Consider the following 56,058-nt stretch of genomic DNA (forward strand, 5'->3'; position numbering starts at 1 on the left):
CTCCGCCCCCACCGCGCCAGGCTGCACCAGCGGCACCGCGCGTCGCCGATCCTTCGATCCCCGCATCCTCCGGCCCGACCGCCGCGGCGATGCAGAGCGCCACCGGCATCCTCAAGGTCATCGCCAATGCCTATTCCGCGAAGATGGTCGGCCAGGAGCGCCTTCGCACGAGCCTGCTCGTCTCGCTCATCGCGGGCGGGCACATCCTGCTCGAGTCCGTCCCAGGGCTCGCCAAGACCACAGCGGCATCCACCCTCGCCGACACGGTCAAGGCGAGCTTCAAGCGCATCCAATGCACACCGGACCTGCTGCCGAGCGACATCACCGGCAACCAGATCTACGACGCGGCCACCGGGTCGTTCCGCACCGTCCTCGGCCCGGTGCACGCGAACTTCGTGCTGCTCGACGAGATCAACCGCTCGAGCGCCAAGACCCAGTCGGCGATGCTCGAGGCGATGCAGGAGCACCAGACCACCATCGGCGGCGAGGTGCACCACCTCCCCAAGCCGTTCCTGGTCATCGCGACCCAGAACCCCATCGAGCAGGAGGGAACCTACGAGCTCCCAGAGGCGCAGATGGACCGGTTCCTGCTCAAGGAGATCGTCGAGTACCCGAGCCCGGCCGACGAATTCGAGATCCTCAACCGCATCGACTCCGGCGTGCTCGACCCCGACCGGCACGTCGCCGGCGCGGTGTCGCTCGAGGACGTCAAGGCCCTGCAGGAGACGGCGTCCCAGATCTATGTGGATGCCGCGATCCGCAACTACATCGTCTCGATCGCATACGTGACCCGTAACCCCGCCCCCTACATCGGCGAAGACCGCGCGCGCTTGATCAAGTACGGGGCGAGCCCGCGCGCGAGCATCGCGTTCCTGCAGGCGTCGCGCGCGCTCGCGTTGCTGAACGGCCGGGCCCATGTCATCCCCGAGGACATCCGCGCCCTCCGCCATCTCGTCCTGCGCCACCGCGTGCTGCTGACGTTCGAGGCCGACGCCGAGGGCATCCGCAGCGAGGAGATCATCGACCAGATCTTCTCGGTCGTGCCCACACCGTAGCCATGCCCAGTCTGATCACCCAGGTGAAGAGCAAGCTCTTCATCCACTCGTCGCAGAAGTCGATGCATGCGCTCGACGGCGCCTACGCGTCCCTTCTGCACGGGCGCAGCCTCGACTTCGAGGACCTGCGCCAGTACGAGTACGGCGATCAGATCCGCGACATCGACTGGCGGGCGACCGCCCGGATGGGCGAGCCGCTCGTCAAGCGCCATCGCGCGAACCGGATGCACACGATCCTGTTCGTCGTCGACACCGGCCTGTCGATGACCGCCCTAGCGCACGACGAGAAGCCGAAGAAGGACCTGGCGATCCTCACCACCGGAGCCCTCGGCGTCCTGGCGCTGCGGCACGGCGACGACTTCAGCATCGTCCACGGCGACGCCGAACGCATCCGCCGCCGCGCACCTGGGCGCAGCGAGGGAGCACTCGAGCACGGACTGCGCACGATCGAGCACGCCATCGACACGGCATCCGCCCCCAGTGATCGCGACGCTCTGCTCGCGTTCGTCGCACGGACGATCGCACGCCGCTGCATCGTCGTGATCGTGACGGACGAGGCACCCGTCACGGACGAGACGGAGCGGATGCTGCGCCGACTGCGCGTCCAGCACGACGTCCTGTGGATCACGCTCCGCGACGCCGACCCCGTGCTCGCGAGCAGGTCCCACGCGTCGCGCGCCGATGTGAACACGCACTGGTCGATCCCCGACTTCGTGCACGGTGACGCCGAGGTTCGGGACGAGATCATCGCCAGGACGCAGGCGGATGCCGCCCTCCGCGACGACCTGCTCGATCGCCTCGAGATCAGCCGGGCCTCCCTCGACACCCAGGATGCCGCGGTCACCGACCTGCTGCGCATGCTGAATCGGAGGGCACATGTCCGGCGCTGACGAGCTCTACCCTCCCGCGCAGTACGGCTGGGGCTGGATCCTGCTCGCGATCGGCATCATCGCTCTGGTGATCCTGGCCGGCTGGCTCATCGTCTTCCTCACCCGACCGAAGCGCAGCATCACGATCGCGGGTGCCGCACCGATCATGCCGCCCACCAGCGATGTGCTGTCCATGCTCCGAACGGAATACAGCACCTCGATCGATCGCATCGAGGCCGCGTACCGCGATGGCGCGATCGACGCACGAGAGGCGAATCTCGAGCTCAGCCGCTCGATCAGGTCGTTCGTCAACGAGTACAGCGGCCTCGAGGCCCCCGTCCTCGCACTCGACGACCTCGTCCGCCTCGGCGTTCAGCCCGAACTCATCGACGCGATCCATCGTCACTACTACCCGAGCATCTTCCGGCGCGGTACCGCCATCGACCCGCACGCCGGCGCCGAGGCCGCCCGCGCGGTCCTTGAGAAGTGGCACTAGGGGGTGACGACATGGCATTAGCCCAGTGGTGGGTGATCCTCATCGCGGCCGGAGTGGTCGTGCTCGCCGTAGCCACCGGTCTCACCATCGGCCTTCGCCGGGGCGTCCGACATCGCACAGAGCACAGCGCGCCGATCGCCCGCGCTGAGCGCCTGCGGACGCTGTCCTCGTTCCGGAGAGCCGTGAACCGGCGAACGGCAGCACTGGCCGGCGTCCTGGCCCTCGGCGTCGTCGCAGTCGTCGTCGCCGGTGTCGTCGCCGCCCGCCCCATGTCGTCGCAGACGATCCAGCCGGTGATCACGAGCCGAGACATCATGCTGTGCCTCGATGTCTCCGGATCCATGAGCGACGTCGACGTCGAGGTCCTCAGCGTGTTCGAGGAACTGCTGGACGGATTCGAGGGCGAACGGATCGGGCTGACCATCTTCAACAGCTCGCCGGTGCAGGTCTTCCCGCTCACCGACGACTACGAGTTCATCCGCACGCATCTGCAGAGCATCCGCGAGAGCTTCGACTACACCGATGAGATCCCCGAGCACTGGATCGGCACCCTGAACGGGCCAGGAGCCTCTCTCATCGGAGACGGGCTCGCGTCCTGCGCCATGCGCTTCGATCATCTGGACGACGAGCGCAGCCGTTCGATCATCCTCGCCACCGACAACGAGCTCGCCGGCGCCTCCATCGTCACCCTCGAAGAGGCCGCGCAGTACGCGGCATCCACCGGCGTCCGCGTCTTCGCGCTCAACCCGGTGCAGGGCGTGAACACGCGGATCAGCGACGAGCTCGTGGCCGCAGCGCAGTCCACCGGCGGCGAGGCGTACGGATTGCGCGACACGACGACGGTCGCCGACATCATCGCAGACGTGCAGGAGCAGGATGCCACCGAGCTCCGCGGCCAGGCGCAGGTCGTCTGGACCGACGCCCCGAACGTGTGGATCGCCGTCCTTCTCGTTCTCACCCTCGGTTTCATCGTGCTGATGTGGAGGGTCAGACTGTGATCTTCCAGCCCGTCCTCAACATCCTCCTGCTGATCCTGCTGTTCGCTCCGGTCGCGGCGGTCGCCGTCTGGATGCTGGTGCGAGGGCACCCTTCGACAGGCTCAGGGACCGGCCTGTGGGCGATGCGCCTCGTTATGCTGCTCGCCTGCTTCGCCATGCTGCTGCGTCCCGGCATCCCCGGCGGCGCCACCGAGACCCTCGCGACGGATACCGACATCGTCATCGTGCTCGACACGACCGCGAGCATCGTCGCTGAGGACTGGGACGGCGACGAGCCACGGCTCGACGGCGCCCGGGCCGACGTGCAGGCGATCGTCGACGAGTACCCCGGCGCACGCTTCGCCCTCATCACCTTCGCCGGCGCGGCGGAGCAGCGGCTGCCGCTCACGACCGACACGACAGCGCTGATGTCCTCGCTCGAGGTGCTGAGGCCCGAAGTGACCTCCCGGTCCCGCGGCAGCTCCATCGGCATCGCGCACACGATGCTGCAGGAGACGCTCGCCGGCGCGGCCGAATCGGCGCCCGACCGGTCGCGGATGGTGTTCTATCTGGGCGACGGCGAGCAGACCGTGTCGAGCGACCCCGAGTCGTTCTCCCGCAGCGCGCGCTACATCGATGGCGGTGCCGTGCTGGGGTACGGCACCGCCGAGGGCGGGCCGATGAAGATCACCTCCGGGTCGTTCAGTGGCGATCAGGGTTACATCGACTACCAGGGGCAGCCGGCGATGTCGGTGATCGACGAGACCAACCTGCAGACCATCGCGGACGATCTCGCGGTGCCGCTGCAGGTGCGTTCGGCGGACGCCGCGATCGACCTGCCCGCAGCTCCGACCACGACGACCAACTACGCCGCGTCCGGCTCCGTGGGCAACGTGATCGAGCTGTACTGGGTGTTCGCGCTCATCATCGTGCTTCTGCTCGGCGTCGAGCTCGCGCGCGCGGCGATGCTCACCGCGCAGCTGCGCGGACTGGCCTTCCGCGGAGGTGACGCATGACCGCCCCCACACAGGCGGATGCCGCAGCGGCCCTCCTCGCGGCGAACAGGCAGCGGCGCAGCATCCGTCGCTGGATCGCCATCGGCACCCTGCCCCTGACGCTCGCCGCCCTCCTCGTCGTCGGCAAGGTGCTCAGCATGTACGGCTTCGCCCACCAGGCGATCTCGACGTACGTCGTGGCCGACTACTCCGGTTCGACGGCGGCCGCGCAGGGGCAGGAGTTCCTGAACTGGTTCGAGCCCTTCAAGGCGCCGTACAACATCGGCACGGCCCTAGCCGGAGCCGAAGAGCTGGACGGCGCCAGGGCGAAGCTCGAAGAGGCGCTGCCCCTGGCATCCGGACTCGAGGTCTGTGCCGTGCGGGTGAACCTGGCCCTGGTGATCGAACGGCAGGGCGACGCCGCGCGTGCAGCCGGCGACGGCGAAGCGGCAGCCCAGTTGTACGGCGAAGGCCTTGTCGTCACCGCCGAGACGCCCGAAGAGTGCAACAGCGACGAGGCCCAGCAGCAGTCGCCGGACCCGCAGCGCGACATGAGCGACACGCTCGACGAGCTCGAGGACCGTCTGCAGGAGAAGCAGCAGCAGAGCCAGCAGAACGGCGAGGAGGACCCCGACCAGGGCGAGGAGCAGGAGCAGCCGTCAGGCCCAGGTCAGGACAAGCTCGACGAACTGCAGGACAAGCTCGATCAGGGTGCCGAGGAGCGCGAGCAGAACATGGGCGACGAGGACGGCCCCGGCGGCGGGACGGACAAGCCGTGGTAGATCCGAAGCGCACCCGCTACCTCGCGGGCACAGAGGGCGCCCCACCGGTGCCGCCGCCGGGCGGGTACCACGGCGCTCGGCGCACGGCCGCGCCCGTGGCCGCTCCGCTGGTGAGCACCGCCGAGGCTCCGGCGGAGAAGCAGCAGGCGAACGCGATCGGCTGGGCCGCTCTACTGGCGGCGATCCTGTTCGCGCTCACGCTGCTCGGAGCGCTGCTGGCCGGCGCCACCGGCCTCATCTACGGCGTGACGATGCTGACGCTGCAGCTGGTCGTCGTCGGCGTCGTCGTGGCGGCGCTGTTCACTGCGCGCGGGCGGGCGCTCGGGGCATCCGCACTGATCATCACGCTGATGCTCAACGTCGCGACGATGGGGGCTGCGAGTGCGCTGCAGACATCGGCATCCGGCAGCTACGGCGGCCAGAAGACCGCGGAGCAGAAGCACGAAGAGGCCTTCCCGGGCGTCAAGGACAGGTCATCGAGTGAGATCCTCGCGCAGCCGTCGCTGGAAGAGGTCCGCGAGCAGAGCGACGCGACGCTCGCCGAGATCCGACGACGGCTCAGCGACCGGTTCGGATACACCTGGACCGAGGTCGCGCCCGAGGATCTGCGGCCCGAACGCAACGGCTACGGCGGGGAGTCGATGCTCGTCCAGTACATCTCGGTGCCGTGGGCGACGAACGAGCCGGTCCAGGACTACGAGCGCAAACTCGACGTCATGGAGGTGATCGACGAGGTCGTCACCGAGCGCGGCATGTACGGGATGTACTCGTTCAACGACCCGTCGTCGAGCCTCGACAGCACGATCCTGCAGAGGTTCTACGGGTCCAGCGACCCGCGTACCCAGCACACCTGGGAGTGGTACACCGACAACTACCCCGACCCGCTGCGCTTCTACGCCGTGATCCATGACCTCTCCAACGACCCGGCGGGCGAGTTGCGAGCCGAACGTGAGGCCGACAGCGCGAAGTCCGGGGAGCCGCTGGAGGGTCTGCAGATCTACTTCCTCGCGCCGGAGCTGCTCAGCGAGGCCGACGTGGAGGAGTTCGAGGAGCGGCTGCAGGAGTACCCGGGGTCCTGACCGCGACTGGGTCAGTACAGCTAGGATGCCAGCGACAGCCCGGCGGCGAGTGCGAAGCCGAGCACCGTCGCGAGTCCGGTCGACTCCTTCGCCTTGGACTGAGCATCCGGGATCATCGAGTCGACGAGCATGACGAGCAGGGCCCCGGCGGCGAAGCCGCTCGCCCCGGCGCGGAACTCGGGGCCGACGGCATCCGCCAGCGCGAAGCCGGCGATCGTCGCGATCGCGCAGACGACCGCGACGCCGGCCCACAGCCACAGCACCCGCGAGCGCTTCATGCCGCCGTCCATGAGGTCGGCGGCCGAGCCGATCGACTCGGGCAGGTTCGAGACCACGATCGCGATGACGAGGGCGACGCTGACGCCTTCGCCGGATGCCAGGCCGATCCCGAGGACGAGCTGCTCAGGGATGCCGTCGAGCAGTGCCCCGACGGCGAGCGGGCCCCCGGCGCCCTTCGAAGCCTTGCGCTCGACGAGCCTGTCGCCGACGTAGTAGGCGAGGGCGCCTGCGGCGACGCCGACCACGAGCGGGACTGGACCGGCAAGATCCAGCGCCTCCTCCCACAGCTCGAACGCGATGGACGCGATGAGCGCCCCGGCGCCGAAGCCGAGGACGATGCCGAGCAACCGGGGCGGCCACTTCCGCAGCATCGCGAGCAAGGCGCCGACGAGCAGCGGCGCAGCCGCGACAGCTCCCCACAGGATCGCCTCTCCCATGCGCTCACCCTAGCCCCGGGCATCCGCTCCGGGCATCGGGCGCTACGGCTGCAGCCCCGCGATCGCCGGCTTGAACCCCAGCCGCGGGTTCACGCAGCATCCGCCGCGGCACACGTCGAACCACGGTCCGATCTCCGTCTCGTTGAGGCGCCGTTCGACGGGGATGCCGGCGATCCGCTCTCGGACGAGATCGACGAGCGCACTGACGAAGGCCGGGTGGATGCCGGGTGTCGGCGTCCGCGCGAACCACAGGTCGTGCTCCTCGGCCGTCTCGCGCGCCTCGGTGTCGAGGTCCCACATGACCTCCATGTGATCGCTCACGAACCCCAGCGGCACGACGATCACGGCTGTTCGGCCTTCGAGCGCTCCGATCGTGTCGTTGATGTCCGGCTCGAGCCACGGTTGCGTCGGCGGCCCTGACCGAGACTGGAACACGAGCTGCCAGGAGATCCCCGGCCCCGTCTTGGCGATCACCTCGCGCGCGACCGCCAGATGCTGCGCGACATAACCGCCCCCGTCGACGCCGGCGAACGTCTCGCCGCCGGAGTGCGCTGCATCCTCGGTCGGGATGCTGTGAGTCGAGAACAGCACCTCGATCGCATCGTCGGCGTGACCGGCCGCACGCGCCGCGGCGAGCGCATCGCGCAGGCCGTCGACGAACGGGCGGATGAAGCCGGGATGCGAGAAGTACTGCCGCACCTTGTCTATCTTCAAAGGCGCATCTATCTGCAGGCTCTGCTGCCGCCCCACCGCCTCCAGGGCGTCGGCCCAGTCCTCGCGGTACTGGCGGCACGACGAGTAGGACGAGTACGCGCTCGTCGGGATGGCGATCATGGTCCGGATGCCGTCCGCGGCCGCCTCGGCCAGCGCTTCGTCGAGGTACGGCGCCCAGTTGCGGTTGCCCCAGTACACCGGCAGGTCGATGCCCTCGGCGGCGAGCGCCGCGCGCAGCGCCCGCAGCAGCTCGCGGTTCTGCTGGTTGATCGGGCTCACGCCGTCGAAGTGCCGGTAGTGATGCGCGACCTCTTCGAGCCGTTCGTCCGGGATGCCTCGGCCACGCGTGACGTTGCGGAGGAACGGCAGCACATCGTCCTGTCCCTCCGGCCCGCCGAAGCCCGAGAGCAGGATGGCGTCGTACGCCTGCGGCATCGTGGTGTGCTCCGGGCCCTCGCGGGTCGCCGCTGTGGCGGAGGGCACGACCGCGCCGGCCTCGAGGTGCACTCCGCTCGCGGCGGGCGGCTTCGTCTCCCGCCTCGTCGAGTCACTCATCGTGGTGTCCTTTCTGCTCCGCTTCCCGCAGGATGCTGGCGGCCATGCCGTTGAAGATGATCCCGTGGAACGGCAGCAGCACCAGCCAGTAGAGCCGGCCGCTGAGGCCCTTGGGGAAGTACACGGCACGCTGCCGGTACGTGCTTCCGCCTTCGGCCGGCTCGACTCCGAGCTCCAGCCAGCCGCGACCAGGCATTCGCATCTCGGCTCGCAGCCGCAGCATCCGCCCTCGATCGATGGACTCCACGCGCCAGACATCGATGACATCGCCGCTGTTGACCCTCGATGGGTGCCGACGTCCACGGCGCATGCCCACCCCGCCGACGAGACGGTCGATCCATCCCCGCGCGGCCCATGCCAGCGGGAAGGAGTGCCACCCCCTCTCACCGCCGATCGCCTCGATCACGTCCCACACCGCGCCCGGCTGCGCCGTCGTGCGACGTTCGCGCAGGTCGGTGAAGACCGTGTGGCCCGCCCAGTCCGGGTCGCTCGGCAACGGGTCGCTCGGAGCGCCGGGAACCGTCGCGCTCTGCCAGCTCGTCTCGACCTCGCCGTCGGCTTCGCGGCGCAGCGCGAGACGCACGGCGGTGCGATACGGAAGCAGCCCCTCATCGGGCGGTGCGATGTGTTCGTCGATGTCGTGCTCGCCCACGATGCAGTCGTTCTGCAGGGAGGCGATGATCGGCACCGCGATCTGGCGGGGGATCGGGCTGACCAGGCTGACCCACTGCGAAGCGAGCCAGGGGGTGAGAACGGGAAGGGCGGCGATGTGCCGCTGCGGGAGCCCCGCCTCGACCGCGTAGCCGTTCATCATCTGCCCATACCGCAGGATGTCCGGGCCGCCGATGTCGAACGTCCGGTTGAGCTCCTCCTCGATGTCGACGGCGTGCACGAGGTACCGCAGCACGTCTCGGATGGCGATGGGCTGCACCCGGTTCCTCACCCAGCGGGGCGCCGGCATGTAGGGCAGCACCTCGGTGAGGTGTCGGATCATCTCGAAGGATGCGGACCCGGATCCGATCACGATGCCGGCCTGGAACACGATCGCCGGCACTGGGGAATCGAGGAAGACCTGGCCGACCGCCGCACGGGATGCGAGGTGCTCCGAGAGGTTGCCGGTGCTCGGATGCAGTCCGCCCAGGTAGACGATGCGCCCCACACCGGAACCGGCGGCTGCTTCGGCGAACGTCTCGGCCGTCTGCTTCTCGGCCTTCCGGAACCCGCGCCCCGCGCTCATCGCATGCACGAGGTAGAACGCGACATCGACGCCGTTCATCGCTCTTCTCGTCGCCACCGGGTCGGACAGATCGCCGGAGTAGACCTTCACCCGGCTTCGCCATGGCACGTCGCGCAGCTTCCACGCCGATCGGACGTAGACGCTGACGTCGTGTCCTGCGTCGAGCAGCTGCGGTACCAGGCGACCGCCGATGTATCCGGTCGCTCCGGTGACGAGCACGCGCGTCATGAGAGTCCTTCCGTCCGGACGGAGTTCGTCCACAAGAGGATGAGCAGCATCGTGATGGCGAATCCCACCGCGTAGTTGATGGCGAGGAAGCGGCGCCAGGCACGGTTGGCCGACGCCGATCGCGCATCGTCGATGGTGAGATACGGCGCGACGATCGCGATGTACGGAAGCACGGCGAGCGCGGCCAGGCTCGCCGGCCACGGTGTGAACAGCATGAGCACACCGGCGATGACCCACAGCCCGACCGCGAGCCTGACCGTCGCCGCTGCCCCGAACACGGTCGCGATGGACCCGATTCCGGCATCGCGATCAGGGACGATGTCCTGCACGGCACCGAACGCATGGCTGGCCATGCCCCAGCAGAAGAACGCGATCATCGTCATGACGAGCGCCGGTGTCATCGTCGTGCCGGCGAGCGCTGCGGCGTACAGCGCAGGCGAGACGAAATGCGTGCTCGACGTGATCGAGTCGAGCACCGGGATCTCCTTGAAGCGCAGCCCGGGCACCGAGTAGGCCAGGACCGCGAACATGCTCACCGCCAGGACGAGCCACGACAGCGGACGGTGGGCTCCGAGGATCACGAGCGCGACCACGGACACCCCGGCGAGAACGCCCGACACCACCAGGGTCGCGCGGTGCAGCGACGGCGGCAGCTTCGCCCCCTCCGCACCGCCCTTGCGGGGGTTCGCGAGGTCGGATTCGTAGTCGAACACGTCGTTCACGCCGTACATCGCGAGGTTGTACGGCACGAGGAAGAACAGCGTCCCCACCACGAAGGCGAGATCGATGGTGCCGGTCGTCAGCAGGTAGACGGCGGCGAAGGGGTACGCCGTATTGATCCAGCTCAGCGGACGCGAGGCGACGAGCAGGGTGCGGACGGCGTGCTCAGGCATCCATTCGCTCCGTCCTCGCGCGGGTACCGCCGAGCATCTGCCAGACGCCGGCGAGCAGGAGGGAACCGGCGATCGGGTAGAGGAGGTCCTCGATGGGCATGAGAACCAGTCGGATGCCGGAGATGCCGTCTTCGCGGTAGTCGAAGAATCCCGCCGCGATCATGATGTTGTCGAACACGGCGGTCAGCACGAGCAGCACCACCGTCGCGACGGCCCACGAGGTGACGTAGGTCCGCGCTTCGTCTCGGCGCCCGGCGACGGCGAAGCCGCTGAGGAACACCACGAGACTCACGGCGACGAACGGAAGGGAGAGCAGCAGGTATGTCATCGGGGCGTCTCCCGCTCTCGCCTGCGCTGCCATCCGCTCAGAAGGATGAGGGTGAGGTAACTGAGGAAGATGAGGAACAGCAGCTCTTCCACGGGGAACTCCGGCGCCAGCAGCAGGCCGGTCGCCCAGTCCGAGTCGACGTGGCGGAAGACGCCGAGGCCGATGCCGACGGCATCCCAGGCGATGAAGAAGAGCAGGCCGATCGCGAGCGCCGCAGCACCGGCCACCGGGCGCCGCCGGAGGACGAGCGAGAACCGCACGTCCAGCAGCACGAGGCACGCCGCGCTGATCACCAGTGACGCTGCGTAGACGACGTTCATCGCACCTCCAGCGAATCGGACTTGAACGACTCCGGCTCCAGAGGCCCCGGCGAACGATCGCCCCTGACGTGCTTGAGCACGAGTTCGGCGCTGATCAGGCACATCGGCAGCCCGACACCCGGCACCGTGGTCGCCCCTGCGTAGAAGAGCCCGTCCACGCGGCGCGAACGGGTCACCCCGCGGAAGAACGCGCTCTGCGACAGGGTGTGCGCCGGCCCCAGGGCGCTGCCGCGGAAGCTGTTGAACTGCGATTCGAAATCGGCGGGGCCGACCGTGCGCCGCACGACGATCCGTGAGGCGAGGCCGGGGATGTCAGCCCACTGGGCGATCTGAGCGATCGCGGCATCCGCCACAGCATTCACGGTCTCATCGCCTGACGCGCCGATTCCCCCGCGACCGATGGTCGTGTCCGGCGGCAACGGGATCAGCACGAAGAGGTTCTCCGCTCCGGCCGGGGCGACGTCGTCATCCGTCGCGCTCGGCTTGCAGACGTAGATCGACGGCGTGTGCGGAACGCGGCGCCTCGGCCCGAAGATCGCGTCGAAGTTGTCGTGCCAGTCGTCGGAGAAGAACAGGGTGTGGTGCAACAGCTCGGGCAGGGCCCCGTCGACACCGAGCATGACGAGCACGGCGCTCGGACCGGAGATCTGCGTGTCCCACTTCTTCGGCGGGTACGAACGGTCGGCGGGCGCCAGCAGCACGGTCTCGGTGTGATGCTCGTCGACCGCCGAGACGATGAGGTCGGCATCCAGTCTGCACGTCTCGCCGTTCCGCTCGTACTCGACGGCGCGCGCTGCACCGCTTTCGCTGATGATGGCCGTGACGTCGCTGCCGGTGAGCATCTCGACGCCGTTCTCGCGGGCGAGAGCGGTCAGAGATGTCACGAAAGCCCGGAACCCGCCGCGGGGGTACTGCACGCCATCGACGAGGTCCATGTGGCTCATCAGGTGATAGAGCGCCGGCGCATCGAAGGGCGACGTGCCGAGGAACACCGCCGGGTAGCCGAGGATCTTCCGCAGCATCGGGTCGTGGAACCGCCTCGCGATGAACGACCACAGCGAGCGGGCCAGCAGCGGGACGACGGCCGGGGCAGAGGCGAGGACGGCCGGCGACGTGAAGTCGCGCCAGGACGAGAACGGGTTGTAGAGGAACGAGCGGACCGCCGCCCGGTAGGTCTTCGTCGCGGAGGCGAGGTAGCGACGAGCGCGGATGCCGGCACCGCGCTCACGGCTCTCGAAGAGCTCGGCGGTGTCGTCCACCCCGGTGCGCACGTCGATGGGCGCCGGGGCTTCGTCCGCCCGCGCGCTGTGCAGCGCGGGCTCACCGTAGACGCGGTAGCCGGGTTGCAGCGGAACCAGGTCGAGCTGCTCGGCGGTCGTGGTGCCCAGCATCCGGTAGAAGTGCTCGAACACCTCCGGCATGAGGTACCAGGACGGCCCGGTGTCGAACGTGAAGCCGTCCTGCTCCCAGGCGCCGGCCCTGCCGCCGAGATCGGCGTTCTTCTCGAGCACGGTCACCTGGTGGCCGTCGCGCGCGAGCAGGCACGCCGCAGCAAGACCACTGACGCCTCCCCCGATGACGATGACGCGGGATGCCGGTTTCACAGTGCTCCTCGCACGATCGGACGCCGCTCATGCCGCGCCGCTCTCATTGCCAGAGCGCGGGCCAGGATGCTGGCTTTGACCGGCGTCGGAACTCGGACTCGGGTGCGCAGGAGGACATCGGTCGACGTGGTCTCGATGCGATCCGTGAGCTCGCAGAACATCGTTCGCGCCGCCCAGACCGCGGGGCGGCATCCCTCCGCCAGCAGAGGGATCGCGGCATCGGCTGCGCGCAGATCCGCCCGAATGGATCGGACGATCCCCGCCTTCGCATCGTCCGTGAACTCGGTGGCCGTGCCGGGGAAGTACGTGCGCCCGAGCTGGTCGTGGTCTTCGGCGAAGTCGCGGAGGAAGTTGACCTTCTGGAACGCGGCCCCGAGGCGGCGGGCGCCGCTGTGCAGCCGTTCGCGCTCCTCCGGTTCGCGATCGGCCCCGGCTTCGAAGACCGCCAGGCACATGAGGCCGACCACCTCGGCCGATCCGTAGATGTACTCGTCCAGGGCAACGGCATCGAGAGCAGCGTCGTCGAGATCGCGCCGCATCGACGCGAAGAACGGGCGGCACAGCTCCATGTCGATGCCGTGCTCACGTGCCGTCAGGGCGAATGCATGCACGACGAGGTTGGTGCTGAACCCGAGCGTCAGGGCGCGCGCCGTGTCGGCCTCCAGTTCGTCGAGCAGGATGCCCCTGGTGCGAGTGTCGACGCCGACGCTCTCCGCCGGGCCGTCCACGAGCTCGTCGGCGAGGCGCACCAGCGCATACAGGTGGGCGATGTGCTCGCGCTTCGCCGCGGGAAGCAGCCTGCTCGCCCACCCGAACGACGTCGAGTAACGGCGGATGACGGTCGACGCGCTGGCGTTCGCCGTCTCGTTGTAGAGCTCGATGCCGGTGGCGTTCATGAGTCCCGCGAACTGCACGCGTACGTCAACGCGGCGAGCTGATCGCGCAGCACGACCGGGATGCCCGCGTCCCGGATCAATCGGTGGACTTCGTCGCACCGCTCAGCGATCACGGACTCGACGATCCTGAGCGCGCCGGAATCCTGAATCACGCGGCGAAGGCGCTGCCCACCCGCCTCGTCGAGCAGCCCATCGCCGAAGAGCGGGGCGACGGCCGCCCAGGCGGGGTCGGTGCGCGCGTACGCGACGAGCAGGGTCTCCTTGCCCTCTCGCAGGTCGCTCAGCGTCGATTTGCCCGTGCGCTCCTCGTCTCCGAACAGGCCGAGCACGTCGTCCTGCAGCTGATAGATCACGCCGATCCGGCGGGCGATCCCGGTGAGCTCGACGATGACGGATGCGGATGCGCCGGCGAGGATCGCCGCGAGGACGAGAGGCGCCTGGAACGAGTAGGCAGCGGTCTTCCGCTCCACCATCCGCAGCACGTCCTCGGGTCCGGACGGCTCGAGGTGCAGGCTCAGCCACACATCGCTGTGCTCTCCGGCCGCACTCTCGTGAACGGCATCCTCGAGGGCGTCGAGCATCGCGTGCCGACGCTCCGCATCGACGTCGAGGCGGGCGATGATCGAGTGCGCCGTGGTCAGCATGAGATCACCGGCGAGGATCGAGGATGCTTCGCCCCACGCCCGTGCGTCCTCGCGCTCGGCGCCGAGCAGCACGGCATCCATCGCGAATCTGCCGGTGATATTCAGCTCGCCCCTGCGCGTCAGGTCGCGATCGATCACGTCATCGTGGATGACGAAAGCCAGGTGGAGGAGCTCGACGGCGCACGCCGTGTCCATCGCCGATCGCTCATCCGATCCGCCGAGTGCGGCGTAGGCGTCCATCAGCAGCCGTGGGCGAAGCTTCTTGCCGCCGCTCGCCATGGCCGCGAGCGCCTCCCAGAGCTGTTCGAAGGAGGGAGGGTAGGAGCGCGCTCGCCGCCGCGCGGTCGCCAGGATCTCGTGCAGCCGCTCGTCGAACGTCGTGGCGACCTGAGCCGTGCCCTCAGACATGAGCGCCGACCTCTGCTCCAGCGCGTGTCAGGTGCGGCGCCAGTTCTGCGAGGTGCTCCACGAGCCACGGGCTGAAGGCCCACGGCGCAGCGCCGACCGCTGCCACCAGCGCCGATGGGTTCGTCCACCGGAACTCGGCGACCTCGTCGGGGTTCGGGTCGAGTGACGAGACGGCGCGCGCTGTGAAGACCGGGCAGTACTCGTTCTCCTGGATGCCGGATGCATCGCGTGCCACGTAGCCGAACTCGGGCAGCACGCACACGATCTCATCGACATCGATGCCCAGCTCGAACGCCGCTCGGCGCCGCACGGCATCCTCCAGCGACTCGCCAGGATGCGGATGACCGCACACCGCGTTCGTCCAGACGCCGGGCCAGGTGAGCTTGCCCAGCGCCCTCCGCGTCACGAGAAGCCTGCCGTCCGCATCGACGATATGGCACGAGAATGCGAGGTGCCGAGGAGTGGACTCCCCGTGCACCGTCGACTTGTCATGCACGCCGGTCGGTGCACCGTCGTCGTCGACGAGAACGACCATCTCCACGTCGCACCACCTTTCGTCCGCCACTCTCGTTTTGTTAGCTTGGCGAGAGGTATGCTTAGCGTAACAGGTAGGATTGCATAGCGCACCAGCCCGCACAGAGCCGCGCAGAAGGGGCCAGCGATGCAGTACTTCTCGCGCGAATCGGATCTTGTGGATCGGTCAGGGCTCTCTCCCCAGGAGATCGAGCAGTGCTACCGCGTCCTCGAGGCGTTGCGCGGCTGGCAGGTCGCATCGCGTGCAGTCGCCGAGGCGTCGAAGCGGTACATGAAGCTCAATGAGAGCGACATGCACGCCATCCGCATGATCATCCGCGCCACGGAACAGGGTGCGATCGTCACGCCCAAAGACGTCGCGCACGAGGTCGGGATCTCCAGCGCCTCGACGACCAAGCTCGTCGACCGGCTCGTCGCCGCTGGACATCTCGTGCGTGTTCCGCACCCCCATGACCGCCGGACGGCCTGCCTCCAGGTCACCGAGAGCACCCGGCTCTCCGCTCACGACACCATCGGCCGGCAGCACGCCAGGAGGTTCGCGGCCGCCGCCGCCATCGACGCGGATGACCGCGAGGCCGTGATCCGCTTCCTCGAAGCGCTCACGGAGGCCGACACCCCTCAGGGCGAGCTCGCCTCCTCCTGAGCCGCCGCGCAGCATCGCGCGAGAGGACTCCGACGCCGCGGCCCGAGGCCTCTGCGAACGCCCACGTCACGCCGAAAATCGCCACGCCGAGCGCCGATAGAATGGACACCATGTCCAAGGTCCTGCAGTCCCTCCCCGTCGGCGAGCGCGTCGGCATCGCCTTCTCCGGGGGTCTCGACACCTCCGTCGCCGTCGCATGGATGCGCGACAAGGGCGCGGTGCCGTGCACCTACACCGGAGACCTCGGGCAGCCGGATGAGGACGACATCGAGTCGATCCCCGGTCGCGCTCTCGAGTACGGCGCGGAGATCGCCCGCATCGTCGACGCGAAGACCGCGCTGGTCGAGGAGGGCTTCGTCGCTCTGCAGTGCGGCGCGTTCCACATCCGTTCCGGCGGCAAGACCTACTTCAACACGACGCCCCTGGGCCGCGCCGTCACCGGCACCATGCTCGTGCGCGCCATGAAGGAGGACGGCGTCGACATCTGGGGCGACGGCTCCACCTACAAGGGCAACGACATCGAGCGGTTCTACCGCTACGGCCTGCTCGCCAACCCGCGCCTCCGGGTCTACAAGCCGTGGCTGGATGCCGACTTCGTCACCGAGCTCGGCGGTCGCCAGGAGATGAGCGAGTGGCTCGTCGAGCACGGCTTCCCGTACCGAGACTCGGCCGAGAAGGCCTACTCGACCGACGCCAACATCTGGGGCGCGACGCATGAGGCGAAGACCCTCGAGCACCTGAACGTGTCGCTGGAGACCGTCGACCCGATCATGGGCGTGAAGTTCTGGGATCCGTCCGTCGCGATCGAGACCGAGGACGTCACCGTCACGTTCGAGGCCGGCCGTCCCGTCGCCATCAACGGCGTCGAGTACAGCGACCCCGTGGCACTGGTCAACGAGGCGAACACGATCGGCGGACGCCACGGCCTCGGCATGAGCGACCAGATCGAGAACCGCATCATCGAGGCGAAGTCGCGCGGCATCTACGAGGCTCCGGCCATGGCGCTGCTGTTCATCGCGTACGAGCGCCTGGTCAACGGCATCTTGAACGAGGACACCCTCGCGACGTACCACGAGCAGGGCCGGCGACTGGGCCGCCTGATGTACGAGGGGCGCTGGCTCGAGCCGCAGTCGCTCATGCTGCGCGAGTCGATCCAGCGCTGGGTCGGGCTCACGATCTCGGGCTCGGTGACGATCCGCCTGCGCCGCGGCGACGACTGGACGATCCTCGACACCGTCTCGCCGAACCTGTCCTACGGACCCGAGAAGCTCTCGATGGAGCGCGTGGGCGATGCCGCCTTCGGCCCCGTCGACCGCATCGGACAGCTCACCATGCGCAACCTCGACATCGCCGACTCGCGCGCACGCCTCGAGCAGTACGCGGGCCTCGGCCTTGTCGGTGGAGCCACCGGCGAGCTCGTCGGTCGCGTCACCGCGGGCGAAGCATCCGAGATCACGGGCGCGGTGGAGGAGAGCGACGAGGCCCTCGCCGAGGCCGTGGATGCCGCATCCGAGGGTGCGGCATTCGACTCCGGCACCGACTGACGGTCTTCGCGACACGGACGGCCAGGGTACGTGTTCCGGCGCAGCTGAGCATCCGCTGAATTAACTTGCACACACTTGTGCACGTTATTACTCTGGAGTGGTGACTCAGACGACCCGCGCACCCCGGAGCGACGCACGCGCCAACCGTGAAAGCATCCTCGCCGCCGCACGCGAGACTCTCGCGAACGATCCGCGCGCGTCGATCGACGTCATCGCCCGCGCCGCCGGGCTCAGTCGCCGCGCACTCTACGGCCACTTCGACGACCGTGCCGCGCTCGTCACCGAGCTCATCGCAACCGGCGCACAGCGCTTCAACGCGATCGCGGAGGAGCCGGCGACCGCAGACGCCCGCCTCGACCTGGCCCGCCTCGCCGCTCGGCTGTGGGGCGCTGCCGAGGACGTGCAGCTCATCGCCGCCGTCGCCCTCGACGACGAGCACGTCGCCTCGACCGCCGCGGCGCTCGCGCCGGTTCGGCGGATGCTGCTCGAGATCGTGCGCCAGGGGCAGTCGGCCCAGACCCTGCGCACCGACATGGATGCCGAGACCCTCGCCCGCATCATCGAGGAGGGTGCGCGCACGTTCGTGACCAGGGCGCCCGCGTTCACGGCATCCGTCGCCGACGCCCGATCCATCGCCGTGCGCGCCATGCTCAGCATCGGCGGGCTCTCCTGGCGCGAGTCCGAAGAGCTTCTCCAGGCTCACCCAGACCTGCTCTCGAAGGAGACCGCCCGATGAGGATCGAACTCCACGGCGTCTCGAAAGGACGCCAGGGGCAGGCTCTGCCGGAGACCTCGCTCTCCTATGAGACCGGCACCGCGACGGTCGCATTCGCAGAGACCGAGCAGCGTCCGACCGTGCTCGGCCTCATCGCGAGCGGTCGGATGCGCTCCGACACCGGTCGCGTCACGATCGATGACGACGAGGATGCCGCCCTGCTGCGCCGTCGCATCGCCCTGATCGACGCCCCGGACGTCAACGACCCGCACCCGGACGTCGCCGTCGCCGGAGTCGTCGGCGAAGAACTCATGTTTGCGGGCCGCGGTGCGACTCCCCTGCACGCGCGCCGCTGGTTGAAGAACACGGGCTACCCGGAGCTCGCGGGCCTGCCGTTCAGCGCCGTGCCCACCGCGGCCCGCGTGCGGATCCTCTGCGAACTCGCGGTGCTGCGGGAGGGCGTCGAGGGCCTCGTGCTCGTGCATCCTGACCGTCATGGCGGTCGCCCAGAATCGTGGTGGCCGGTCGTGCGCGAGTTCGCCGACCGCGGCCTCGCCGTGCTCGTGATCGTGGGAGGCGCGGCAGCCGCCGCGATCGAGCGGATGCCGGTGGAAGCCCCGGCATCTGCCGAGGAGGAGTGATGAAGGTTCCATCGATGATCGCCGCCGAGCTGCGGCGGCTGACCTCGACGAAGATGGGCATCATCGCCCTGCTCGCGCTCATGCTCGTACCCGTCCTGTACGGCGGCCTGTACCTCTGGGCTAACCAGGATCCCTACGCGAAGCTCAGCGATGTGCCGGTCGCACTCGTCGTCGACGATGAGGGCGCGCCATCGGCATCCGACCCCGATACGAACGTCAACTACGGCGACGACGTCGCCGAGACGCTGGTCGAGGGTGCCGCGTTCGACTGGCAGAGAATGGATGCCGACGCCGCAGCGTCCGCGCTGCAGGCGGGTGACGTCGACTTCGCCGTGACGATCCCCAGCGACTTCTCCGAGGCGCTGACCTCGGCCTCGGGCACTGATCCTCGGCAGGCCGTACTCAAGCTCGCGACCAACGACGCCAACAACTACCTCGCCTCGACCATGGGAACCCAGGCGGTGGAGAAGATCCGTGCCACGGTGGCCGAGAAGGTCGGCACCGAGGCTGCGAACCGGCTGCTCACCGGGCTCAGCGACGTGCGCGCCTCCCTGGTCGAGGCCACAGACGGTGCGTCGCAGCTCGCCGACGGGGCGGTCTCCGCACACTCCGGAGGGGCGTCTCTGGCCGATGGCACCGCACAGCTCGCCTCGGGCTCGGCGCGGCTTGCGGACGGCTCGGCCCAGCTCGCGGACGGCTCACGCCGCCTCGCCGACGGCGCCCACCAGGTGGCCGACGGGAACGCGCGCATCGCCGCCGCCGCCGACCGCGTGGGAGATGCGATCTCGCAGGCGCAGTCGGCGCTTCCGCAGGTGCGCGCCGATCTGCGCCAAGCGCTGTCGGACCGGGGTCTTGCGGACGCCGAGATCGACGAGATCACAGCTCTCCTGCAGCCGCTCGGCGATCGTGTGGACGCGGCGACCGGCCAGGCCCAGACGGCCATCTCGCAGATCGATCAGCTCGCCGCGGGCTCGGCGACTCTCGCCTCCAGCGCCGACGCACTCGCCGGCGGCGCCGGCACGCTCTCCAGCGGAGCGGCAGAGCTGCGCGACGGCGCCTCGGCGGCGAATGACGGCGCGGCGAAACTGCGCGATGGCCTGGCCACACTGTCCGACGGGACGGCCGAGCTGCGCGACGGCCTGGCGTCCGGGGTGGATCAGATCCCGGCATCCACCGCTGACCAGCGGGCAGCGCAGGCCGACACGATCGCCGATCCCGTGCGCATCACGACCGCTGACGACGCCTCCGCCGAGGACTACGGCGCGGGCCTCGCGCCGTTCTTCGGGGCGCTGGCGGGTTGGATCGGAATCTACGCGCTCTTCCTGATCGTCAAGCCCGTCTCGCGGCGCGCGGTCACCGCCCTGCACTCCCCGCTGCGCATCACCCTGGCCGGCTGGCTCACCCCTGCCCTGCTCGGGGCCCTGCAGATGGTGGCTTTGATGGGCGTGCTGACGATCGCGCTGGGGTTCCGGTTCGACAACTTCGTCGGGGCACTCGGGGTGCTCGTCGTGGCATCCGCGACGTTCACCGCGATCATCCTGGCACTGAACATCTGGCTGGGATCCGTCGGGCAGTTCCTCGGCCTCGTGCTCATGGTCCTTCAGCTGGTGACCGCCGGCGGGACGTTCCCCTGGCAGACGCTCCCGGGACCTCTCGCAGCGCTGCATCATGTGCTGCCGATGGGGTTCGTGGTGGATGCCATGAGGCAGCTCATGTACGGCGGAGACATCACGCGCGCCCTGTGGGATCTCGCGGTCCTCGCGATGTGGATGGTCGGCGCGCTCGTGCTCGCGGCGATCGGTGTGACGAGGATGACGCACCGGCGGACGCTGCGCGACCTGCAGCCCAGCCTCATCGGGTGACGCACGACTCATCCACAGTGCTTCGCGGGCGGAAACGCCTGATCGGCTAGGCTTCCAGGGCGCGCACCCGAAACGCGCTCCGGGGTTCGGTGAGACCGAATCCCATGGTCGACCCTGAAAGCTGTGCGATGACGACTGAATCTGTGGAGCCCACCCGCCGACACCTCGCGGCTCGGATCGGACGGATCGCCTTCATCGTGGTCGCCGCGATCGTTGTCATCGCTGTGGCCGCCGCGTTTTTCGTGGTCTGGACGATTCAGCGCTCCTTCCCGCAGACCTCGGGTGAGGTCACGGCGAGCGGGCTGCAGTCCGAGGTGCTGGTGCAGCGCGACGCCCTCGGTGTACCGACGATCACCGCCGACTCCTCGCACGACCTGTTCTACGCACAGGGCTACGTGCACGCTCAGGACCGCTTCTTCGAGATGGACTTCCGCCGGCATGTGACCAGCGGGCGCGTCGCGGAGATGTTCGGCGAATCACAGGCGGGCACCGACATGTTCCTGCGTACGCTCGGCTGGCGCGAGGTCGCCGAGAAGGAGGTCGAGGCGCTCGATGAGACGACCCGCTCCTACTACGAGGCCTATGCGGACGGCGTGAACGCGTACCTTGCGGAGAACGACGGTGCCGAGGCGTCCCTGGAGTATGCCGTCCTCGGCATACAGAACCCGGATTACGAGATCGAGCCGTGGGAGCCGGCTGATTCCGTCGCCTGGCTGAAGGCGATGGCCTGGGATCTCCGCACCAACATCGAGGACGAGACCGAGCGCGCGCTGCTCGTCGCCGAGACGGGCGATACCGACGCCCCGGCCGACAGCATGGCGCTGCTCGAGCAGCTCTACCCCGCCTATCCGTTCGACGAGAACCCCGTGATCGTTCCGAAGATCTCGACGCTGCCGGAGGTCGGAACCGGCACGGATGCCGACGCGGCCTCGTTCACCGAGGGCACTGGCGGCACGGACGGCGACGGCACCGGGATCCAGAACGCGGTCACGACCATCGAATGGCAGGAGGCGGACAGCGTCATCGAGGCGGCCGGCATTCTGCTCGGCGACGCCGGCGAGGGCATCGGATCGAACTCGTGGGTCGTGTCGGGCGCACTGACAGCGACCGGGATGCCGCTGCTCTCCAACGATCCGCATCTCGGAGCCGCGCTTCCCAGCGTCTGGTACCAGGTTCAGCTGCGGTGCTCGACCGTCAGCGACGAGTGCCCCTTCGACGTCGGCGGGTTCTCGTTCTCCGGTCTTCCCGGCGTCGTCATCGGGCACAACAGCCAGGTCGCGTGGGGCTTCACGAACCTCACCACCGACGTCGCCGACCTCTACGTCGAGAAGGTCGACGGCGACCAGTACTGGCGCGACGGCGAGCTCGTGCCGCTGGAGGTTCGCGAGGAGACGGTGAAGGTCGCAGGCGGAGACGACATCGACCTGACGATCCGCTCGACAGTGCACGGCCCGATTCTCTCAGGACTCACCGATGACTTCACCGCGGTCGCCGACGACCTGGTCATCGCGGATGGGTCCGCCCTCACCCACGGTGAGACGGATGCCGGGAGCGGCATGACCGGCGAGTACGCGGTCAGCCTCCGCTGGACGGCGCTGGATGCCGGCACCACGGCCAGTGCGCTGTTCGCGATGAACACCGCACACGACTTCGACGCCTTCCGTCATGCGGCATCGCTGTTCGACGTCCCGGCTCAGAACCTCATCTACGCGGACGTCGAGGGGAACATCGGCTACCAGGCGCCAGGACGCCTGCCGATCCGAGGCGCCGGTGACGGCTGGCTTCCGCAGCCGGGGTGGGACAGCTCGTACGACTGGACGGGGTTCATCCCGTTCGACGAACTGCCGGTGTCGTACAACCCGGCATCCGGGTACATCGTCACCGCGAACAACGCGATCGTCACGGACGACTACGACCACTTCCTCTCCCGGGACTGGGACTACGGGTACCGTGCGGCGCGCATCGCGCACCTCATCGAGCGCAAGGCGGCCGCTGCTCCCCTCACCGGCGCCGACATGCGCGACATCCAGAACGACAACGAGATGTGGATCGGCAAGAAGCTCGCCACCGTGATGGGCGACGTCGCGGTCGATGGCGCGGGGCCGAAGGAGGCCGTGGCTCTGCTGCGCACCTGGGATGCCCAGAACAACGCGGACTCGGCCGCGGCGGCCTACGCGAACGTGCTCTGGTCGAACCTCGTGCTGAACCTGTTCGCGAATCGCGAGGAGCCACTGCCCTACGGCAGCCAGGGCCGCTTGTTCACGGTCGTCGACGCGCTCCTGGACGACCCGTCGGATCCACTCTGGACGAACGAGCGGATCGGTGTGAGCAGCATGGACGAGATGCTCGCGCTTTCTGCAGAGGATGCGTACGACGAGCTCGTCGCGTTGCAGGGCAACGTGACCGCTCGATGGAACTGGGGCGGGCTGCACGCGATCACGCTTCGCAGCGACACCCTGGGCTCCTCGGGCATCGCGCCGATCGAGGCGCTGTTCAACCGCGGACCGTACCCGGTCGGCGGTGGTGCGTCGGTCGTGAACGCGACCGGGTGGATGATCGGCGAGTCGTACGCGACGACCACCGTGCCGTCGATGCGCATGGTCATCGACCTGTCGGACTTCGACGCCTCGTCGTGGAACCACCTCACCGGAGCATCCGGGCACGCGTTCCATCCGCACTACGTCGACCAGACCGAGAACTGGTCGCACGGCATCCAGACGGTCTGGGCGTACACACCGGACGCCGTCGACGAGGTGACCGTCGACACGTTGACATTGACCCCTGCGGGGTGAGTGACATCGACCCCTGCGGGGTGAGTGACATCGACCCCTGCGGGGTGAGTGGCATCGACCCCTGCGGGGGTGAGTCGTACTGACGTCGAAGACGTGAGCGTCAGTCCTCTTCGCTGACCTCGATCGGCGTGATCACGGCGATGGCCTCGGTGACCGGGGTCTCGACCGTGTCGACGTCGTCGTCCTCGCCGGTGAGACGGGCGACCGCCTCGGCGAACTGGCGTTCCAGCGCGAGGAACGCCGCTACCGCGTCGCCGGCGGCGAGCGCGTCCAGCAGCTGCCGGTAGGTGTCCGAGACGGAACGTCGTGCGGTGTAGCCGTCGCCGTTGCCGCTGAGTCCGGCGATTCGGGTCTCGATCGCGAGGGTCGACATGTAGCGCCCGAGCCTGGGACTGCCTGCCATATCGACGAGCAGCCGATGGAACTCGAGGTCGGCGTCGCTGATGGCGAGGGCATCCGTGCCCTGGCTCACTTCGACGAGCGCAGCGTAAGCGGCCTCGAGCCGGTCCAGGACGGTATCGGCGCCGGCCTTGATGATCAGCCGCGCGGCCTGCGCCTCGATGGCCAGACGGGCGTCGTACACGTCGGTGACGCGATCTGGTCCGATCACGCTCACCCTCATGCCGCGACCAGGGGATGCCGTCAGCAGCCCCTCCTGGACGAGGCGCTGCATCGACTCGCGCAGCGGGCTGCGGCTCACTCCGAGCTGGGACGCCATCTCGACCTCGCCGATCGGGCTGCCCACCGGGAGTGCGCCTGATCTGATCGCCGAACGCAGCTCGGCGGTGATCAGGTCGACCGTCGACGGGCGCGGCACGCGCACCATCGAGATCGGCGTCACCGGTCGCGGAGTGTGTGAGGCCATGAGCATCCCTTCAGCTCGTCGCTGCCCATGGGGATGAAACAGCGAACAACTCATTGTCGATCCTCGACGGCGAGATACGAAGTCGATCCGGAAACCCAGTGTCTCCCGAGATCACGATTTTGCATACTTGTCGACAATCTGCGCGTCCGACTGTACATCTGCCGACAGCTTCCCTAGTCTGGTTCGCGGTCTACGGCGGCCGAGTGGCGCGCCCGAGAACGGAACCCGATACGGAACGCGAGGACATGATGACGAAGAGAACGACACGGATCGGTGTCGCCACAGCGGCAGTCGGCACGCTCACGCTGGGCCTCCTGGCCGGTTGCTCGGCCGGTGGCGGTGCGGACACCGAAGGCATGAGCACCCTCGAGAAGGCCCAGGAGGAAGGCTCGATTACTCTCGCGATCGCGTCGGAGCAGCCGTACTCGTGGGTCGAGGGCGGCGAGCCGACCGGCGCGACGATCGCCATGCACGAGCAGATCTTCAAGAACCTCGGCATCGACGAGATCAAGGTCGAAGAGGTCGACTGGAACTCGCTCATCCCCGGCCTGAACGCGGGCCGCTGGGATGCCGTGAGCGCAGGAATGTCGATCCTTCCCGACCGCTGCGCCGAAGCCGCTTTCAGCGACCCAGAGATCATGTACACGACGACGCTGGTCGTCCCCAAGGGAAACCCGAAGGACCTCAGCGACCTCGACTCGGTCGCTGCCGCCGACGACGTCACGCTCGCTGTGCAGTCCGGCGCGATCGAAGAGGGATACGCCACCGACCTCGGCATCGCCGGAACCGTCCCGGTCGACAGCGCCCAGGCCGGTATCGAGATCGTGCAGTCCGGACGCGCTGACGCGTTCGCCCTGACGGCTGTGTCGATGAACTGGATGACCGAGGGTCTGGACGACGTCGAGACGACCGACGCGTTCGTCCAGGAGATCGACGGTGTCGAGCAGATCGGCGCCGGCGCGACCGTGTTCCGCCAGGACGACACCGAGCTGCTCGAGGCGTACAACAAGGAGCTCGCGAAGATCACGGCCGACGAGGGAACGTACCTCGACCTGGTCGAGCCGTTCGGATTCACCGCCGAGAACCTGCCCCCGGCTGACCTCACCACCGAGCAGCTCTGCTCGGGCGAGCTGGGCTGATCCCCCTTCAGTGAACGAGAATTTCGACGCGCTCTGGAGGGCGCTGCCGCAGCTGGTCGACGGGGTGATCATCACTCTGCAGTTGACCGCCGGAGGCGCCCTCCTGGCCATCGTCGTCGCGATCGCATTCGGCCTGCTCGCACGATTCGAGAACATCATCCTGCGCGGGTTCGCGCGCATCATCATCGAGTTGTTCCGCGGAACCTCCCTTCTGGTCCAGCTGTTCTTCTTCTTCTTCGTGCTGCCGCTGCCGCCGTTCAATCTGGAGCTGCCCGCCGTCTTCACCGGCATCCTGGCGCTCGGGCTGAACTACGGCGCATACGGCGCGGAGGTCGTGCGCGGATCGATAGGTGCCGTCCCGGTCGGGCAGTGGGAGGCGACGACTGCGCTCAGCATGTCGCGCGCGCAGCGGATGTGGCGCGTCATCTTCCCACAGGCGTGGGCCCTGATGCTGCCATCGCTGAACAATCTGCTGATCCAGCTGCTGAAGGGAACCGCGGTCGTCTATCTGATCACGATCGTCGACCTGACGGCCGAGTTGAACCGGCTCCGGGTGCAGACCGACGTGTATTTCGCCTATGGGCTGGGCCTGCTCATCTACTTCGCGATCGCGTACCTGCTGACGCTCGGAATGAACGCACTCGAGACGCGTGCCAAGCACCGCCTCGGACAGGGCGGCAAGTGGCGTGACACGATCACGACCGCCCCGATCCCGGATGCCAAGGGGGCGGGCCAGTTCGGATGAACGACGACAACAGTTTCTGGAGCTGGGAGCATGCGGCTGCGGCGTTCCCCGAGATCCTGGAGAAGTTTCTCACCGTCACGCTGGTCGTGACGATCATCGGCAGCATCATCGCCGCCGTCCTCGGACTCGCGATCGCCCTCGGCCGCCGCACGGCGCCGCGTCCGGTGAGCGCCCTGATCACTCTGGTGATGAACTTCATCCGGATGACCCCACTCGTGGTGCAGTTGCTCTTCGCGTACTACGTCTTTACCACGGTGCCGCCGATCGTGCTGGGAACGATCATCATCGGCATCCACTACGCGACTTACATGGCCGAGGTGTACCGCGCCGGAATCGATGCGGTGCCTCCTGGGCAATGGGAGGCGACGACCGCCCTGTCGATGTCGCCCGGTCGCACCTGGACGGCCGTGATCATCCCGCAGGCCCTGCGATCGACGCTGCCGGCGCTGGCCAACTACGTGATCTCGATGTTCAAGGACACCCCGTTCCTCATGGTCATCACGGTCGTCGAGATGGTGCGCCAGGCACAGCTCTACGGCAGCAAGAACTTCCGCTTCGTCGAGGCGGTCATCATCGCCGGCCTCATCTACCTGGTCGCCAGCTACCTCAGTTCGCTGCTGGCCAGGCGATTGGAGAAACGTCTTGAATACACCACCGCTTGACGCGCATACCGGCGCCATCGCTCTGAGCGACGGCGATGTGCCGGCGATCCGCTTCGACAGGGTCGAGAAGCGCTTCGGTGACCACGTCGTGCTGCACGACCTCGACTTCACCGTGCGTCGCGGCGACCGGGTGACCCTGATCGGGCCGAGCGGGTCGGGCAAGACCACGATCCTGCGGCTCGTCATGACGCTGGAGGAGGCGAACGACGGGTACATCCTCATCGACGGCAAGCCGCTCACGCACTACTCGCGGGACGGCAAGCGCGTGGAGCTGAAGGAGAAGCACAAGAACGAGATGCGCAAGCGCATCGGCATGGTCTTCCAGCAGTTCAACCTGTTCCCGAACATGACGGTGATCGAGAACATCATCGAGGCACCGGTGCATGTGCTCGGGCTGTCGAAGAAGGATGCTCTCGAACGGGGCAGGGCGCTGCTCGAGAAGGTCGGGCTGCCGGACAAGGAGAACGCGCACCCCACGCAACTCTCCGGAGGGCAGCAGCAGCGCGTCGCAATCGCCAGAGCGCTGGCGATGGAACCCGAGATCCTGCTGCTCGACGAAGTGACCAGTGCGCTCGATCCCGAAGTGGTCGGCGAGGTGCTGAACATCCTGCGCGACGTCGCCCGCGAGACCGATGTGACGATGTTGATCGTGACGCACGAGATGCAGTTCGCGCGGGACGTGTCGAACCGGGTGCTGATGTTCGACAGCGGCCGCATCGTCGAAGAAGGTGCGCCGGAGGAGATCTTCAGCCACCCGCAGGAGCAGCGGACGCGGGACTTCCTGTCCGCGGTGCTGTGACCGCCTGCTGCCGGTGACCGGCGGAAGTGCGGGATAGGGTCGAGTGGTGCCAGAACGTCTGCTTGCTCCTGAGGGCACTCCCGTATCCGTCGTCGAGTTCGCCCATGGCGGTGCGACCCTGATCGCCGAGGACTTCGGCACGGGCTCCCGACCCTACGTGCTGATCCACGGCATCGGCATGGGACGCAGCGTCTACCTCGACTTCGTGGAGCGTCTCCCCGGCCGCATCATCGCCCTCGATCTGCCAGGGTTCGGTGAGGCGCCCGAGCCCTCTCGTACTCTGACCATGGCGCGGCACGCCGATCTGATCGCGGCTTTCCTGCGCAGCATCGACGTCTCGGATGCCGTGATCGTCGGCCACTCGATGGGCAGTCAGATCGGCGCGGAGCTCGCTTCGCGGCATCCGTCGCTCATCGATGGATTGGTGCTCGCCGGGCCCACCGTGAACAGCGCATCGCGCAGCATCCGGGAGCAGGCGACGTACCTGCTGCGCGATCTGCTCGGCGAACGCCCGATCGTGCTGTGGCGCGGCGCGCGGGAGTATCTGCGCGGCGGCCCGCACCTGATCCGGAAGATCCGCGCGACCGTGGTGCACGAGCCCGAGAAGGCCTATGCGAAGGTGCGCTGCCCCGTGCTGGTGCTGCGCGGCGAGCGCGACCCGCTCGCTCCCGTGTCGTGGTGCCGTGAGATCGCCGCACTCGTGCCCGGGCGGGCCGAGGTGCGCGAGATCCCCGACCACGGGCATGGCACGCTGCTCAGCGATGCCGAGCTCGCCGCCGACCTGATCAGCCGCTTCGCCGCCACGCTCTGACGGCGGGCGACGCGACGCGGCGCAGCGCCGTTCCCACGCCGGCCGCGCAACTCCGGAGCTTCTTGCGAGATCCGCGTATTTCCGGTTGGTCGGGTCGCCCAACGGGCAGTCTCTCCGGAGTTATGCAGCACGACGCACGCGCATCCGAGGTCCGAACGCCTCGATGATGCCGGCGATCTGCTGCCGCACGTTGGACGGGTCGAACAGGATGTCGGCTGCAATGGGCCGAACGGTCGCGTATCCGAGCTGGGCGGCCGCGATGTCGCGCGTCCGGTCCTCGACCTGCTTGTCCCACCCTGCGTGAAACTCCTTGCTGTCGCACTCGATGATGAGCCACCCCTCGACTACGAAGTCCACCCGACCCACGCCTGGGATCGTCACCTGAGTTTCAAACCGCAGACCCAGGGTGCGCAGGATCAGCCGCATGTACGTCTCAGGACCCGATTCGGCGGAAGCATCGACGAGCTTCAAGAGCGTGTGCAGGCGGCTGGGGAGGCACATGAAGAGCTCCTCCAACTGGATCCGCGTCGCGAGACGCAGGTGGAGCACGCTGTCCAGAGTGGCGATTGCGGCTCGCGGCTCCTGACAGAGAATCGCTTGGAGCACGGCATCCCGGATCGAGACCACGTGGCGCGGACCGCCCTTTCGCATCCGACGCGACCAGTGCATCACCGTGTTGCGCGACTTCCGCTTCCGGATACGCGACATGTGCGGGTGAACGTGCATGTGCAATCCGGCCGACCGCAGCACGAATACGCCGACCATCTCCAGCAAGGTGATGCAAGCGACCCGGCCGCCGATTCGAACCGCCTCTGCCACGCGGTCGTCGATGTCCGGGTGTGCATAGTGGTCTCGGCGCAGCCGCAGCAGGGCGCCGACTTTCACCGCGCGAGTGATGTCCGCTCCGGTACTGCCGCTTTCGAGGAGTTCGGCGCGGGAGAACACCATCGGAGCGTACGTCTCAGCGATGCGTTCGGCTGTTTTCTGCTTCTCCATCCCCCGAATCGTGCTCGCTGCCCGAGGCCGACAACCGCCGGAATCCCACGACCTGTTGAGAACTCAGGTGCTCCGCCATCCGTGCACAGTAAGCGAGCCGGTGCAGATCTCCGCATAACTCCGGAGGTCTTCGCCAGACCAGCGGAAAGAGGTGCACCGCGGGCCCGATGCGGCCGCTTTCTCCGGAGTTATGCGAGCGCGGACAAGAGGCGACCGAGCCTCGCGGCGAGAACGGGCGGCGCGAGGCCGCGCGTCAACCCGCGGCCGGCGGGGTCCGCTTCGACTCGGCGAGCTCGTCGACGACGAGGTCGCGCTCCTCAGAGGTGCCGTTGCGGTACGCCTGGCGGCCGACGATGTGGGCGGACAGCGGCGCGGTGGCGAACTGCATGAGCACGATCGGCGCCACCAGCGCGAGTCCCAGCAGGATTCCGCCGACCGACCGCTGCGACAGCGCGACGGCCAGGCAGATCAGCACGAGACCGAGCACCTGCGGCTTGGTCGCCGCGTGCAGTCGCGACGGCACAGCACGGAAGTGCAGCAGCCCGACGGCGGCGGACAGGCACAGCAGCGCACCGAGCAGGATCAGCACGAGCACTGCTGTGTCGATCACGACGTCTGCGATCTCGAATCCGAACACGTTCATGAGGTCGTGTTGTCCCTCCGCGCGACGTAGCGGGCCACGGCGATCGATCCGAACACGCCGACGGCGGCGATGATCAGCAGTACAGGGATGCTCCGCGTGTGACCGTTGATCGCCATCTCAGCACCGATCACGCACATCACCTCGGTGAGCAGCACGTCCGATGCCACCGCCCGGTCGAGAATCGATGGCCCCCGGATGATGCGGATCACCGTCAGCACCGCGGCGATGCTGAAGATCACGATGATCGCCGTCATGAGCACGTTCATCGCACAGCCTCCGCCCGCTCGTCCGCCTTCAGCGCACGATACTGCGCCGGGCTGCCGAGCGCTCGCACGATCCGACGCTCCCAGCGCAGCACACCCTGACGCTGCTGCTCGACGTCGTCGAGATCGCGAACCCCGATGATGTGCAGGTACAGGATGCTGCGATCCCGGTCGGTCTCGACGACGAGCGATCCGGGGATCAGCGAGGCGGTGATCGAGACGTGCGTCATCACGAGGTCGTCGGCGTACCGCAGCGGCACACCGATGATCGCGGCGCCCGGCTGCCGCCGGAAATCGAACACCTGGATCGTGACGGCGATCGCGCCGAGCAGGATCGCCCACAGGAACTGCACCACGAACAGCGCCGCGTACCAGAGGTTGATCCGGCCGGAGAGTTCGACCGTCGGCAGCCGGAACACCCGGGTGACGAAGATCGCGACGACCAGACCCGTGACGAACGAGAGCACCGTGAACTGGTTCCAGACCAGCATCCACAGCACGATCAACCACGCGAGGAACGGCAGTTGCAGCGCGATGTCTCGCAGGATTCCGCGGCGCGACTCCGGGCTCATGGGTTCACCTCCCCCTCGAGCTGGACCAGCTCGACCGGCTGCAGCAGCGATTCGCCGATGCTGGAGCACAGCGCGTAGAGGGGCCCGGCGAAGATCGTCAGCAGCAGCGTGACACCGACCATGCCGCCGGTTGCGACCGTCATGATCCGGGGGATGCGACGCCGCTCCTGCTGCTCGTCGGCAGCCGGTGCGTTGCCGAGGTAGGAGATGCGCCCCTCGGTCTCCGTCGAGTCCTCCTCCTCGCGCCAGAACGCGAGGTTCCACGCGCGCATCAGCGCGTAGAGCGTGAGGAGGGACGTCAGGATGCCGCCGAAGATCAGCACGATCATGATCGGCGTGCCGACGGATACCGCGGCCTCGAAGAGCGCGAACTTGCCGATGAACCCGGAGAACGGCGGCAGTCCGCCGAGGTTGATGGCCGGTACGAAGTACAGCACGGCCAGCAGTGGTGCGGCCTTCAGCAGTCCCTTCACTCGCAGGATCGAGGTGCTTCCGGCTCTTCGCTCTATGAGCCCGACCGCGAGGAACAGGGTCGTCTGCACGATGATGTGGTGCACGATGTAGTACACCGTCGCGCCGATCGCCTCCGGTGTCGCGATCGCCAGGCCGAAGATCATGTAGCCGACGTGGCTCACGAGCGTGAACGACAGGATGCGCTTGAGCTCGGCCTGCGCCACGGCGCCGAGCACGCCGACGATCATGGTCGCGAGCGCGATGATCATCAGCAGCATGTTGATGTCGTTGCTGGCGAACAGCTGCGTCTCGGTGCGGATGAGCGCGTAGACGCCGACCTTCGTCAGCAATCCGGCGAAGACCGCCGTGACGGGTGCCGGCGCGGTCGGGTAGGAGTCCGGCAACCAGAACGAGACGGGGAAGATGGCCGCCTTGATCCCGAACGCCGCGACGAGCATGAGGTGCAGCACGAGCTGCGTGTCCTGCGGCAGCTCGCTCATCCGCTCGGCGATCTGCGCCATGTTGACGGTGCCGAGTGCGCCGTAGATCATCGCGATCGCGGCGAGGAAGATGATCGACGACACGAGGGAGACGACGATGTAGACCGCGCCGGTGCGGATGCGCGACTCGGTGCTGCCCAGCGTGATCAGCACGTACGAGGCGACGAGGAGGATCTCGAATCCGACGTACAGGTTGAACAGGTCGCCGGCGATGAACGCGTTGAAGATGCCGGCCGCGAGGATGAGGTACGACGGGTTGAAGATCGAGATCGGAGTCTCGTCCGAGCCGTCGGCCGCTCCCTGTCCGATCGAGAACAGGAGGACCGCGAGCAGCACGATGCTGGAGATCAGGACGAGCAGCGCCGCGAGCCGGTCGACGTACAGCACGATGCCGAACGGCACGGGCCACCCTCCGACCGACACGGCCAGCGGAGTGCCTGCGTCGACCACGGCGAGCAGCACCGCCGCGATGACGGCGACGGCCGTAAGGCTGGCCAACGTGACGAACACCTGCAGACGAGGGCTGCGTCCGAACACGAGCGTGATGGCGGCGCCGAGCAGAGGCAGGGCGACGAGCAGGGGGACGAGGGCGCTCACGTGCGGTCCTCCCCGCCGTCGTCGGAAGCGTTGTCGGATGCTTCCCCGGAGTCAGGACGCGATGCCGACGCATCCCACGCCCGATCGAACGGGGCGTCGTCATGGATCGACGGGTGATCCCGCATGTGCAGCACGGTGATCGGTGCCGTCTGCACGCCGACGAAGTCCGTCGTGGCATCCTCGTCGGCGGTGTCGTCCTCGTCATCCAGGACGTCTTCGTCTTCGTCGGTGCGCTCGCGGAGGGCGATATCGGCGTCATCGTCCTCGACGGTGTCGGCCTGGCCGAGCTGCCAGGAGCGGTAGATGAGGGCGAGCAGGAACGCCGTCACGGCGAAGGTGATGACGATCGCGGTGAGGGTGAGGGCCTGCGGCAGCGGGTCGCTGAGGTCGCTGTAGCCGAAGAACGGCGCGTTGCCAGGCACGCCCATGACGATCAGCAGCAGCAGGTTCGTGGCGTTGCCGAGCAGCATGAATCCGATCAGCACACGGGTCAGGCTGCGCTCGAGCATCGCGTAGACGCCGGCGGAGAACAGCACGGCCATCACGATGATGAGGGTGAGTGACACGTCCATCAGATGCTCACCCCCCGCGTGCGCAGCTCCTGCGTCTGGCGGTCGACCTCGGCACCGAGGCTGCGCAGCACGTCGAGCACGAGGCCGATCACGACGAGGTAGACGCCGACGTCGAAGACGGTCGAGGTGACGAACTCCATATGCCCGATGCCGGGGATCTCCCACTCCCAGAACGTGCTGGTCAGCGGTGCCAAGCCGAAGAACAGCGGCAGCACCGCCGTGCCGACGGCCAGAATGAGTCCGGCGCCCAGCAGCCTCCCGGCATCCGTCGGGGTGGCGGCACCCAGCTCCCAGCGTCCGCCCGCGATGTAGCGCATCACGAGCGCCATGCCGGCGACGAGCCCTCCGGCGAATCCGCCGCCGGGTTGGTTGTGACCGGCGAAGAGCAGGTAGATCGACACGACGATGATGGTGTGGAAGAGGATCCGCACGATGACCTCGAGCAGGATCGAGCGGTTCTCGGGTTTCATCTGCTGCCCGCCGATGAGCCACGCCCGCGGGCTGCTGCGGTTCTCAGCGGTCTGGAACCGGATGCCCTCCGTGGTCTCGACGAGCGGCGCGATGCGCGCCTTGCGGCGGATGCGCTTGGGCAGCGCCGGGCGCGCTGCGAGCATGTCGGCCCGGTGCGTGACGAACACGAGGGATGCCACTCCGGTGGCCGCCAGGACGAGGACGGACAGCTCGCCCATGGTGTCCCAGCCGCGCAGATCGACGAGGGCGACGTTGACGACGTTCTTCCCGTGCCCGAGTTCGTAGGCCAGCTCGGGGAACGTCATCGAGATCGGATCGGCGACTCGGGACTGCGTCGCCACGATCACGACGAATGCCATCGTGAGCCCGGTGCCGATCGCTAGCAGGGCACGCGGGATGCGCGAGACCGAGGCGTTGTGCTCGCCCATGCGCGACGGCAACCGCCGCAGCACCAGCGCGAAGGTCACCATGGTCACGGTCTCGACGAGGATCTGGGTGAGGGCGAGGTCGGGGGCGCCGCTGGTCGCGAACAGCGCGACCATGCCGAGGCCCGTGACCGAGACGAGCACCACGCCCGTGTAGCGCTTGCGCGCCTGCACGGCGAACACCGCGGCGATGGCCATGATCGGTGCCACGGCGATCTGGGTCGGCGTGTGCCAGGCAGACAGATTCAGGCGATCGATGTCCGACGCCAGGAGCGCGGTGACCTCGGCCGCGACGACGACGACGAAGATCGTGCCGACGTAGACCGGCAGCGAACCGCGTTGCGTGAGCGTCGTGGTGATGACGGAGAGCCGATCGACCCCGCGCATGACCAGCGCGTACACGTCTGCGGCGGTGAACCGCAGCAGACGTGCCCTGCGATCCCACCCCGTGCGGATCGTGAGGAGGAAGAGACCGGCGCCGATGAGGATCGACAGCACCGAGATGCCGAGCGCCGGCTCGAACCCGTGCCAGAGCGCCAGGTGCCCTGGTCCCTCGGTAGCAGCGCCGTCGGCATCGAGACCGGGAAGGGCGGTGACCGCGTATCCGTGCAAGGCGATGTCGATGGCCGGGGCCGCGATGCCTGCGGCGAAGGTGAGCCCGGCGAGGATGATCGGCGCCGACAGGAATCCGACCGGCGGGTCGGGCCATGCGGTGTCCGGCATCCGCTGCCCGCGCTCGTCGTGCTTCCGCCAGAACGCACCCCACAGGAACCGAACGCCATATGCCGTCGTCAGCATGGAACCGAGGATCACGCCGATCAGAGCGACCAGTCCCCAGGCTGAGCCGCCCATCGCGTCATCGAGCAGCGAGGTCAGGGCGGACTCCTTGGCGACGAATCCGATCGTCGGGGGGATGCCGGCCATGGACGCCACGGAGATGAACGCCGCGACCGCCATGACAGGGGCCTGCCTGCCGACTCCGGAGAGTTCTGTGATGTCACGCGTGGAGAGCTGACGGTCGATGACGCCGACGATGAGGAACAGCGCCGACTTGAACAGTGCGTGGCCGATGACGAGCGCGAGTCCCGCGAGGGCGGTGGCCTGGGTGCCGTACCCGACCATGACGGTGAAGAAGCCGAGTTGGCTGACGGTGCCGAAGGCGAGCACGCGCTTGAGGTCGGTCTCTCGGAGGGCCTGGATGCCGCCGAGCAGCATCGTGAACACGCCCAGCGAGATCACGATCGGACGCCACGGGGCCGACAGGGCGAAGATCGGCGCGAATCGGGCGATCAGGTAGATCCCGGCCTTCACCATCGCGGCCGCGTGCAGGTACGCGCTCACCGGGGTCGGCGCCGCCATGGCACCGGGCAACCAGAAGTGGAAGGGGAAGATGGCGGACTTGCTGATGGCTCCGACCAGGAGCATGACGATCGCGGCATCCACAAAGGGACCGGATGGCGCGTTCTCGAGGATCGCGATGATGCTCGTCGTTCCGGCATCCACGGCGAGCAGCACGACGCCGACGAACATGACCAGGCCGCCGAGCGTGGTCACCAGCAGCGCCTGCAGGGCAGCACGTCGGCTGGCGGCGCGGCGACGGTAGTGGCCGATGAGGAGGTAGGAGAGGATGCTGGTGACTTCCCAGAACATCACGAGCATGATGATGTCGTCGGTGAGGACGAGGCCGTACATGGCGCCGGCGAAGCCGAGCAGGACGCCCGCGAACTGGCCGAGTTCTGTGGTGTCGTCGAAGAAGTACCAGCGGCAGTAGAGCAGCACCAGCGCGCCGACTCCGGTGACGATCAGGGTGAGGATCCAGCCGAGCACGTCCATGTGCATCGAGAGGTTCAGCCCCAGCTGCGGCACCCACGAGATCGACTCGAAGGGCGCCGAGTCGGCCTCAAGCACCTGGGGCGTGAGGATGAGGGCATGAACGAATGCCGCTGCAGGAATGAGCGCGGCGATGGCGAACGCCTGGGCTCCCAGCCAACGGACCAGCGCGGGAAGGACGAGGGCCCCCACGAGGAACACGGCGAGGAGCACTGTCATGGGCGGCTCCTCAATGGCTCGTCGGCCTCGAGAGGCGCAGGCGGGCGGGTTTCATCCAGTTTACCCGCCAGCCGCGGCGTCCCGGCGCGGAGTTCTTCAGTTCGCGGGCGCGGCAGTGGTCGATCCCGCACGAAAACGGGAGGTGAAATGCAGCGAGGTCGCCGGTTCGCCGCGCAGCATCCGTGCGATCTGCTCGCCGGCCGCTCGGCCCTTCTCGACGGCAGGCTGCACCATCGTGGTGAGCACGTGATCGCCGATCCCGTCGACGCGGATGCCGTCGAATCCGGCGACGCTGAGGTCTTCCGGCACGCGCAGTCCGAGCTCCTCGGCCGCACGGATGACGCCGGCGGCCAACAGGTCGCTCTGAGCGATGACCGCCGTCGGCCTGGATGCCGGATCGGTGAGGATCTCGCGTCCGGCGATGACGCCCTCGTCGATCGAGCTGGCCGATGCGGCGAGCGCAGGGGCTGCGGGGTACACGTCGCGCACGCCGGCCAGCCGGTCGACGGTCACCTCGACGGTCGCGCGCTCGACCTTCTCGGCGGTGACGGGGCCGCGCGTCCGAGCGCTGTCCAGCGGGAGCGTGACGATGGAGACGTCCGTGTGGCCGAGCTCGCGGACGTGCCTGGCGATCTCGGCGGCCGCCTCGCGGTTGTCGAGCGTGATGCGCGGGATCCCCTCCCCGGCGTCCCCCTCGATCACGACGACCGGCAGCCCTCGGCTGCGCAGCACGTCCAACGATTCACGGGTGCGACCGGAGCATCCGATCAGCACGGCCGCGTCCACCGGCGCGGTGGTGAGGGCCGAGATGTCATCGTCCGCCGGGTCGTCGCGGAGGAGCAGCACCCCAGCGCCGAGCGAGGCGATGCCGTCGGTGAGCCCGTCCATCATGGGGATGGTGACCGGGTCGAGGAAGGCTGCGCGCAGCTGCCCCTCGAGCACGACGGCGACGATCCCGCTCCGCCCTCGCCGCAGTGAGGCGGCCATCGGGTCAGGTCCGGTGTAGCCGAGCGCGGCCGCTGCGGCGAGCACCCGATCGCGCGTCGCATCCGAGACCTTCGTCTTGCCGCTGAAGACGACGGACGCGGTCGAGGTCGACACTCCCGCTTCGCGGGCGACGTCGGACAGCGTCGCCCTGCGCGGTGCGGATGAAGCGCTCATGGTTCCGAGGATAGCCGCTCCGAGTTTTCCAGATCGAATCGATTCGATATGCTCAGCGCATGGACTCAACGCTCACGCGCTCGCAGTACGTCCGCTGGCGCAATGCGATCTTCGCGATCTTCCTCGCCAGCGGCGTCTCGATCGCGACCTGGGCGTCACGCGTGCCCGACATCAAGAGCGCACTCGACATCAGCAACTCGCAGATAGGGCTGCTGCTGCTCGGCATGGGCGTCGCGTCGATCATCGGGATCTCGACCGGCCCTGCCGTGATGGCGCGCACGGGTGCTCGGCGCGGGATGCTTTCCACCATGATCCTGCTGTCGATCGGGCTGGCGCTCGTCGGCGTCGGGACGACCGTGTTCGCCGCGTTCCCGATCGTGATCGTCGGCCTCGCCCTGTTCGGCTTCGGCAACGGCGCTCTGGACGTGATGATGAACGTCGAAGCCACCGCGATCGAGCAGGAGGCCGGCAAGACGATCCTGCCGCTGTTCCACGCGTTCTTCAGCTTCGGCACCGTGATCGGCGCCGGCATCGGGTGGGTGGCGACCAATGCGCACCTCTCGGTCGTACTGCACGCGGCCGTCGTGGCGACGGCGATCCTCGTCGCCGCGTTCGTGTGCATCGCGAACGTGCCGAACCGCGAGGCCGTGCTCGATCCTCAGGAGCCGGGCGAGAAGCCGCACTGGCGCGAGCGGATGCACGTCGCGCTGTCGGCCTGGCGCGAACCGCGCACCTACGCGCTCGGCGTCGTCATGCTCGGGATGTCGTTCGCCGAGGGCGGCGCCAACGACTGGCTCGCGCTCGGCACGGCGGAGGACCACGGCGGCGGCACGGCGATGGGCGCCGCGGCGCTCACCGTGTTCTCGGTGTGCATGACGACCGTGCGCATCTTCGGCGGGCCCCTGGTCGACCGGTTCGGCCGCGTGCTCGTCCTGCGAACGCTCTCCGTCGCGGCGGCAGTCGGCATCCTGCTCTTCATCCTCGCCCCGTCGCTCCCGCTCGTGTTCATCGGGGCTGCGCTGTGGGGGATCGGCGCGTCGCTCGGGTTCCCCCTCGGCATGTCGGCCGCTGCGGATGACCCGGCCAAGGCCGCTGCCCGCGTGAGCGCAGCGGCGACGATCGGCTACATCGCGTTCCTCGGCGGGCCTCCGGTGCTCGGCGTGATCAGCGAGCACATCGGCCTGTTGAACACGCTGTTCATCCTCGTCGCGCTGGTGGTCGCATCCGGTCTGTTCTCCGGCGCGGCCAAGCCGCTGGCGACGAAGAGCGCACCCGCCACGACGAAGTAGGCTCGTCTGCTCGCGCACGTGGGCGACGGCCACGAGCCGCTCAACCGGACGATCCGCAGATCGGCATCCTGGGTGAGTCAGCGCAGCGGGGTGAAAACCTGCTCGGCCACTCTCGGCAACGCCCGGATGAGACGCGCGATCAGGAAGGCGATGGCGCCGGTGACGACTTTGTCGACCAGAGAGACGGTGAGATTGGTGCCGCTGACGGCCAGCCAGGGCCCGAGGCCGCCCTCCTGAAGGTGCGCGAAGAGCACATCGAGCCCGCGAGCGACGTGTCCGTTGTAGTACAGCATCGTGATGGGCACGGCGACGGCCGACGTCGCGATGGCGACCACGGCGCTCACGGCCAGAAACCGCGGCAGCGTGTTGCCCCAACCCCGCCGGACCCCGTAGCCCCAGATCAAGCCCGCGAAGATCATGGTCACCGCGAACAGGGCACCGCCGACCTGGAACTTGAGAAGTTCCACGACGACGAAAAGCACCCCGACGAGAGCGGCCAGCCACGGCCCGCCGATCAGCGCCACGACAGCCGTCCCCACCATGTCGACGAAGAAGACGTCACCCAGCAGCGGGTTGAAGAACTTGCCGGTCGCGTTCAGGAGGAGCCCGCCCGTGACGAGCGCGACGATGAGCGCCGGCGTGGTGCGATGCACGCTGGGGATGATGAACGCCGAGGCACCGATCGCGTCAGGCGTCGGACGGCTCTCCGGGACCAGCCGGGCCGCTTGAGCGACCCGCGCACGCCACTCCTCCGCTGTGTCGGCATCGCCGTCGAGCGCGCGCACGATCTCCGCGACGAGCTGAGCGTTCAGCCGCGCACGCCCGGGGCGGAAGACATCCGCGACCGTCGTGTGCGCGATCCGGGCCGTTGCCGGAGCGAGGCCATTCTCTTCGCGTTGTCGCGTGATGCGAGCGGCAAGCTCTCGGTACGTGACGCCACGAGATTCGCGCAGGATGCGGAGCTCCTCGACGATGGAGTTGAAGCGGGCCGACGCCTTCTGAGCGCGCACGTCCTGTTCCACGACCACAGCATAGTGCGAACGCCGGCCAGTCCTCAGCGAGCCGGCCGCCCGCGCCGTGCCCGGTCGGCCGCCCACTCGGCCTCGCGCTGTCGCTGGCGCTTCTGCTTGTCCCGCTCGAGGGCGACACTCAGCTCGGCGCGCAGGCGCTGGAAGCGCGCATCGAGCTCCGCCTTCTTTTCCTTGCCGGGATACCCGAAGGCGCGGTAACGCTCGGAAGCCTCGGTCCACTTCGCCCACCGATCCGTGAGGTCCGACCCGTGCGCGATCCGTTCCAGGACGAACAGTGCGTGATCCATATCGCGTGCGATGCGATCGCGGTGCTCCTGCGCACGCTGAATCGCATCCCCGAGCTTGCGGAAGTACTCCGCGCGCAGGCTGGAGAACTCCGCCGCGAGGGCATCGTTGTGCTCCTTCCCGGCGTATCCGGCCTGGAAGAACTCCCCGCCCAGCGCCTTCACCTGCGCCGTCGCCGGTCCGCCAGGCTCTCCGCCGAGCAGGAGGCGGAGCTGTCCGATCAGAGTCTTCTTCCGCCGCTTCGCCTCGTCTTGTTCACGGACGCGTGCGGGTGACGCGGGCGATGCTGTGGTGCCGCCCGCCCCCCGTCCACGGGCGGCACCACTCCCCGACTCCCTCGCCGCGAAGAACTCCGCGCGCGCGTTGCGATACGCGGCGCGGGCGGCGGAGAAGTCCCCCCAGATGCGCTGCCGATCTCTCGGATCAGCCGGTGCACCCAGCGTCTTCAGGTCTGATTCCAACTCACGCAGTCGTTGCTCGCCATTTCGCCAGTCGGCGGCGGCACGCATCGCAACGACCCGCGCGATGATCGCCTCGTACGCCGACACGTTCGACATGCATCGACTCAGCGGTAGTAGTTCGAGAGAACCGCGGACTCGAAAGCCGCGTACTCCATCTGGGCACGCTGCGCGTCCTTTGCCGCTGCCTTCGCGACAGACCCGGCGATCATGTTCCCGACGAGCCCACTGACCATGCCGCCTCCCGCGGACAGCTCGTTGGCCAGCCCCATCTTGCCCCCGCGCGACGCCCCATCCTTGCTCCAGACGCCATTGTCGGGCGACCAGCTGATGCCATGCGGCGTCTTGATGACGTCGATCTTCACCCAGTAGTTCTTGACGGTCTTCAGACGCGCGGTGAAGTTGGCCTCAACCTCCTGGCGCCGCTTGTTCGCCTTCGACGTGACTTTGTGCTTGGTCAGCATGCCGGCCGCGATCGCATCGTTCTTCACGGACGTGAGGATGGCGACGACATCGTCGTCCCCACCGGACGCCGCGGCGATCTGGGTGACCTCGGCGGCGGTCACGGGCGGGACGGCCGGGGCCTCATCGAGCGGTGGGTGGAAGTGATCGGTCCACTGATCTCCATCCCAGTACCGCTGACGACCGGGGTGCTGTTCGGCGGGATACCAGCCGGCGGGGCTTGTTGTCATTTTGATGCCTTTCGGTGATCTGATCGGGAGAAAAGGGGAGAGGGTTGCGTCACGAGACGTATCCGAGCGGGTGGATGCGAGCCGGCGCGAGCTGTGGAAGCAGCGCGAGGATCGGCCGCTGGTAAAGATCTGCCTCGAATGTGAGGCGGGAAAGATCCTCCTGCGCCCGACGATGCTCGATCTCGGCGGCCTGGAGATCGGCGTCGAGTTCGACGATGCGATCGGTGGCGGTCGCTACTGCCTGCTGGGCTGCCTGTCGCGCCCGTGTGACGTCCGACAGTTCCCGCTCCGCGCGATCGCGCGCACGCTCGCTCTGGTCTTGCGCGATTCGCGCGTGATGATCACGGATCTGCTGTGCGGTGACCGCCTCGCGCTTTGCCACCGCGCGCCGTTCGGCCGCGTGGCCGAAGGCCTTGACGAGCCACACGACGAACAGAATGCCGAAGACGACTGCCGACGTCCCGGCAATGAACGCGATAGGCGGGTTCGCACCCGCGAAGGCCATCAGCAGCACCGTGACGATCAACGCCACGAAAGGTCGCAAAAACGGCTGGAACCCACCTACGACATTCGGCGTGTGCTCGATTGTCGCCGTCGCGGCAGGGAGCATCCGGTAGGCGGCGGCCGCTGCCTCGGCGCGTGCGACCGCCTCGACGGCGCCTTCGCGCTGGCGTTCGAGTTCGCGAACGTCCTCTCGCATACTCGCGAGAGTGAGGCGGGCGAGGTCCGCCGCCGCCCGTGTAGACGATACGGAGATTGCTGCCGCATCCAATCGCTGTGCGATACCGACGCGGGCATGCTCCACGACAGTGGGGAGTGCGGTGCGGACCCATCCGTCGTAGCCGATCATCGCCTGCGGGATGTCAGCCGGTTCGAGATTGGGGCCGAAGCCGTCGTCTCCCGATGCGGTGATGAGTCGCTGAATCTCCCGTCGCGCGTGAACCGGGCTCGAAGGATCGGAGGCGACGATCTCCGCAGCCTCTTCCGCGCCGGGAACGCCCGCCTGAATCGCCACGACCGCCAGCTCCGGAGCGAGAGTGAACGCGTGAATGAGATCGCCTCGCGTCCCACGATGGACGGCGCGGATCAGGAGAAGCTCCGCGCACGTGGGCGCGACCCGCAACGCGCTGTCGAGAGCGCGCCCCACCTCGTCGGCCTGGTCGGGTGTCGCGACTGAGCGCAGCAGAATCGCGGCACTCGCGGCCAGTGAACCCCATCTTTCGTCAGCCGTGGAGTACTTGATGGCCGAGACCAGCGACGCGAACGCCGCAGCCGGTTCGTTCAGCGCGGCCTGGGCGACACCGAGTGCGTAGCGGGGCGCCGGATTGGTCCGATCCTTCTCGATCGCGAGTTCGAGCTCGGGAACCGCGTCATCGAGCCACCCCTGCCCCAGCGACATGACCCCCCGCCGGTAGTGTTCAGCGGCGGCGGTCGTCAGAGGCTGGGCGGTCATCGTCGCGATGTCGCCGAGAACGGCTGTCTGCTCGATCACCCGCTGCCCCACCAGCTCGAACCCGCCGTGGGTGATGCCAGCGATCACGTTCAGGTTTCGCTCGAGGGTCTCCAGTCCCTCGCTCACGGTCTGCTGGACCCGGAGGAAGCCGAGATCCAGCGAATCGCCGAGCCGGTCGTTCAGAGCATCCATCGAGGCGCCCAGATCGGCGACGGCATGCGTCGTATCCCGTTGCGCCGCGACCTGGCGGTCCGCAGCGTCCGCAACAGCATGCTGCGTCGCCAACGCCGTCTCGCGGACGGCGTTGGTCTGCCGCTCTGCGGCCTCGATCTGCCGCCGCGCAGCCTCGAGTTGGACGCGGCGACTGCGCTGCGCTTCGACAGCAATGAGGGCGCCCGTCGCTGCAGCGTCGGCGTGGGCGCTCTCCACGATGTACTCAGCCCACTCCGGTCTCGGCATGCCCCCCATTCAAGCGAGCCACTCGAGCGCATCCCCGCCCGTACGCCCGTTCCCGGACAACCCCGGACAGCGCACCCGGCACGATCACCGGACGAAGTAGGCTCGTCGGGTGCGCCTCGTCATCGCCCGCTGCTCCGTGGACTACACGGGCCGCCTCAACGCCCATCTGCCCCTCGCCACGCGTCTGCTCGTGCACAAGGGCGACGGGTCGCTGCTGGTGCACTCCGACGGAGGCAGCTACAAGCCGCTGAACTGGATGAGCCCACCGTGCACCCTCACCGCCGAGGAGCCGGGCGAGGAAGAGGCGAGTGCGGGTGTCATCGACGTCTGGCGCGTGACCCACAAGAAGACCGGCGATGCGCTGCGCGTGCAGATCTACGAAGTCCTGCACGACTCGGCGCATGAGCTCGGTATCGACCCCGGCCTGCAGAAGGACGGCGTGGAGGCCGACCTGCAGCGCCTGCTGGCCGAGCAGGTCTCGCTCATCTCGGACGGGGCGACCCTGGTACGCCGCGAGTACCCGACGGCGATCGGTCCCGTCGACCTGCTGGTTCGGGATGCCGCGGGCGTGGCCATCGCGGTCGAGGTCAAGCGCCGCGGAGACATCGACGGCGTCGAGCAGCTGACCCGCTACCTCGAACTCCTGGGGCGCGACCCGCACCTGTCTCCTGTGCAGGGCGTCTTCGCCGCCCAGGAGATCAAGCCCCAGGCCCGCGTTCTCGCCGAGGACCGCGGCATCCGCTGTCTCGTCCTCGACTACGACGAGATGAAGGGCATCGAGTCCGGCATCCCGCGATTGTTCTGAGCGCGCGCCCATAGGCTGGACGCATGCTGCACTCCCCCTATACCTGCGTGCTCTGGGACGTCGACGGCACGATCGCCGATGCGACGCCCGGCATCTTCCCCCGGCTGCTCGAAGTGTACGAATCGTTCGGGCTGCCCGCGCCGGAGGCCGCCCAGCTGTCGCGCTGGGTCGGCCCGCCGATGTTCGAGTCGTTCCAGAAGCTCGCCGGCCTCAGCCCCGAGCGGGCCGGTGAGGCGCTGACCGCCTATCGCGCTCTCGCCGCGCGCGACGGTTACGCGGCGTCCGTCGACATCTACCCCGGAGTCCCCGACGTGATCCGCGACGTCGCCGCTGCCGGCATCCCGCAGGCGACAGCGAGCACGAAGCCGGAGAACCAGGTCCGCGCGATCCTCGAGCACAACGGACTGCTCGGTCTGTTCACCGCGATCTCCGGTGCGCGCGCCGGGGAGCTCGGACGCAGCGACGGCAAGAGCGACGTCATCCGCTGGGCGCTCGAGCGTCTCCAGGCTGCCGGCGCCGACACCTCGCGACCCGTGCTGATCGGCGACCGCTTCCATGACATCGAGGGCGCAGCGGAGTTCGGGATCCCCGTCATCTTCTCCGAGTGGGGTTTCGGCGAGGATGCCGAGGGCGAACCGGCCGCGTTCCGCGCGGTCGACGCTGCCGCTCTGCGCTCACTCCTGCTCGTCGAAGAAGCCGCTTAAGCCACAGCACTCCCCGGGCGAGGGCACGCAGATGACGTGCTCCCGCTCAGGGAGTGCTATGTGTATCTGCCTCAGAGAGGGCGGATGTTCTCGGCCTGCAGGCCCTTGGGGCCCTGCGCCACATCGAACTCGACGCGCTGGTTCTCGTCGAGGGAGCGGTAGCCGCTTGACTCGATGGCTGAGTAGTGCGCGAAGACGTCGGCGCCGCCGTCATCGGGGGAGATGAAGCCGAAGCCCTTCTCCGAGTTGAACCACTTGACCGTGCCTTGGGTGCTCATGTACTGCCGTTCTGCTGGAATCTCGCCGGGGTGCCCCGACGAAGCCCACATTATCTGCGGGTCGCTCCAGCGGAACCGCTGCGACCAGAAGGTAACCCAAATGTTGCAAGAACGGGAACGGCCCTCACCGCGGGGGGAGCGGTGAGGGCCAAAGACGACCGGAGGGTGCGTCAAAGACAGCCTATATCCAACTGCAAGCGTTTGTCCCCCATATGGGGGACAAAGATCAGGATTTCCGCCGCAGCCCCTTCGCGACCTTCCTGGGCCACCAGATCCGGTCGCCCAGAACCCCGAACAGCGCGGGCACGATGACGGTGCGGACCACCAGGGTGTCGACCACCACACCCACTCCGACGATGAGCCCGAGCTGTCCGAGGGTGACCAGCGGCAGCACGCCGAGCGCGGCGAACACCGCGGCCAGCACGATCCCGGCGCTGGTGATCACGGCGCCGGTGTGCGACACCGCCTGCACCATGCCCTCGCGGGTGCCGCGTGTCTCGGCCTCGGCGCGGGCGCGGTGCACGAGGAAGATCGTGTAGTCGATGCCGAGCGCGACGAGGAAGAGGAACGCCAGCAGCGGAACCTGCAGATCGAGCGCCGGCTGGTCGAACAGCACGCGACTGAACCACGACCCGACGCCGATCGCGGCAGCGGCGCTCGCGAGGTTCACCAGCAGCAGTACCACAGGAGCGACTATCGACCGCAGCAGCACCAGCAGCACGATCAAGCTGACGGCGAGCACGAGCGGCGCGATCAGCAGCAGGTCCTGCTGGTTGCCGGCACGGGCGTCGAGATCGGTGGCGACCGCGCCGCCGACGAGCGCATCGGCGTCAGGGATGTCGTGCACCACGTCGCGCAGCTCCGCGACGAGGTCGAGACTCTCCGTGGTCCCCGGTGCGTACTCGCCGGTCACCATGATCCTGGTCAGCGCACCGTCGTCGGTCTCGCCGGTCGGATGCGCCCGCACCACGCCGCCGAGATCGGTGACGGCGTCCACGACCTCGTCCGCCTGATCGGATGCGGCGACGATGAAGATCGGCTGCGACTCCCCAGGGGCGAAGTGATCGGTGAGGACCTCGAGGCCGACGGCCGACTCGGACTGCACGCGGAACTTCTCCGCCTGGTCCAGGCCGACCGACGTTCCGAGCAGTCCTGTGGCCATGACGGCGAGAAGCGCGAGTCCGCCGACGAGGCTCACGGCAGGGCGCTTCATGACGCCCGACGCGATGCCATGCCAGACGGATCCTCGGCTCGGAGCCGCATGACCCGCGGAATCGGCGGTCGGCTTCGGGACGAACGGCCAGAACACCCTGCGCCCGCACACCGCGAGCAGCGGCGGCAGCGCGAAGAGCACTGCGGCGAGCGCGATGAGCAGGCCGACGGCCGATGAGATGCCCAGCCCGCGCGTACCAGGGATGACGGCGAGAGCGAGGGTCAGCAGCGCGAGCACGACGGTGACGTTGGATGCCACGATCGCCGGAACGGTCTTGCGCCAGGCCGCGCTCAGCGCGGCTCGGTGGTCGTCGTTCACGGCGAGCTCCTCGCGGTAGCGCGAGATGAGGAGGAGCACGTAGTTCGTCCCGGCGCCGAAGACGAGAACGCTGATGATGCCGGCATCGAACTGCAGGTCGAGCCACGATCCCACAGCTCCCGTGACCTTGGATGCCAGCTGATCCGCGAATGCGACCACGACGAGCGGAAGCAGCCAGAGGATCGGCGAGCGATACGTGATGATCAGCAGCAGCGCGACGATGAGGATCGTCACGATCAGCAGCGTGAAGTCCGCGCCGTCGAACGACGAGGTGATGTCTGCGCCGAAGGCCGGGCCGCCCGTGACCTGAAGTGCGAGCCCATCGATGTCCGGCAGCGATCCGCGCAGGTCCTTCACGATGTCGGCGGTCTCGGCGTTGTCCTCGCCGACGTTGATGGGCGTGACGATCACCGCGGCGTAGCCGTCGTCGCTGACGCTCGGCGGCGACGGCTCCAGGCCGGTGTGCTCGTCGAGCGCGGGCACGAGATCGTCCAGGGCGTCGATGTCGGATGCCGTCAGCTCACCGGCATCCGCCCGCGAAGCCACGATGATGACCGACTGCTCGTCGGCATCGGGGAACTCGTCCAGCAGCGCGCTCACGCGACTCGACTCCGAATCCGCCGGCCCCGTCTCATTGTCGGACGGCGCATCGATCCGGCTGAACAGGCCGAACAGGGCGACGAAGGCGATGAGGACGATGCCGAGGGACACCCAGGCACCTCGTCGAGAGGTGAGCCGGTCTGGAAGGCGCGTGCGCGTTGCTGTCATGATCTCCAGCCCACCAGCGTGTGGCGATCCGAACATCGCTCAAAAGGTTGAGAATGGCGAATCGCCAGTGGGGCTCTAACCGCAGGCCGCGCGCCCGTCAACCCCTTCGCGCGATCCGTCGGACCGTGCCAACGTGTCTGCCACGGATCACCTGATCCCCGACGAAAGGAATGGATCAATGGGCATTGGAGACAAGGCGAAGCACACCGCAGAAGACATCGCCGGCCACATGAAGGAAGCCGCCGGCAAGGCGACCGACAACGAGAAGCTCGAAGCCGAGGGCAAGACGGATCAGGCCAAGGCCGATCTGAAGAAGGCCGGCGACGACGTCAAGGATGCTTTCGACAAGTGATCTGACAGATCATCCGTTCCGAGACGACGAACGTGACCCGTTTCGGTATCGAAGAGGAGTTCCAACTCCTTGAAGAGAACACTCTTGTTCCTCTCCCGCTGGGCAGCGCCGCACGTAGGGCGCTGCCCAGCGGCGTGGGTACTGTCGGCAAGGAGTTCCTCACCTCGCAGGTCGAGTTCTCCACCACTCCCGTGCTGACTCTGAGCGCCGCCCGCGAGCAACTGCGCGCATTCCGCCTGGCACTGGCATCGTTCGCGCGAGACCACGGCGCGGTCGCCATCGGATCCGGCACACCTTTCGGCATCGGACCGGAGGCATCGGTTTCGACATCCGAGCGCTACGGCACGGTCGCGCACTGGCTCGGCCACATCGTCGACGGCCACCACGTCAACGGGCTGCATCTGCACGTCGAGCTGCTGGACGATGAGGCACGAGTGAGGGCGCTGAACGCCGTCCGCGCCTGGATGCCGGTTCTGCTCGCCGTGACGGGCAATTCCCCGTTCGCCGACGGGCGCGACACCGGGCATCACAGCTGGCGCACCGTGATCATGAGACGGCTGCCGCTGACAGGCTGTCCTCCCCACTTCCGAGACATGGGGCACTACCGTGCGACGGTGGACCGTCTTGTCACGCAGCACGTGATCCCCGATCTGGCCTCGGTCTGCTGGGCTGCTCGTCTGTCGGAGACGTATCCGACTGTCGAACTGCGCATCTTCGACGCTCAACTCACGACAGAGGACGCCCTGCTGTGCGCCGCCCTCGGTCGTGCTCTGGTCGAGTCGGCAGCTGACATGGATGTGCCGATGCGCGACGGCGATGCCGTTCAGGCTTCGCTGTGGGCGGCAGCACGGGAGGGTCTGGATGCCACCCTCGTGGATCCGTTCAGCGGTGATCTCATTCCTGAACGGCAGGCGGTGAGCCTGCTGATGCAGGTGATCACCCCGGCGCTGACCGCGAGCGGAGATCTGGCGTTCGCGGCAGCGCATCTGGATCGGATCCTGGAGGCGGGGACCGGAGCCCAGCGCCAGCGCGACGCGTATGCGGAAGCCGGCATCCCCGGCCTCCGCGCGCTGCTGAGAGGTTGACGCCGCGCGTGAGGGCGTCAACCTCTCGTCATCAGACCGCGAAGTGCACGATTCCGCTGGCGAGCAGCGAGAGCACGGTCGTCCAGCCGACGATCGCGACGGCCTGCCAGATCAGCACGCGCGCCTTGCTGACGCCGATGGCGGCGAGCATCGTCGCGGTGAACTGCGTCGGCAGCAGCAGCGGGCCGAGCAGGCTCACCCCTGGAACGCCGTAGCGGTCGAGCGCCCGCTGGAACTTCTGCTTGCGGGCCGTCTTGCGCGCGTTGTCGTCCTCGATCGGGATGCCGGCGGCACCGGCATCCGCGACTGGGCGGCCGTCAGCGCCGACGAGCGCACCCGCGCGGCGACGGCCGACGACCGCGGCACGGGCCTTCGAGCTCAGCAGCACGAGGAGCGCGACACAGAGGAAGTTGCCCACGATCGCCGCGATGGCTGCGATCACAGGAGGGATGCCGCCGAGGATGCCGATGGTCGCAGCGCCCTCGCCCTCGATGAAGGGCACGGCGCCGGCGAGGGCGACGATGAGCGGCTGGACCAGTTCGGGCACCTGGGCGACGAGGTTCTGGAAGGTCTCGATGAGGTTCATGAGTACAGTCCAGCCGGTGCCGCGGCATCCCAGAAGTGTCGGGCTGTCACCTCTCTCCCGGAGCATCGCACGCCCGATGGGTGACATCTGTCACGCCCATAGGCTGAGGGCATGAGTACAGTCCCGCCCGGCTCCGCCCTCCCAGAGGTGATCGGTGCACGCCGCCTGAACCAGGGCATAACGGCGACCTGGTGGTACACCGTGTCGGGCGTCATGGCCTTCCAGGTGATGGTCGTATTCGTCTGGTTGAGCATCTTCGGGGGTCTGGGCTTCGACTTCGCAACGCTCGCCGTGATCGGCATCGGCGGCCTCGTCTGGTGCGCGGCGAGCTTTCCGCTGCTGCTGCAGTACCGCCACCGCGACGACGCCGCTGGCCCGGTCGCCGGCTGGCGCGGCATCCTCATCCCCATTGCGGTCGCGATCGCGTTCGGGGTTGTGACCGGCGTCCTCAGCGGACTCTGGCTCGTCGGGACGCTGCCTCTCATCCAGTCGCTTGCACTGCTGAACTGGCCGCGCGGCGTCCGCGTACGGCTGCTGCTCGTGGCGATGGTCGTGCTCGCCGCACTCTGGTTCATCGACCTGCGAACGGCGTTCGCCGACGCCGACGCCGAGGTGGTCGGCGCCTGGTGGGTGTTCGGTTTCATCGGCGTCTCCCTGCCGGTGATGGCCGTGATGTCGCTGTGGTGGTGGGACGTTCTCGTCACGCTCGACAGGGCCAGGGCGTCCGAAGCGCGCCTGGGGGCGATGCAGGAGCGGCTGCGGGTCGCCACCGATGTTCATGACCTGCAGGGTCACCACCTGCAGGTCATCGCCCTCCAGCTCGAATTGGCAGAGCGGCTGCTCGACAAGACAGGGTCTGAAGACGAGAACCGCGATGCCGCGCTGCAGCAGCTCCGACTCGCGCGTGCGAGCGTGGCCGAGGCTCGGCAGGGGACGCGCGACCTCGCGATGCGCTTCCGCGGCGTGCCGCTTCCGGACGAGATCGCCAATGCCGTCGACCTCCTGCGCGCGGCAGGGACGACGGCGGATGCCAGGGTGTCCGCCGATGCGGCCCACGCGCCGGCATCCGTCCTGGGGCCGGTCATCCGCGAGACGACGACGAACGTGCTGCGGCACGGCGGCGGACGCTGGGCTCGTCTGTCCCTGGCGCGCGACGGCGATGCATGGCGGTATGAGATCGCGAACGACGCGGCATCCGACAACGGGGTTTCCGGCGACGGGTCTGGGTGCGACGGGTCTGGCGGGTCGGGGCTCGACGGCATCACCCGGCGGATCGCGGAGGCAGGCGGCGAGGTGCGCGTGGAGCGCAGCAAGAGCGAGTTCCATGTGATCGTCACGGTTCCGGATGCTGCGACCGAAGCGGAGGCATCGCGATGATCCGGGTATTGCTCGCGGACGATGAGGCGATGATCCGCTCGGCGCTGGCCGCGCTGCTGCGACTCGAGGACGACATCGACGTCGTGGCCGAGTGCGCTGACGGGCTGCAGGCCGTGGCGATGGCGGAGAAGCTGCAGCCGGATGTCTGCCTGCTCGACCTGGAGATGCCGGGTCTCGACGGCGTCGAAGTGGCCGAGCGCCTGAGCCGCTCGATCACCGCGCGGTGCGTGGTCGTGACGAGGCATGCGAGGCCGGGCGTGCTGCGGCGAGCGCTGGCATCCGGAGTCGCCGGCTTCCTCCCGAAGTCGCGCGGTGCCGACGAGGTCGCGGAGGTCATCCGCCGCGTCGCGGCAGGCGCGCGCTACGTCGACCCCGAGGTGGCAGCGGATGCCCTGAGCGACGAGCGCTGCCCGCTGACCGACCGTGAGCTCGACGTGCTGCGAGCGGGTCGGCGCGGCGAGACGACGGGGCAGATCGCGCGCACGCTGTCGCTTGCTCCCGGCACGGTGCGCAACCACATCTCGGCCGTGCTGTCGAAGCTCCACGTCGCGACGAGGCAGCAGGCGGTGCTCTTGGCCGAGGAGCGCGGCTGGATCTGATCCGACACCAACTATCGGGTGCCGGCGACACTCGGACATCAGGCTGGAGTGCGAAGGGAGATCACGTGATCGCAGAGCTCAACCACCTCATCGAGACCGTCGAGGCGCACCTCACCGAGGATGTCGACATCGACGGGCTCGCCACGCAGGTCGGGACGACCGAGTATCACCTGCGCCGGATGTTCTCGTCGCTCGCCGGCATGCCGCTGTCGGAGTACATCCGGCGTCGGCGCATGACCGTCGCGGCGGCTGACATCGTCGCTCCGGATGCCGGGTCCGGCGAGCGGATGCTGGACATCGCGGTGCGCTACGGCTACGGCTCGACCGAGGCGTTCGGCCGGGCGTTCCGCTCGGTGCACGGCGCGAGCCCTGCCGAGGTCCGAGCCGATGGCGGTCCCCTTCGATCGCAACCGAAACTCAGGTTCCGCCTGACCGTCGAAGGGAACAGTTCCATGGACACCCGCATCACCCACCGCCCCGACTTCCGCCTAGTGGGGCATGCCGCTCGAGTGCCGCTCATCCATCAGGGCGTGAATCCGAACATCCAGGCGCATATCGCCGGCATCCCGGCATCCGAGCACGCTCGCCTGAAGGCGCTGTCGAGCACAGAACCCGCCGGCCTGCTGCAGGTCAGCGCCGACGTCGACCCCGATTACACCGAGGGGAGTGAGCTCACCTATCTGCACGGAGTGGCGGTGGATGCCGCGACCGCTGTGCCGGAGGACCTCGATGCGATCGAGGTGCCGGAGAGCGACTGGGTCGTGTTCCTCACGTCCGGCGCCTACCCCGCTGCGCTGCAGGACGCGTACGCGTCGTCGGCGACGGACTGGTTCCCTTCGAACCCGTGGCGCCTGCGCCCTGGTCCCTCGATCGTGGCGGTTCTCGAGCGCGCCGACGACTTCAGCACGGCGACGACCGAGCTCTGGATGCCGGTCGAGCGCGTGTGACCGGCCCCGTAAGATCGCCTCAGTGGTCGAGTCAGAGGTGCGACCGTGGCTAGAGGTGAGAACGTGTCGGATCCGCTCGCGCGCAGCGCGTCCAGCGATGGCGAGCTCCTTTTCCGCCTCTCGCGCGGTGACGAGCCGGCATATCGACTGCTGCACGACCGCCACCAGGCCGCCGTCTTCCACGTCGCGCTCCTCCTGTTGCGCTCCACTCGGGACGCCGAAGAGGTCGCGGCCACCGCATTCTTCGAGCTGTGGCGCAAGCGGGACAAGGTGCGAGTGGTCGACGGGTCCGTTCTGCCCTGGCTGATCGCCGCGGCCTCTCGCACTGCGAAGAACGGTGTCCGCTCGCGTCGGCGCTACCGAGGACTGCTCAAGCGAATCCCTCACGCTGGCGAGGTCACCGACCACCCTGATGAGGCGGCGAGCGCGATGGACGCGCTGAACGTCTCGCACCACGTTCGCAGCGCTCTGCTGCAGCTGAGCGCTCGAGACGCGAGCGTCGTCGTTCTCTGCGTCGTCCAGGGACTGTCGACAGCCGACGCCGCCGTGGTGCTCGGTGCTTCAGAGGGCACCGTGAAGGCGCGGCTGTCTCGCGCGAGAGCCCGGTTGCACGCAACGCCGGATCGCCATCTGCCACGAGCAGAGGAGGCGAGCGCGTGAACCGTCCCGTCGATGGAATGCCTCACCACCGCGAGGTGCAGAACCTCCTCATCGAGCAGATGCGCGGCGACCTGTCCCGTCCGAGATGGTGGAAGACGCTCTGGGGCCGACTGACGATCGCCGGTGGCCTCCTCGCCATCGCCGGTTCGGGTATCGCCGCCGTCGTCCTCCTCAATGAGGCGCCGGTGAGCGAGACCGGCATCGTCTACTGCCTCGAAGGTCCGTACCGAAACGCCGACGGCACGCTGTCTGGAGCCGCGGCCAGTGTCGCCACCCCGGACGGGGTCGTCGCCATCGAGGATGCTGAAGCGCTCTGCACTCAGATGTGGGAGGCCGGCGCCTTCGCAGGCAACGACGAGCTGGACGCGACTCCGACCCCCGGAGTCGCACCGGCGGAGTTCACGACGTGCGTCACGGATGCCGGAGAAGCGGCGGTCGTACCGGGGAGGATCGAATGCTCCGTGCTCCGGCTGCACCCGTATCGGGGATAGCGCTCCCCCGTCGACCCTGCACGACCCGAACGGCCTGCGCATGCGAATGGCCCCCGTCCTGGAATCCCAGGTCGGGGGCCATTTCACTCGCGTGCGCGAGGGGGGACTTGAACCCCCACGTCCATAAGGACACTGGCACCTGAAGCCAGCGCGTCTACCATTCCGCCACTCGCGCGAGCGTCTCGCTCCGAAGAACTCAACTTCACGAGGATATCACGCACTTTCACCGGCGCAGAACGTGCGGCCGGGGCCGCAAAGGGGCGCGTACCCAGGTGGTCTGGCTACGATGTTGCTACCGCCGCCATGCCAGAGGAGCCCAGTGGGACTACTTGACAGCTTTGAGAAGGGTCTTGAGCGCGCCGTCAACGGCGCTTTCGCCAAGACCTTCCGCAGCGGCATCCAGCCGGTGGAGATCGCCTCGGCGCTGCGCCGGGAGGCCGACATCAAGGCCGCCGTCGTCAGCCGCGACCGCATCATCGTGCCGAACAGCTTCGTCGTGCGCCTGAGCGGCGACGACTACGACCGGATGCACGCCCTCGGCGGTGCGCTCACCGACGAACTCCACGCGCTGGTGACCAAGCACGCCAAGGCGCAGGGGTACAGCTTCTCCGGACCCGTCTCGATCGCGCTCGAATCCGACGAGAAGGTCGCCACCGGAACAGTGCGCGTGAATTCCGGCACGATCGAGGGCCGCGTCAGCTGGCAGGCCGTGATCGACGTCGACGGTCGCCGGCACTCGCTCTCACGCGCGCGCACGGTCATCGGTCGCGGCAGCGACGCCGACATCACCATCGGGGACGCCGGTTCCAGCCGCAAGCACGTCGAAGTCCTATGGGACGGCGAGCGCGCCATGATGCGCGACCTCGGATCCACCAACGGCACCAAGGTCAACGGACAGAAGGTGCGCGAGGCGCCTCTGCCGAGCGACACGACCATCACGATCGGTCGCACGGACCTCGTCTTCCGCGTCGTCGCGGTCGCCGCAGAAGGGGCCGCACGATGAGTGAACTCGTCCTCCTGCTGCTGCGCATCGGCTTCCTGGTGCTGCTGTGGTTCTTCGTGTTCGGCGTCGTCTACTCGCTGCGCGCCGACCTGTTCGGCGTGAAGGTGCGCAAGCTCCCCGCCGAGGCAGCGAGCGGCACTCCGGTCGCCGCCGCTCCGGCACCGGCATCCAAGCCCAAGCCCTCCCCGCGAGACGGCTCCGCCGCCACCACGAGCAGCGTCGCGAAGCTCGTGATCACTTCCGGACCGAAAGCCGGGCTCGAACTCCCTCTGGGTACAGAGGCCATGACGATCGGCCGCTCCAGCGAGTCGGGCCTCGTCATCCGCGACGACTACACCTCCAGCCACCACGCACGCCTCCTGCTGCGGGGCGACACCTGGGCCATCCAGGACCTCGACTCGACCAACGGAACCTTCCTCGGCGGCAAGCGCCTGGGCAGCGCTCCGGCGCCCATCAGCATCGGCGACACGGTCAAGGTCGGCGCCACGACCTTCGAGCTGCGGGCCTGAACCCGGCATGGTCTTCGAAGGATCCGCCTCCGCGATCTCCCACACCGGGAAGGTCCGGTCCAACAACCAGGACTCCGGTTACTCCGGAGCGAACCTGTTCGCCGTCGCCGACGGCATGGGCGGGCATGCCGGTGGAGACGTGGCATCCACCATCGCCATCCAGCACCTCGAGCAGCTCGACCAGGCGTTCTCCTCGACGGACGACGCGCAGGCCTCCCTGCAGGCGGCGGCGACGACCGCGGCGGGCGACCTCATCCGCGCAGCGAAGGAGCAGCCGGAGCTCGCCGGACTCGGCACCACCGTCAGCGCGATCATCATGGTCGACGACCACGCCGTCATCGGCCACATCGGCGACTCGCGCATCTACCTCTATCGCGACGACGAGCTGACCCAGATCACCGCGGATCACACGTTCGTCCAACGCCTGGTCGACTCGGGCCGCATCACGCCCGAAGAGGCCCGCTACCACCCGCGTCGCTCCGTGCTCATGCGCGTGCTCAGCGACATGGAACACGACCCGGAGCTCGACATGTTCGTCATGCCGACGCTCCCGGGCGACCGCTGGCTGCTGTGCTCCGACGGGCTCTCGGGTGTCGTCGACGAGACGCACATCCTCAAGGCGATGCGCATGGGCCTCGCCCCGGGCCGCACCGCCGACAACCTGCTCAAGCAGGCGCTCGACGGCGGCGCACCGGACAACGTCACGATCGTGCTCGTCGAGGTGGGCGGCCTGCACCCGCTCTCCTCCGGCACCCCCACCATCGTCGGAGCGGCGTCCACTCCGTCCGGCGTCCTCATCCCGCCGACCCGTGCCCCCAGGACGAGCTGGCTGCACCCGGTCCGACAGGCCGCGAACGACCCATCGCACTTCGAGCCAGCCGCCGACTACCTCGAGGAGCTCATCGAGGAGGACCGTCGCCGGGCCAGACGCCGTCGCATCGGCTGGGTCGCCGCCCTCGTCGTCGTCATCCTCGCGCTCACCGGCGCCGGCATCCTCGCCTACAACTGGACGCAGACCCGCTACTTCGTCGGCGCCGATGAGGACAGCGTCGTGATCTTCCAGGGCGTGCAGCAGAACATCGGACCGATCTCGCTGTCGACCGAGCTCGAGGACACCGGCATCCTCCTGGCGAACCTGCCGGCATACCAGCGCGCCACCGTCGAGCGGACGATCACCGCCCGCTCACTCTCGGACGCCATGGCGATCGTCGACCGGCTGCGCGCCGGAGAAGAGGCCGTCACGGGCGAGACGGCGACCCCGTCGCCGAGCCCCACCCCGACGAGCACCCCGCAGAGCGCCCCCGCGAGCACCGACGAGGAGGTGATCGGATGAGCGCCGACGTCGCCGCCGACACCGCCGTCATCAAGGCGCTCAAGCGGATGCGGATGCCGCAGACCCAGCGCAACCGCGAGTTCTGGCTGCTGCTGTTCGCCTGCGCGATCAGC

Annotated in this window: 58 protein-coding genes and 1 tRNA gene (1 of these 59 only partly in view); 32 read left to right on the plus strand and 27 right to left on the minus strand. The window is 68.2% G+C overall.

Going from position 1 to position 56,058, the window contains the following annotated elements:
- Positions 1–89: 89 nt before the first annotated feature.
- Genes LQZ87_RS13505 through LQZ87_RS13535 form a run of 7 tightly spaced genes read left to right on the plus strand, consistent with a single transcriptional unit; the run spans position 90 to position 6,253 of the window.
- Positions 90–1,055, plus strand: coding sequence for a MoxR family ATPase (locus LQZ87_RS13505; protein WP_230104032.1), 966 nt, complete (start codon positions 90–92; stop codon positions 1,053–1,055).
- A 2-nt stretch (positions 1,056–1,057) separates the two neighbouring features.
- Complete coding sequence (locus LQZ87_RS13510) at positions 1,058–1,945, plus strand: DUF58 domain-containing protein (RefSeq protein ID WP_230103968.1); 888 nt, start codon at positions 1,058–1,060, stop codon at positions 1,943–1,945.
- Complete coding sequence (locus tag LQZ87_RS13515) at positions 1,932–2,420, plus strand: hypothetical protein (protein ID WP_230103969.1); 489 nt, start codon at positions 1,932–1,934, stop codon at positions 2,418–2,420. Before LQZ87_RS13510 ends, LQZ87_RS13515 begins: the two co-directional genes overlap by 14 nt.
- 11 nt (positions 2,421–2,431) lie before the next feature.
- On the plus strand, positions 2,432–3,418 hold the full coding sequence (locus tag LQZ87_RS13520; protein ID WP_230103970.1) for a VWA domain-containing protein: 987 nt from the start codon (positions 2,432–2,434) through the stop codon (positions 3,416–3,418).
- Complete coding sequence (locus LQZ87_RS13525; RefSeq protein ID WP_230103971.1) at positions 3,415–4,413, plus strand: VWA domain-containing protein; 999 nt, start codon at positions 3,415–3,417, stop codon at positions 4,411–4,413. The genes LQZ87_RS13520 and LQZ87_RS13525 overlap by 4 nt, the downstream gene beginning before the upstream one ends.
- Entirely contained in the window at positions 4,410–5,174 is a 765-nt protein-coding gene (locus LQZ87_RS13530; protein ID WP_230103972.1) for a hypothetical protein, read from the plus strand. Before LQZ87_RS13525 ends, LQZ87_RS13530 begins: the two co-directional genes overlap by 4 nt.
- Entirely contained in the window at positions 5,168–6,253 is a 1,086-nt protein-coding gene (locus tag LQZ87_RS13535) for a hypothetical protein (RefSeq protein WP_230103973.1), read from the plus strand. The genes LQZ87_RS13530 and LQZ87_RS13535 overlap by 7 nt, the downstream gene beginning before the upstream one ends.
- 20 nt (positions 6,254–6,273) lie before the next feature.
- Here LQZ87_RS13535 and LQZ87_RS13540 read toward each other — a convergent pair whose 3' ends face one another.
- From LQZ87_RS13540 to idi, 10 genes are read right to left on the minus strand one after another with little or no spacing between them, the layout of a single operon-like run.
- Positions 6,274–6,969, minus strand: coding sequence for a hypothetical protein (locus LQZ87_RS13540; protein ID WP_230103974.1), 696 nt, complete (start codon positions 6,967–6,969; stop codon positions 6,274–6,276).
- 42 nt (positions 6,970–7,011) lie between these two features.
- Entirely contained in the window at positions 7,012–8,238 is a 1,227-nt protein-coding gene (locus LQZ87_RS13545) for a ferrochelatase (protein ID WP_230103975.1), read from the minus strand.
- On the minus strand, positions 8,231–9,703 hold the full coding sequence (locus LQZ87_RS13550; RefSeq protein ID WP_230103976.1) for an SDR family oxidoreductase: 1,473 nt from the start codon (positions 9,701–9,703) through the stop codon (positions 8,231–8,233). Before LQZ87_RS13550 ends, LQZ87_RS13545 begins: the two co-directional genes overlap by 8 nt.
- Positions 9,700–10,596: a prenyltransferase gene (locus LQZ87_RS13555; RefSeq protein ID WP_230103977.1), complete on the minus strand. Its 897-nt coding sequence runs from the start codon at positions 10,594–10,596 to the stop codon at positions 9,700–9,702. Before LQZ87_RS13555 ends, LQZ87_RS13550 begins: the two co-directional genes overlap by 4 nt.
- The gene (locus LQZ87_RS13560; protein WP_230103978.1) at positions 10,589–10,924 is read right to left on the minus strand and encodes a lycopene cyclase domain-containing protein; all 336 of its coding nucleotides are present in this window, start codon (positions 10,922–10,924) and stop codon (positions 10,589–10,591) included. Before LQZ87_RS13560 ends, LQZ87_RS13555 begins: the two co-directional genes overlap by 8 nt.
- Positions 10,921–11,244 carry a lycopene cyclase domain-containing protein gene (locus tag LQZ87_RS13565; RefSeq protein ID WP_230103979.1) on the minus strand — a complete coding sequence of 108 codons (324 nt, stop codon included), beginning with the start codon at positions 11,242–11,244 and terminating at the stop codon, positions 10,921–10,923. Before LQZ87_RS13565 ends, LQZ87_RS13560 begins: the two co-directional genes overlap by 4 nt.
- Entirely contained in the window at positions 11,241–12,848 is a 1,608-nt protein-coding gene (gene crtI, locus LQZ87_RS13570) for a phytoene desaturase family protein (protein ID WP_230103980.1), read from the minus strand. The genes LQZ87_RS13565 and crtI overlap by 4 nt, the downstream gene beginning before the upstream one ends.
- Complete coding sequence (locus tag LQZ87_RS13575) at positions 12,845–13,762, minus strand: phytoene/squalene synthase family protein (protein WP_230103981.1); 918 nt, start codon at positions 13,760–13,762, stop codon at positions 12,845–12,847. Before LQZ87_RS13575 ends, crtI begins: the two co-directional genes overlap by 4 nt.
- Positions 13,741–14,796, minus strand: a complete 1,056-nt coding sequence (locus tag LQZ87_RS13580; protein ID WP_230103982.1) for a polyprenyl synthetase family protein — start codon at positions 14,794–14,796, stop codon at positions 13,741–13,743. Before LQZ87_RS13580 ends, LQZ87_RS13575 begins: the two co-directional genes overlap by 22 nt.
- Positions 14,789–15,331 (minus strand): isopentenyl-diphosphate Delta-isomerase, encoded by a 543-nt coding sequence (idi, locus tag LQZ87_RS13585; RefSeq protein WP_230104033.1) that lies wholly within the window; start codon positions 15,329–15,331, stop codon positions 14,789–14,791. The genes LQZ87_RS13580 and idi overlap by 8 nt, the downstream gene beginning before the upstream one ends.
- A gap of 126 nt (positions 15,332–15,457) precedes the next feature.
- Between idi and LQZ87_RS13590 the strand changes: the two genes are divergently transcribed.
- From LQZ87_RS13590 to LQZ87_RS13615, 6 genes are all read left to right on the plus strand, one after another.
- Positions 15,458–15,973, plus strand: a complete 516-nt coding sequence (locus LQZ87_RS13590; RefSeq protein WP_230103983.1) for a MarR family transcriptional regulator — start codon at positions 15,458–15,460, stop codon at positions 15,971–15,973.
- A 110-nt stretch (positions 15,974–16,083) separates the two neighbouring features.
- Complete coding sequence (gene argG, locus LQZ87_RS13595) at positions 16,084–17,517, plus strand: argininosuccinate synthase (RefSeq protein WP_230103984.1); 1,434 nt, start codon at positions 16,084–16,086, stop codon at positions 17,515–17,517.
- Positions 17,518–17,617: 100 nt separating this feature from the next.
- Complete coding sequence (locus tag LQZ87_RS13600; RefSeq protein WP_230103985.1) at positions 17,618–18,253, plus strand: TetR family transcriptional regulator; 636 nt, start codon at positions 17,618–17,620, stop codon at positions 18,251–18,253.
- Positions 18,250–18,873 (plus strand): hypothetical protein, encoded by a 624-nt coding sequence (locus LQZ87_RS13605; RefSeq protein ID WP_230103986.1) that lies wholly within the window; start codon positions 18,250–18,252, stop codon positions 18,871–18,873. Before LQZ87_RS13600 ends, LQZ87_RS13605 begins: the two co-directional genes overlap by 4 nt.
- Positions 18,873–20,735 carry a YhgE/Pip domain-containing protein gene (locus LQZ87_RS13610; RefSeq protein ID WP_230103987.1) on the plus strand — a complete coding sequence of 621 codons (1,863 nt, stop codon included), beginning with the start codon at positions 18,873–18,875 and terminating at the stop codon, positions 20,733–20,735. Before LQZ87_RS13605 ends, LQZ87_RS13610 begins: the two co-directional genes overlap by 1 nt.
- Before the next feature lie 128 nt (positions 20,736–20,863).
- Entirely contained in the window at positions 20,864–23,527 is a 2,664-nt protein-coding gene (locus LQZ87_RS13615; protein WP_230103988.1) for a penicillin acylase family protein, read from the plus strand.
- A 100-nt stretch (positions 23,528–23,627) separates the two neighbouring features.
- Here LQZ87_RS13615 and LQZ87_RS13620 read toward each other — a convergent pair whose 3' ends face one another.
- Entirely contained in the window at positions 23,628–24,392 is a 765-nt protein-coding gene (locus tag LQZ87_RS13620) for a GntR family transcriptional regulator (RefSeq protein ID WP_230103989.1), read from the minus strand.
- Positions 24,393–24,637: 245 nt separating this feature from the next.
- On the opposite strand from LQZ87_RS13620, the gene LQZ87_RS13625 reads away from it, so the two are divergent.
- The 5 genes from LQZ87_RS13625 to LQZ87_RS13645 are packed head-to-tail and all read left to right on the plus strand — an operon-like array spanning position 24,638 to position 28,548.
- On the plus strand, positions 24,638–25,531 hold the full coding sequence (locus LQZ87_RS13625) for a transporter substrate-binding domain-containing protein (RefSeq protein ID WP_230103990.1): 894 nt from the start codon (positions 24,638–24,640) through the stop codon (positions 25,529–25,531).
- 10 nt (positions 25,532–25,541) lie between these two features.
- Positions 25,542–26,276 carry an ectoine/hydroxyectoine ABC transporter permease subunit EhuC gene (gene ehuC, locus LQZ87_RS13630; protein ID WP_230103991.1) on the plus strand — a complete coding sequence of 245 codons (735 nt, stop codon included), beginning with the start codon at positions 25,542–25,544 and terminating at the stop codon, positions 26,274–26,276.
- Positions 26,273–26,938, plus strand: a complete 666-nt coding sequence (ehuD, locus tag LQZ87_RS13635; RefSeq protein WP_230103992.1) for an ectoine/hydroxyectoine ABC transporter permease subunit EhuD — start codon at positions 26,273–26,275, stop codon at positions 26,936–26,938. Before ehuC ends, ehuD begins: the two co-directional genes overlap by 4 nt.
- Before the next feature lie 22 nt (positions 26,939–26,960).
- Complete coding sequence (gene ehuA / locus LQZ87_RS13640; protein ID WP_290368279.1) at positions 26,961–27,737, plus strand: ectoine/hydroxyectoine ABC transporter ATP-binding protein EhuA; 777 nt, start codon at positions 26,961–26,963, stop codon at positions 27,735–27,737.
- Positions 27,738–27,783: 46 nt separating this feature from the next.
- Positions 27,784–28,548, plus strand: a complete 765-nt coding sequence (locus LQZ87_RS13645; RefSeq protein WP_230103993.1) for an alpha/beta hydrolase — start codon at positions 27,784–27,786, stop codon at positions 28,546–28,548.
- Between the two features lie 120 nt (positions 28,549–28,668).
- Here LQZ87_RS13645 and LQZ87_RS13650 read toward each other — a convergent pair whose 3' ends face one another.
- The 8 genes from LQZ87_RS13650 to LQZ87_RS13685 form a co-directional block, all read right to left on the minus strand.
- Positions 28,669–29,544 carry an endonuclease domain-containing protein gene (locus LQZ87_RS13650; protein WP_230103994.1) on the minus strand — a complete coding sequence of 292 codons (876 nt, stop codon included), beginning with the start codon at positions 29,542–29,544 and terminating at the stop codon, positions 28,669–28,671.
- Positions 29,545–29,797: 253 nt separating this feature from the next.
- The gene (mnhG, locus tag LQZ87_RS13655; RefSeq protein ID WP_230103995.1) at positions 29,798–30,187 is read right to left on the minus strand and encodes a monovalent cation/H(+) antiporter subunit G; all 390 of its coding nucleotides are present in this window, start codon (positions 30,185–30,187) and stop codon (positions 29,798–29,800) included.
- Positions 30,184–30,453, minus strand: a complete 270-nt coding sequence (locus LQZ87_RS13660) for a monovalent cation/H+ antiporter complex subunit F (RefSeq protein ID WP_230103996.1) — start codon at positions 30,451–30,453, stop codon at positions 30,184–30,186. Before LQZ87_RS13660 ends, mnhG begins: the two co-directional genes overlap by 4 nt.
- Positions 30,450–31,022, minus strand: a complete 573-nt coding sequence (locus LQZ87_RS13665; RefSeq protein WP_230103997.1) for a Na+/H+ antiporter subunit E — start codon at positions 31,020–31,022, stop codon at positions 30,450–30,452. Before LQZ87_RS13665 ends, LQZ87_RS13660 begins: the two co-directional genes overlap by 4 nt.
- A complete protein-coding gene (locus LQZ87_RS13670) occupies positions 31,019–32,572 on the minus strand; it encodes a Na+/H+ antiporter subunit D (protein ID WP_230103998.1) in 1,554 nt (517 codons plus the stop codon). Before LQZ87_RS13670 ends, LQZ87_RS13665 begins: the two co-directional genes overlap by 4 nt.
- On the minus strand, positions 32,569–33,144 hold the full coding sequence (locus tag LQZ87_RS13675) for a Na(+)/H(+) antiporter subunit C (protein ID WP_230103999.1): 576 nt from the start codon (positions 33,142–33,144) through the stop codon (positions 32,569–32,571). The genes LQZ87_RS13670 and LQZ87_RS13675 overlap by 4 nt, the downstream gene beginning before the upstream one ends.
- Positions 33,144–36,089: a Na+/H+ antiporter subunit A gene (locus LQZ87_RS13680; protein ID WP_230104000.1), complete on the minus strand. Its 2,946-nt coding sequence runs from the start codon at positions 36,087–36,089 to the stop codon at positions 33,144–33,146. The genes LQZ87_RS13675 and LQZ87_RS13680 overlap by 1 nt, the downstream gene beginning before the upstream one ends.
- Positions 36,090–36,185: 96 nt before the next feature.
- Positions 36,186–37,250, minus strand: coding sequence for a LacI family DNA-binding transcriptional regulator (locus LQZ87_RS13685; RefSeq protein WP_230104001.1), 1,065 nt, complete (start codon positions 37,248–37,250; stop codon positions 36,186–36,188).
- 59 nt (positions 37,251–37,309) lie between these two features.
- On the opposite strand from LQZ87_RS13685, the gene LQZ87_RS13690 reads away from it, so the two are divergent.
- Positions 37,310–38,539 (plus strand): MFS transporter, encoded by a 1,230-nt coding sequence (locus tag LQZ87_RS13690; protein WP_230104002.1) that lies wholly within the window; start codon positions 37,310–37,312, stop codon positions 38,537–38,539.
- Between the two features lie 77 nt (positions 38,540–38,616).
- On the opposite strand, the gene LQZ87_RS13695 is transcribed toward LQZ87_RS13690, so the two are convergent.
- The 4 genes from LQZ87_RS13695 to LQZ87_RS13710 are packed head-to-tail and all read right to left on the minus strand — an operon-like array spanning position 38,617 to position 42,917.
- The gene (locus LQZ87_RS13695) at positions 38,617–39,561 is read right to left on the minus strand and encodes a helix-turn-helix transcriptional regulator (protein WP_230104003.1); all 945 of its coding nucleotides are present in this window, start codon (positions 39,559–39,561) and stop codon (positions 38,617–38,619) included.
- A gap of 32 nt (positions 39,562–39,593) precedes the next feature.
- Positions 39,594–40,412: a hypothetical protein gene (locus LQZ87_RS13700; protein WP_230104004.1), complete on the minus strand. Its 819-nt coding sequence runs from the start codon at positions 40,410–40,412 to the stop codon at positions 39,594–39,596.
- Positions 40,413–40,420: 8 nt separating this feature from the next.
- The gene (locus LQZ87_RS13705; RefSeq protein ID WP_230104005.1) at positions 40,421–41,005 is read right to left on the minus strand and encodes a DUF2510 domain-containing protein; all 585 of its coding nucleotides are present in this window, start codon (positions 41,003–41,005) and stop codon (positions 40,421–40,423) included.
- 49 nt (positions 41,006–41,054) lie between these two features.
- Complete coding sequence (locus LQZ87_RS13710) at positions 41,055–42,917, minus strand: hypothetical protein (protein WP_230104006.1); 1,863 nt, start codon at positions 42,915–42,917, stop codon at positions 41,055–41,057.
- Positions 42,918–43,026: 109 nt separating this feature from the next.
- Between LQZ87_RS13710 and nucS the strand changes: the two genes are divergently transcribed.
- Together nucS and LQZ87_RS13720 are read left to right on the plus strand one after the other, a co-directional pair.
- Positions 43,027–43,722, plus strand: a complete 696-nt coding sequence (nucS, locus tag LQZ87_RS13715; RefSeq protein WP_230104007.1) for an endonuclease NucS — start codon at positions 43,027–43,029, stop codon at positions 43,720–43,722.
- A gap of 23 nt (positions 43,723–43,745) precedes the next feature.
- Entirely contained in the window at positions 43,746–44,426 is a 681-nt protein-coding gene (locus tag LQZ87_RS13720; RefSeq protein WP_230104008.1) for an HAD hydrolase-like protein, read from the plus strand.
- A gap of 71 nt (positions 44,427–44,497) precedes the next feature.
- Here the strand turns inward: LQZ87_RS13720 and LQZ87_RS13725 are convergent, their stop codons facing one another.
- Both LQZ87_RS13725 and LQZ87_RS13730 read right to left on the minus strand, forming a co-directional pair.
- Positions 44,498–44,704 (minus strand): cold-shock protein, encoded by a 207-nt coding sequence (locus LQZ87_RS13725; protein WP_046014597.1) that lies wholly within the window; start codon positions 44,702–44,704, stop codon positions 44,498–44,500.
- A 226-nt stretch (positions 44,705–44,930) separates the two neighbouring features.
- Complete coding sequence (locus LQZ87_RS13730; protein WP_230104009.1) at positions 44,931–47,003, minus strand: MMPL family transporter; 2,073 nt, start codon at positions 47,001–47,003, stop codon at positions 44,931–44,933.
- Between the two features lie 178 nt (positions 47,004–47,181).
- Here LQZ87_RS13730 and LQZ87_RS13735 point away from each other — a divergent pair, with 178 nt between their 5' ends.
- Together LQZ87_RS13735 and LQZ87_RS13740 are read left to right on the plus strand one after the other, a co-directional pair.
- Complete coding sequence (locus LQZ87_RS13735; RefSeq protein WP_230104010.1) at positions 47,182–47,355, plus strand: CsbD family protein; 174 nt, start codon at positions 47,182–47,184, stop codon at positions 47,353–47,355.
- Between the two features lie 32 nt (positions 47,356–47,387).
- Positions 47,388–48,440: a YbdK family carboxylate-amine ligase gene (locus LQZ87_RS13740; RefSeq protein ID WP_230104011.1), complete on the plus strand. Its 1,053-nt coding sequence runs from the start codon at positions 47,388–47,390 to the stop codon at positions 48,438–48,440.
- A gap of 31 nt (positions 48,441–48,471) precedes the next feature.
- Here LQZ87_RS13740 and LQZ87_RS13745 read toward each other — a convergent pair whose 3' ends face one another.
- Positions 48,472–49,026, minus strand: coding sequence for a small multidrug efflux protein (locus tag LQZ87_RS13745; RefSeq protein ID WP_230104012.1), 555 nt, complete (start codon positions 49,024–49,026; stop codon positions 48,472–48,474).
- Positions 49,027–49,137: 111 nt separating this feature from the next.
- On the opposite strand from LQZ87_RS13745, the gene LQZ87_RS13750 reads away from it, so the two are divergent.
- The 5 genes from LQZ87_RS13750 (at position 49,138) to LQZ87_RS13770 (ending at position 53,100) form a co-directional block, all read left to right on the plus strand.
- Entirely contained in the window at positions 49,138–50,403 is a 1,266-nt protein-coding gene (locus LQZ87_RS13750) for a histidine kinase (protein ID WP_230104013.1), read from the plus strand.
- Positions 50,400–51,002 carry a response regulator transcription factor gene (locus LQZ87_RS13755; RefSeq protein WP_230104014.1) on the plus strand — a complete coding sequence of 201 codons (603 nt, stop codon included), beginning with the start codon at positions 50,400–50,402 and terminating at the stop codon, positions 51,000–51,002. Before LQZ87_RS13750 ends, LQZ87_RS13755 begins: the two co-directional genes overlap by 4 nt.
- A gap of 65 nt (positions 51,003–51,067) precedes the next feature.
- The gene (locus LQZ87_RS13760) at positions 51,068–51,949 is read left to right on the plus strand and encodes an AraC family transcriptional regulator (RefSeq protein WP_230104015.1); all 882 of its coding nucleotides are present in this window, start codon (positions 51,068–51,070) and stop codon (positions 51,947–51,949) included.
- A 63-nt stretch (positions 51,950–52,012) separates the two neighbouring features.
- On the plus strand, positions 52,013–52,609 hold the full coding sequence (locus LQZ87_RS13765) for an RNA polymerase sigma factor (RefSeq protein WP_230104016.1): 597 nt from the start codon (positions 52,013–52,015) through the stop codon (positions 52,607–52,609).
- On the plus strand, positions 52,606–53,100 hold the full coding sequence (locus tag LQZ87_RS13770; RefSeq protein ID WP_230104017.1) for a hypothetical protein: 495 nt from the start codon (positions 52,606–52,608) through the stop codon (positions 53,098–53,100). The genes LQZ87_RS13765 and LQZ87_RS13770 overlap by 4 nt, the downstream gene beginning before the upstream one ends.
- Before the next feature lie 92 nt (positions 53,101–53,192).
- Here the strand turns inward: LQZ87_RS13770 and LQZ87_RS13775 are convergent.
- A tRNA-Leu gene (locus tag LQZ87_RS13775) sits at positions 53,193–53,275 on the minus strand.
- Positions 53,276–53,419: 144 nt separating this feature from the next.
- Between LQZ87_RS13775 and LQZ87_RS13780 the strand changes: the two genes are divergently transcribed.
- The 4 genes in view from LQZ87_RS13780 to LQZ87_RS13795 are tightly spaced (at most 7 nt apart) and all read left to right on the plus strand, a layout consistent with a single transcriptional unit that may run on beyond the window.
- Positions 53,420–54,103 (plus strand): DUF3662 and FHA domain-containing protein, encoded by a 684-nt coding sequence (locus LQZ87_RS13780; protein ID WP_230104018.1) that lies wholly within the window; start codon positions 53,420–53,422, stop codon positions 54,101–54,103.
- Positions 54,100–54,612, plus strand: coding sequence for an FHA domain-containing protein (locus LQZ87_RS13785; protein ID WP_230104019.1), 513 nt, complete (start codon positions 54,100–54,102; stop codon positions 54,610–54,612). The genes LQZ87_RS13780 and LQZ87_RS13785 overlap by 4 nt, the downstream gene beginning before the upstream one ends.
- A gap of 7 nt (positions 54,613–54,619) precedes the next feature.
- Positions 54,620–55,945, plus strand: coding sequence for a PP2C family serine/threonine-protein phosphatase (locus LQZ87_RS13790; protein WP_230104020.1), 1,326 nt, complete (start codon positions 54,620–54,622; stop codon positions 55,943–55,945).
- A protein-coding gene (locus tag LQZ87_RS13795) for an FtsW/RodA/SpoVE family cell cycle protein (RefSeq protein WP_230104021.1) crosses the window boundary here: on the plus strand, positions 55,942–56,058 show its beginning. 1,269 nt of this gene lie beyond the right edge of the window; only the first 117 of its 1,386 coding nucleotides appear in the window; its start codon is at positions 55,942–55,944; its stop codon lies beyond the right edge, outside the window. Before LQZ87_RS13790 ends, LQZ87_RS13795 begins: the two co-directional genes overlap by 4 nt.

It is taken from the genome of Microbacterium sp. Bi121, assembly GCF_918698005.1.
Taxonomy (GTDB): domain Bacteria; phylum Actinomycetota; class Actinomycetes; order Actinomycetales; family Microbacteriaceae; genus Microbacterium.

Coding starts and splice junctions, on each gene's coding strand:
- LQZ87_RS13700 (WP_230104004.1), bottom strand. CDS start 40,412: ATGTCGAACGTGTCGGCGTACGAGGCGATCATCGCGCGGGTCGTTGCG.
- LQZ87_RS13615 (WP_230103988.1), top strand. CDS start 20,864: ATGACGACTGAATCTGTGGAGCCCACCCGCCGACACCTCGCGGCTCGG.
- LQZ87_RS13725 (WP_046014597.1), bottom strand. CDS start 44,704: ATGAGCACCCAAGGCACGGTCAAGTGGTTCAACTCGGAGAAGGGCTTC.
- LQZ87_RS13540 (WP_230103974.1), bottom strand. CDS start 6,969: ATGGGAGAGGCGATCCTGTGGGGAGCTGTCGCGGCTGCGCCGCTGCTC.
- argG (WP_230103984.1), top strand. CDS start 16,084: ATGTCCAAGGTCCTGCAGTCCCTCCCCGTCGGCGAGCGCGTCGGCATC.
- LQZ87_RS13680 (WP_230104000.1), bottom strand. CDS start 36,089: ATGACAGTGCTCCTCGCCGTGTTCCTCGTGGGGGCCCTCGTCCTTCCC.
- LQZ87_RS13605 (WP_230103986.1), top strand. CDS start 18,250: ATGAGGATCGAACTCCACGGCGTCTCGAAAGGACGCCAGGGGCAGGCT.
- ehuD (WP_230103992.1), top strand. CDS start 26,273: ATGAACGACGACAACAGTTTCTGGAGCTGGGAGCATGCGGCTGCGGCG.
- LQZ87_RS13685 (WP_230104001.1), bottom strand. CDS start 37,250: ATGAGCGCTTCATCCGCACCGCGCAGGGCGACGCTGTCCGACGTCGCC.
- LQZ87_RS13790 (WP_230104020.1), top strand. CDS start 54,620: ATGGTCTTCGAAGGATCCGCCTCCGCGATCTCCCACACCGGGAAGGTC.
- LQZ87_RS13625 (WP_230103990.1), top strand. CDS start 24,638: ATGATGACGAAGAGAACGACACGGATCGGTGTCGCCACAGCGGCAGTC.
- LQZ87_RS13745 (WP_230104012.1), bottom strand. CDS start 49,026: ATGAACCTCATCGAGACCTTCCAGAACCTCGTCGCCCAGGTGCCCGAA.
- LQZ87_RS13510 (WP_230103968.1), top strand. CDS start 1,058: ATGCCCAGTCTGATCACCCAGGTGAAGAGCAAGCTCTTCATCCACTCG.
- LQZ87_RS13705 (WP_230104005.1), bottom strand. CDS start 41,005: ATGACAACAAGCCCCGCCGGCTGGTATCCCGCCGAACAGCACCCCGGT.
- LQZ87_RS13660 (WP_230103996.1), bottom strand. CDS start 30,453: ATGAACGTGCTCATGACGGCGATCATCGTGATCTTCAGCATCGCCGCG.
- LQZ87_RS13620 (WP_230103989.1), bottom strand. CDS start 24,392: ATGGCCTCACACACTCCGCGACCGGTGACGCCGATCTCGATGGTGCGC.
- LQZ87_RS13665 (WP_230103997.1), bottom strand. CDS start 31,022: ATGAGCCCGGAGTCGCGCCGCGGAATCCTGCGAGACATCGCGCTGCAA.
- LQZ87_RS13545 (WP_230103975.1), bottom strand. CDS start 8,238: ATGAGTGACTCGACGAGGCGGGAGACGAAGCCGCCCGCCGCGAGCGGA.
- LQZ87_RS13580 (WP_230103982.1), bottom strand. CDS start 14,796: ATGTCTGAGGGCACGGCTCAGGTCGCCACGACGTTCGACGAGCGGCTG.
- LQZ87_RS13520 (WP_230103970.1), top strand. CDS start 2,432: ATGGCATTAGCCCAGTGGTGGGTGATCCTCATCGCGGCCGGAGTGGTC.
- LQZ87_RS13720 (WP_230104008.1), top strand. CDS start 43,746: ATGCTGCACTCCCCCTATACCTGCGTGCTCTGGGACGTCGACGGCACG.
- LQZ87_RS13550 (WP_230103976.1), bottom strand. CDS start 9,703: ATGACGCGCGTGCTCGTCACCGGAGCGACCGGATACATCGGCGGTCGC.
- LQZ87_RS13675 (WP_230103999.1), bottom strand. CDS start 33,144: ATGGACGTGTCACTCACCCTCATCATCGTGATGGCCGTGCTGTTCTCC.
- LQZ87_RS13505 (WP_230104032.1), top strand. CDS start 90: ATGCAGAGCGCCACCGGCATCCTCAAGGTCATCGCCAATGCCTATTCC.
- LQZ87_RS13755 (WP_230104014.1), top strand. CDS start 50,400: ATGATCCGGGTATTGCTCGCGGACGATGAGGCGATGATCCGCTCGGCG.
- LQZ87_RS13710 (WP_230104006.1), bottom strand. CDS start 42,917: ATGCCGAGACCGGAGTGGGCTGAGTACATCGTGGAGAGCGCCCACGCC.
- LQZ87_RS13610 (WP_230103987.1), top strand. CDS start 18,873: ATGAAGGTTCCATCGATGATCGCCGCCGAGCTGCGGCGGCTGACCTCG.
- LQZ87_RS13750 (WP_230104013.1), top strand. CDS start 49,138: ATGAGTACAGTCCCGCCCGGCTCCGCCCTCCCAGAGGTGATCGGTGCA.
- LQZ87_RS13785 (WP_230104019.1), top strand. CDS start 54,100: ATGAGTGAACTCGTCCTCCTGCTGCTGCGCATCGGCTTCCTGGTGCTG.
- LQZ87_RS13530 (WP_230103972.1), top strand. CDS start 4,410: ATGACCGCCCCCACACAGGCGGATGCCGCAGCGGCCCTCCTCGCGGCG.
- mnhG (WP_230103995.1), bottom strand. CDS start 30,187: ATGAACGTGTTCGGATTCGAGATCGCAGACGTCGTGATCGACACAGCA.
- LQZ87_RS13690 (WP_230104002.1), top strand. CDS start 37,310: ATGGACTCAACGCTCACGCGCTCGCAGTACGTCCGCTGGCGCAATGCG.
- LQZ87_RS13560 (WP_230103978.1), bottom strand. CDS start 10,924: ATGACATACCTGCTGCTCTCCCTTCCGTTCGTCGCCGTGAGTCTCGTG.
- LQZ87_RS13650 (WP_230103994.1), bottom strand. CDS start 29,544: ATGGAGAAGCAGAAAACAGCCGAACGCATCGCTGAGACGTACGCTCCG.
- LQZ87_RS13730 (WP_230104009.1), bottom strand. CDS start 47,003: ATGACAGCAACGCGCACGCGCCTTCCAGACCGGCTCACCTCTCGACGA.
- LQZ87_RS13515 (WP_230103969.1), top strand. CDS start 1,932: ATGTCCGGCGCTGACGAGCTCTACCCTCCCGCGCAGTACGGCTGGGGC.
- LQZ87_RS13735 (WP_230104010.1), top strand. CDS start 47,182: ATGGGCATTGGAGACAAGGCGAAGCACACCGCAGAAGACATCGCCGGC.
- idi (WP_230104033.1), bottom strand. CDS start 15,331: ATGGTCGTTCTCGTCGACGACGACGGTGCACCGACCGGCGTGCATGAC.
- LQZ87_RS13590 (WP_230103983.1), top strand. CDS start 15,458: ATGCAGTACTTCTCGCGCGAATCGGATCTTGTGGATCGGTCAGGGCTC.
- LQZ87_RS13565 (WP_230103979.1), bottom strand. CDS start 11,244: ATGAACGTCGTCTACGCAGCGTCACTGGTGATCAGCGCGGCGTGCCTC.
- LQZ87_RS13555 (WP_230103977.1), bottom strand. CDS start 10,596: ATGCCTGAGCACGCCGTCCGCACCCTGCTCGTCGCCTCGCGTCCGCTG.